At 60.5% G+C, this 57,513-nt stretch carries 49 protein-coding genes, 1 rRNA gene and 1 pseudogene (1 of these 51 only partly in view); 35 read left to right on the top strand and 16 right to left on the bottom strand.

Annotation, left to right across the window (positions count from 1 at the left end):
* Positions 1–288: the beginning of a 3-keto-5-aminohexanoate cleavage protein gene (locus AC1DPR_RS15060; protein ID WP_477816607.1), read on the bottom strand. It extends 435 nt beyond the left edge of the window; 288 of the gene's 723 nt are visible here — the first part of the coding sequence; it begins with the start codon at positions 286–288; its stop codon lies off the left edge, out of view.
* Positions 289–591: 303 nt separating this feature from the next.
* Between AC1DPR_RS15060 and AC1DPR_RS15055 the strand changes: the two genes are divergently transcribed.
* From AC1DPR_RS15055 to AC1DPR_RS15040, 4 genes are read left to right on the top strand one after another with little or no spacing between them, the layout of a single operon-like run.
* On the top strand, positions 592–1,212 hold the full coding sequence (locus AC1DPR_RS15055) for a TetR/AcrR family transcriptional regulator (protein ID WP_113471267.1): 621 nt from the start codon (positions 592–594) through the stop codon (positions 1,210–1,212).
* On the top strand, positions 1,209–2,174 hold the full coding sequence (locus AC1DPR_RS15050) for an HlyD family secretion protein (RefSeq protein WP_018857287.1): 966 nt from the start codon (positions 1,209–1,211) through the stop codon (positions 2,172–2,174). Before AC1DPR_RS15055 ends, AC1DPR_RS15050 begins: the two co-directional genes overlap by 4 nt.
* Complete coding sequence (locus AC1DPR_RS15045; RefSeq protein ID WP_018857286.1) at positions 2,171–3,121, top strand: ABC transporter ATP-binding protein; 951 nt, start codon at positions 2,171–2,173, stop codon at positions 3,119–3,121. The genes AC1DPR_RS15050 and AC1DPR_RS15045 overlap by 4 nt, the downstream gene beginning before the upstream one ends.
* Positions 3,118–4,266, top strand: a complete 1,149-nt coding sequence (locus AC1DPR_RS15040) for an ABC transporter permease (RefSeq protein WP_018117179.1) — start codon at positions 3,118–3,120, stop codon at positions 4,264–4,266. The genes AC1DPR_RS15045 and AC1DPR_RS15040 overlap by 4 nt, the downstream gene beginning before the upstream one ends.
* Positions 4,267–4,325: 59 nt before the next feature.
* On the opposite strand, the gene AC1DPR_RS15035 is transcribed toward AC1DPR_RS15040, so the two are convergent.
* Positions 4,326–4,958 (bottom strand): Vgb family protein, encoded by a 633-nt coding sequence (locus AC1DPR_RS15035; protein ID WP_018857285.1) that lies wholly within the window; start codon positions 4,956–4,958, stop codon positions 4,326–4,328.
* A 9-nt stretch (positions 4,959–4,967) separates the two neighbouring features.
* On the bottom strand, positions 4,968–6,188 hold the full coding sequence (locus AC1DPR_RS15030; RefSeq protein WP_477816606.1) for a helix-turn-helix domain-containing protein: 1,221 nt from the start codon (positions 6,186–6,188) through the stop codon (positions 4,968–4,970).
* 121 nt (positions 6,189–6,309) lie between these two features.
* Between AC1DPR_RS15030 and AC1DPR_RS15025 the strand changes: the two genes are divergently transcribed.
* From AC1DPR_RS15025 to AC1DPR_RS15005, 5 genes are all read left to right on the top strand, one after another.
* A complete protein-coding gene (locus AC1DPR_RS15025; protein WP_018117176.1) occupies positions 6,310–7,107 on the top strand; it encodes a DUF899 domain-containing protein in 798 nt (265 codons plus the stop codon).
* Between the two features lie 5 nt (positions 7,108–7,112).
* Positions 7,113–7,394: a hypothetical protein gene (locus tag AC1DPR_RS15020; RefSeq protein ID WP_018857282.1), complete on the top strand. Its 282-nt coding sequence runs from the start codon at positions 7,113–7,115 to the stop codon at positions 7,392–7,394.
* 72 nt (positions 7,395–7,466) lie between these two features.
* Positions 7,467–8,345: an aldo/keto reductase gene (locus AC1DPR_RS15015; protein ID WP_477816605.1), complete on the top strand. Its 879-nt coding sequence runs from the start codon at positions 7,467–7,469 to the stop codon at positions 8,343–8,345.
* A gap of 234 nt (positions 8,346–8,579) precedes the next feature.
* Complete coding sequence (locus AC1DPR_RS15010) at positions 8,580–10,037, top strand: CYTH and CHAD domain-containing protein (RefSeq protein ID WP_192241552.1); 1,458 nt, start codon at positions 8,580–8,582, stop codon at positions 10,035–10,037.
* A gap of 203 nt (positions 10,038–10,240) precedes the next feature.
* Positions 10,241–11,029, top strand: a complete 789-nt coding sequence (locus tag AC1DPR_RS15005; RefSeq protein ID WP_018857279.1) for a DUF481 domain-containing protein — start codon at positions 10,241–10,243, stop codon at positions 11,027–11,029.
* 60 nt (positions 11,030–11,089) lie between these two features.
* Here the strand turns inward: AC1DPR_RS15005 and AC1DPR_RS15000 are convergent, their stop codons facing one another.
* Positions 11,090–11,794 carry an SDR family oxidoreductase gene (locus AC1DPR_RS15000; protein WP_018857278.1) on the bottom strand — a complete coding sequence of 235 codons (705 nt, stop codon included), beginning with the start codon at positions 11,792–11,794 and terminating at the stop codon, positions 11,090–11,092.
* Positions 11,795–11,923: 129 nt separating this feature from the next.
* On the opposite strand from AC1DPR_RS15000, the gene AC1DPR_RS14995 reads away from it, so the two are divergent.
* From AC1DPR_RS14995 to AC1DPR_RS14985, 3 genes and pseudogenes are all read left to right on the top strand, one after another.
* Positions 11,924–12,817: a LysR substrate-binding domain-containing protein gene (locus tag AC1DPR_RS14995; RefSeq protein WP_025660063.1), complete on the top strand. Its 894-nt coding sequence runs from the start codon at positions 11,924–11,926 to the stop codon at positions 12,815–12,817.
* Positions 12,818–13,077: 260 nt separating this feature from the next.
* Positions 13,078–13,437: an RT0821/Lpp0805 family surface protein gene (locus AC1DPR_RS14990; protein ID WP_018857276.1), complete on the top strand. Its 360-nt coding sequence runs from the start codon at positions 13,078–13,080 to the stop codon at positions 13,435–13,437.
* 753 nt (positions 13,438–14,190) lie between these two features.
* Positions 14,191–14,307, top strand: a pseudogene (locus AC1DPR_RS14985) (DUF3175 domain-containing protein); the annotation flags it as partial.
* 116 nt (positions 14,308–14,423) lie between these two features.
* Here the strand turns inward: AC1DPR_RS14985 and katG are convergent.
* Positions 14,424–16,604 carry a catalase/peroxidase HPI gene (gene katG, locus AC1DPR_RS14980; protein WP_477816604.1) on the bottom strand — a complete coding sequence of 727 codons (2,181 nt, stop codon included), beginning with the start codon at positions 16,602–16,604 and terminating at the stop codon, positions 14,424–14,426.
* Positions 16,605–17,074: 470 nt separating this feature from the next.
* On the opposite strand from katG, the gene AC1DPR_RS14975 reads away from it, so the two are divergent.
* The 8 genes from AC1DPR_RS14975 to AC1DPR_RS14940 are packed head-to-tail and all read left to right on the top strand — an operon-like array spanning position 17,075 to position 25,139.
* The gene (locus AC1DPR_RS14975; protein WP_026371801.1) at positions 17,075–17,806 is read left to right on the top strand and encodes a FadR/GntR family transcriptional regulator; all 732 of its coding nucleotides are present in this window, start codon (positions 17,075–17,077) and stop codon (positions 17,804–17,806) included.
* A complete protein-coding gene (locus tag AC1DPR_RS14970; RefSeq protein WP_477816603.1) occupies positions 17,803–19,386 on the top strand; it encodes an ABC transporter substrate-binding protein in 1,584 nt (527 codons plus the stop codon). Before AC1DPR_RS14975 ends, AC1DPR_RS14970 begins: the two co-directional genes overlap by 4 nt.
* A gap of 57 nt (positions 19,387–19,443) precedes the next feature.
* On the top strand, positions 19,444–20,403 hold the full coding sequence (locus tag AC1DPR_RS14965) for an ABC transporter permease (RefSeq protein WP_026371800.1): 960 nt from the start codon (positions 19,444–19,446) through the stop codon (positions 20,401–20,403).
* A gap of 2 nt (positions 20,404–20,405) precedes the next feature.
* Positions 20,406–21,281 carry an ABC transporter permease gene (locus AC1DPR_RS14960; protein WP_018857269.1) on the top strand — a complete coding sequence of 292 codons (876 nt, stop codon included), beginning with the start codon at positions 20,406–20,408 and terminating at the stop codon, positions 21,279–21,281.
* 20 nt (positions 21,282–21,301) lie between these two features.
* The gene (locus AC1DPR_RS14955) at positions 21,302–22,222 is read left to right on the top strand and encodes a dihydrodipicolinate synthase family protein (protein WP_018857268.1); all 921 of its coding nucleotides are present in this window, start codon (positions 21,302–21,304) and stop codon (positions 22,220–22,222) included.
* Positions 22,223–22,227: 5 nt separating this feature from the next.
* Positions 22,228–23,241, top strand: coding sequence for an ABC transporter ATP-binding protein (locus AC1DPR_RS14950; protein ID WP_477816602.1), 1,014 nt, complete (start codon positions 22,228–22,230; stop codon positions 23,239–23,241).
* Positions 23,242–24,210 carry an ABC transporter ATP-binding protein gene (locus AC1DPR_RS14945; RefSeq protein ID WP_477816601.1) on the top strand — a complete coding sequence of 323 codons (969 nt, stop codon included), beginning with the start codon at positions 23,242–23,244 and terminating at the stop codon, positions 24,208–24,210.
* Positions 24,207–25,139 carry a dihydrodipicolinate synthase family protein gene (locus AC1DPR_RS14940; RefSeq protein WP_477816600.1) on the top strand — a complete coding sequence of 311 codons (933 nt, stop codon included), beginning with the start codon at positions 24,207–24,209 and terminating at the stop codon, positions 25,137–25,139. Before AC1DPR_RS14945 ends, AC1DPR_RS14940 begins: the two co-directional genes overlap by 4 nt.
* A gap of 121 nt (positions 25,140–25,260) precedes the next feature.
* Here AC1DPR_RS14940 and AC1DPR_RS14935 read toward each other — a convergent pair whose 3' ends face one another.
* Positions 25,261–25,743 (bottom strand): BON domain-containing protein, encoded by a 483-nt coding sequence (locus tag AC1DPR_RS14935; RefSeq protein ID WP_477816599.1) that lies wholly within the window; start codon positions 25,741–25,743, stop codon positions 25,261–25,263.
* Positions 25,744–25,960: 217 nt separating this feature from the next.
* On the opposite strand from AC1DPR_RS14935, the gene AC1DPR_RS14930 reads away from it, so the two are divergent.
* From AC1DPR_RS14930 to AC1DPR_RS14890, 9 genes are all read left to right on the top strand, one after another.
* The gene (locus AC1DPR_RS14930) at positions 25,961–26,731 is read left to right on the top strand and encodes an SDR family NAD(P)-dependent oxidoreductase (RefSeq protein ID WP_018117156.1); all 771 of its coding nucleotides are present in this window, start codon (positions 25,961–25,963) and stop codon (positions 26,729–26,731) included.
* A 359-nt stretch (positions 26,732–27,090) separates the two neighbouring features.
* On the top strand, positions 27,091–28,425 hold the full coding sequence (hisD, locus tag AC1DPR_RS14925) for a histidinol dehydrogenase (RefSeq protein WP_018857264.1): 1,335 nt from the start codon (positions 27,091–27,093) through the stop codon (positions 28,423–28,425).
* A 68-nt stretch (positions 28,426–28,493) separates the two neighbouring features.
* Positions 28,494–29,510: an ABC transporter substrate-binding protein gene (locus tag AC1DPR_RS14920; protein ID WP_112645586.1), complete on the top strand. Its 1,017-nt coding sequence runs from the start codon at positions 28,494–28,496 to the stop codon at positions 29,508–29,510.
* A 25-nt stretch (positions 29,511–29,535) separates the two neighbouring features.
* On the top strand, positions 29,536–30,396 hold the full coding sequence (locus AC1DPR_RS14915; protein ID WP_477816598.1) for an ABC transporter permease: 861 nt from the start codon (positions 29,536–29,538) through the stop codon (positions 30,394–30,396).
* Position 30,397: 1 nt separating this feature from the next.
* The gene (locus AC1DPR_RS14910) at positions 30,398–31,180 is read left to right on the top strand and encodes an ABC transporter ATP-binding protein (RefSeq protein ID WP_018857262.1); all 783 of its coding nucleotides are present in this window, start codon (positions 30,398–30,400) and stop codon (positions 31,178–31,180) included.
* 402 nt (positions 31,181–31,582) lie between these two features.
* A complete protein-coding gene (locus tag AC1DPR_RS14905; RefSeq protein WP_018857261.1) occupies positions 31,583–32,929 on the top strand; it encodes an LLM class flavin-dependent oxidoreductase in 1,347 nt (448 codons plus the stop codon).
* Between the two features lie 26 nt (positions 32,930–32,955).
* Complete coding sequence (locus AC1DPR_RS14900; protein WP_018857260.1) at positions 32,956–33,801, top strand: ABC transporter permease; 846 nt, start codon at positions 32,956–32,958, stop codon at positions 33,799–33,801.
* Between the two features lie 80 nt (positions 33,802–33,881).
* Positions 33,882–34,856 carry an ABC transporter substrate-binding protein gene (locus tag AC1DPR_RS14895; RefSeq protein WP_409564071.1) on the top strand — a complete coding sequence of 325 codons (975 nt, stop codon included), beginning with the start codon at positions 33,882–33,884 and terminating at the stop codon, positions 34,854–34,856.
* Between the two features lie 12 nt (positions 34,857–34,868).
* Positions 34,869–35,639, top strand: a complete 771-nt coding sequence (locus tag AC1DPR_RS14890) for an ABC transporter ATP-binding protein (RefSeq protein WP_018857258.1) — start codon at positions 34,869–34,871, stop codon at positions 35,637–35,639.
* A 367-nt stretch (positions 35,640–36,006) separates the two neighbouring features.
* Here AC1DPR_RS14890 and AC1DPR_RS14885 read toward each other — a convergent pair whose 3' ends face one another.
* Positions 36,007–37,323 carry an epoxide hydrolase family protein gene (locus AC1DPR_RS14885; RefSeq protein ID WP_018857256.1) on the bottom strand — a complete coding sequence of 439 codons (1,317 nt, stop codon included), beginning with the start codon at positions 37,321–37,323 and terminating at the stop codon, positions 36,007–36,009.
* A gap of 24 nt (positions 37,324–37,347) precedes the next feature.
* Positions 37,348–37,743: a cupin domain-containing protein gene (locus AC1DPR_RS14880; protein WP_018857255.1), complete on the bottom strand. Its 396-nt coding sequence runs from the start codon at positions 37,741–37,743 to the stop codon at positions 37,348–37,350.
* Positions 37,744–38,135: 392 nt separating this feature from the next.
* Between AC1DPR_RS14880 and AC1DPR_RS14875 the strand changes: the two genes are divergently transcribed.
* Entirely contained in the window at positions 38,136–39,077 is a 942-nt protein-coding gene (locus AC1DPR_RS14875) for an alpha/beta fold hydrolase (protein WP_018857254.1), read from the top strand.
* A gap of 139 nt (positions 39,078–39,216) precedes the next feature.
* On the opposite strand, the gene AC1DPR_RS14870 is transcribed toward AC1DPR_RS14875, so the two are convergent.
* Together AC1DPR_RS14870 and AC1DPR_RS14865 are read right to left on the bottom strand one after the other, a co-directional pair.
* Complete coding sequence (locus AC1DPR_RS14870; protein ID WP_245267952.1) at positions 39,217–39,675, bottom strand: MarR family winged helix-turn-helix transcriptional regulator; 459 nt, start codon at positions 39,673–39,675, stop codon at positions 39,217–39,219.
* Between the two features lie 109 nt (positions 39,676–39,784).
* Positions 39,785–41,533 carry an adenylate/guanylate cyclase domain-containing protein gene (locus AC1DPR_RS14865; RefSeq protein ID WP_018857252.1) on the bottom strand — a complete coding sequence of 583 codons (1,749 nt, stop codon included), beginning with the start codon at positions 41,531–41,533 and terminating at the stop codon, positions 39,785–39,787.
* 245 nt (positions 41,534–41,778) lie between these two features.
* Between AC1DPR_RS14865 and AC1DPR_RS14860 the strand changes: the two genes are divergently transcribed.
* From AC1DPR_RS14860 to AC1DPR_RS14850, 3 genes are all read left to right on the top strand, one after another.
* Entirely contained in the window at positions 41,779–42,117 is a 339-nt protein-coding gene (locus AC1DPR_RS14860) for a putative quinol monooxygenase (protein WP_018857251.1), read from the top strand.
* 142 nt (positions 42,118–42,259) lie between these two features.
* On the top strand, positions 42,260–43,255 hold the full coding sequence (locus tag AC1DPR_RS14855; RefSeq protein ID WP_477816597.1) for an adenylate/guanylate cyclase domain-containing protein: 996 nt from the start codon (positions 42,260–42,262) through the stop codon (positions 43,253–43,255).
* Positions 43,242–44,015, top strand: a complete 774-nt coding sequence (locus tag AC1DPR_RS14850) for a tetratricopeptide repeat protein (RefSeq protein ID WP_477816596.1) — start codon at positions 43,242–43,244, stop codon at positions 44,013–44,015. The genes AC1DPR_RS14855 and AC1DPR_RS14850 overlap by 14 nt, the downstream gene beginning before the upstream one ends.
* Before the next feature lie 144 nt (positions 44,016–44,159).
* Here AC1DPR_RS14850 and AC1DPR_RS14845 read toward each other — a convergent pair whose 3' ends face one another.
* The 4 genes from AC1DPR_RS14845 to AC1DPR_RS14830 all read right to left on the bottom strand — a co-directional run bounded on the left by AC1DPR_RS14845 (position 44,160) and on the right by AC1DPR_RS14830 (position 50,802).
* Positions 44,160–46,439, bottom strand: a complete 2,280-nt coding sequence (locus AC1DPR_RS14845) for a CDC48 family AAA ATPase (protein ID WP_018857249.1) — start codon at positions 46,437–46,439, stop codon at positions 44,160–44,162.
* A 484-nt stretch (positions 46,440–46,923) separates the two neighbouring features.
* A complete protein-coding gene (locus tag AC1DPR_RS14840; protein WP_477816595.1) occupies positions 46,924–47,892 on the bottom strand; it encodes a substrate-binding domain-containing protein in 969 nt (322 codons plus the stop codon).
* Positions 47,879–49,204: an ABC transporter permease gene (locus AC1DPR_RS14835; protein ID WP_018857248.1), complete on the bottom strand. Its 1,326-nt coding sequence runs from the start codon at positions 49,202–49,204 to the stop codon at positions 47,879–47,881. Before AC1DPR_RS14835 ends, AC1DPR_RS14840 begins: the two co-directional genes overlap by 14 nt.
* Positions 49,201–50,802: a sugar ABC transporter ATP-binding protein gene (locus AC1DPR_RS14830; protein ID WP_477816594.1), complete on the bottom strand. Its 1,602-nt coding sequence runs from the start codon at positions 50,800–50,802 to the stop codon at positions 49,201–49,203. Before AC1DPR_RS14830 ends, AC1DPR_RS14835 begins: the two co-directional genes overlap by 4 nt.
* Before the next feature lie 215 nt (positions 50,803–51,017).
* Between AC1DPR_RS14830 and AC1DPR_RS14825 the strand changes: the two genes are divergently transcribed.
* Positions 51,018–52,028, top strand: coding sequence for a substrate-binding domain-containing protein (locus AC1DPR_RS14825; protein WP_112645608.1), 1,011 nt, complete (start codon positions 51,018–51,020; stop codon positions 52,026–52,028).
* 87 nt (positions 52,029–52,115) lie between these two features.
* Here AC1DPR_RS14825 and AC1DPR_RS14820 read toward each other — a convergent pair whose 3' ends face one another.
* Positions 52,116–53,342, bottom strand: a complete 1,227-nt coding sequence (locus AC1DPR_RS14820) for an alpha-D-ribose 1-methylphosphonate 5-triphosphate diphosphatase (protein ID WP_477816593.1) — start codon at positions 53,340–53,342, stop codon at positions 52,116–52,118.
* Between the two features lie 314 nt (positions 53,343–53,656).
* Here AC1DPR_RS14820 and AC1DPR_RS14815 point away from each other — a divergent pair, with 314 nt between their 5' ends.
* The gene (locus tag AC1DPR_RS14815; RefSeq protein WP_025660092.1) at positions 53,657–54,109 is read left to right on the top strand and encodes a universal stress protein; all 453 of its coding nucleotides are present in this window, start codon (positions 53,657–53,659) and stop codon (positions 54,107–54,109) included.
* Positions 54,110–54,690: 581 nt separating this feature from the next.
* Here the strand turns inward: AC1DPR_RS14815 and AC1DPR_RS14810 are convergent.
* Positions 54,691–57,491 (bottom strand): 23S ribosomal RNA (locus AC1DPR_RS14810).
* Between the last annotated feature and the right edge of the window lie 22 nt (positions 57,492–57,513).

Raw genomic sequence — 57,513 nt, 5'->3', positions numbered from 1 at the left:
ACTCCAGCAACGAATGGCCTCAAGGGTGCAGTGCGCGTCGCCTTCAATCCAGGCACCGGTGGATATGCCGAGAAACGAACCCGGACAGGAGCCCCGAACCGCAGCAATGGTCTCATCAACAGCGCCGAGACTTTCCTTCCCGTCAACGGCACGCGGATGAATGTGGAGTTCCGCGGCACCGGCAGCGACCACGGCGGCGGCATCCCGTGCGATTGCTTCAACCGTGACAGGCAATTGCGGATGATAGTCGATTGGCCGCGCGCCGTTGATACAGGCCTGAACGATCATGGAAATTGAACCTCTTTCGTGTCTGCCTGGCGCAGTTGATACCTGCTGACGAGAAATGGCAACAAACGCGATCCGTCGTCGACGATCCGCATCTCCGTCGTGAGGAGACGATGGCCACGTTCCGAAGACGCTACCGGTTGACGGTCTGGAGTGAGGACGCCCCATCATGAGGCCCTCGCCCCCTTAGCGCGGAATGTCCGTTCGTCGTCATCATCGTAGGGCCGCTTCACATCGGACTCGGCTTGCGAAAAAGCGCACGTTGCGTTAATGACTGTCCAGTCAGTCATAATTGGATGCAAGAGAATGGCAGAGAGAAAGCGGGAGAAACGAGACCCCGAGCAGCGCCGCGCCGAGATCCTCGCCGCCGCCTTCGCCTGCTTTGCGGAGCACGGTTTCGCGGCGACCCGCATGGAGGACGTCGCGGCGCGGGCGGGCATCGCCAAGGGCACGGTGTACTTGCATTTTCCCGACAAGGAGCGGCTGTTCATCGATCTCGTCTCCGGCATCGCCTCGCCGATCCTCGGCGAGGTCGGCGGCATGGTTGAGAAGGATGCGATCCCGGCGCGGGCCGCCGTTGCGATGTTCTATTCCATCTTCAAACGCGAGGTTTTGGAGACAGAGCGCCGGCACCTTCTGCGGTTGATCCTCGCGGAAGGACCGATGTTCCCTGTCGTGACCGAATTCTATTACCGCGAGATCATCACCAAGGGTCTAGCGATCCTGCGGATCGTGCTTGCCCGCGCCGCCGCACGCGGTGAACTGCGCAATCCCGCCGTCGCAGACGTTCCGCAACTGGTTATGGCGCCTGCTTTGATGTCGATCGTCTGGGCGACGCTCTTCGAAGGCTACGAGCACCTCCACGCGCAGAAGCTATTCGACACATTCCTCGACACGCTCTTCGTGCCCCAAGGAGGCGCGATATGAGACGAATCCTTACCGTCGCTCTCGTGGCCGCCGCGGCACTTGCCGCTCTGCCCCTCCTGTTTTCTGACAGGTCTCAACGTGCCTACCAGGGGTGGGTCGAGGCCGACACACTTTTCATCGGCGCCGACACCGGCGGGCGGCTGGTCAAGCTCGACGTCGTCGAAGGCCAGGCGACTGCGCCCGGTTCGCCGCTCTTCAGCCTGGATTCGCGGAGCGAGGAGGCAGCCGTCGGCTCCGCACGCGCTTCGCTGGCGCGCCTGCAGGCAGAACTGGAACTCGCCGAGGCCGCGCAAAAGCGACCGGAAGAGATCGATGTACTGCGCGCGAGCGAACGTGAGGCGATCGCCCGGCTGGAGCTTGCCGCACAGGAGCTCGACCGCACCCGGGTGCTGGTCCAGCGCGGCACCGCGACAAAGGCGGACCTCGATACGGCGACGGCCACCGAAGCCGCCAACCGTGCCGTCCTCGATAATGTCCGCGGCCAGATCACGCTCGCCAACCTGCCTGCCCGCATCGAAACGCTGCGCCAGTCGAGGGAAGCAGTCGCGGTCGCAAAGGCCGATCTCGCCGCTGCGGAAGCCGCGCTCTCCCGTCGCTTCGTCTCGGCGCCGGCAACAGGCAGTATCGAGACCATCTACTATCGCGCGGGTGAGGTCGTCCCTGCCGGCCGGCCGATCGTGGCGCTCCTGCCGCCGGAGAACATCCGTGTCCGCTTCTTCGTACCCGAAACCGAGCTTGCGCTTTTCTCGCTGGGCCAGCCGATCCGCGTTGCCTGCAGCGCGTGCCAGCCGACCGACGCGACGATCAGCTTCATCTCAAAGAACGCCGAATACACGCCGCCGGTAATCTACAGCCTCGATGAGCGTGCCAAACTCGTCTACCGCGTCGAGGCGATCCCGACCGATCCCACGGCGCTGCGTCCTGGCCAGCCGGTGGATGTCACCGCGGGAGCGCGACCATGAGCGACACAGCCATCGCCGTCGATGCTCCGGAGACCGTCATCGACGTCCATCACCTCACCAAGAGTTTCGGCAGCCGAAAGGTGGTCGATGACGTGTCGATGACGGTCAAGAAGGGCCGCATCCACGGCTTTCTTGGCCCCAACGGTTCCGGCAAGACCACGACAATCCGTATGCTCTGTGGTCTGCTGACGCCAGACAGCGGCAATGGCACATGTCTTGGCTTCGACATCCTGACCGAGAGCGATCGTATTCGCCGCCGTGTCGGCTACATGACTCAGAAGTTTTCGCTTTATCAGGATCTGTCGATCCGGGAAAACCTCGAGTTCGTCGCCCGCGTCTACGGTCTGGCCGATGCCCGCGGCAAGGCAAGCGCCGCCATAGACCGCCTTGGCCTGAAGGGCCGCGAACAGCAGCTTGCGGGGGAGCTCTCTGGCGGCTGGAAACAGCGTCTCGCGCTCGGCGCCTGTATCCTGCCCGAACCGGCGCTACTCCTCCTCGATGAGCCGACCGCCGGTGTCGACCCCAAAGCCCGCCGCGACTTCTGGAACGAGATCCACGCCCTCGCCGCTGACGGCCTCTCTGTCCTGGTCTCCACCCACTACATGGACGAGGCCGAGCGCTGCCACGAGATCGCCTATATCGCCTACGGCAAACTGCTGGCGCAGGGAACGGTGGACGAGGTGATTGCCGGCACCGGCCTCGTGACATGGACCGTCTCCGGGCCCGAGGTGCATCGTCTCCAGTCCGAACTTGAGAATGTGCCGGGCATCGACATGATGGCACCGTTTGGGACCAGCCTGCATGTTGCCGGCCGCGATCCGAAGGCGCTCGAAAAGGCAATCGCGCCTTATCGCGAACGGCCCGACCTCAAGTGGCAAAAGGGTGAAGCGACGTTGGAAGATGCCTTCATCGACCTGATGCGTCGCGCGGAGGATAATTTCCAATGACGACGCGACCGGCAAACCGCAACGGCATCTCATTCGGGCGCTTCTGGGCGATGACCATCAAGGAATTCATCCAGATGACCCGCGACCGCATAACGTTGGCGACGATGGTCGCCTTGCCGATCATGCAGTTGTTCTTGTTCGGCTTTGCGATCAACACGACGCCGCACAATCTGCCGACCGCTGTGTTGATGCGCGAGAACACGGATGTCGGCCGATCTATTTTGGCCGCCCTCGAGAACACCGATTTCTTCCAGATCCGCTCTGTCGTTACCCGAGCCGAAGACATGGATTCGCTTCTGGAATCCGGCAGGGCTTTGTTCGTCGTGGAAATTCCGGAAGGGTTCGAACGCTCGCTTCGGCGCGGCGACACGCCCTCGCTACTGGTCGCGGCCGATGCCACCGATCCGGTCGCATCGAGCTCGGCGCTGGGTGCGCTATCAGGCATCGTGACGTCGGCGCTCGCCAATGACCGCCAGGTCGAGTTCTCCGAGCCGACCAGGCCCGCATTCTCGATCGTCCAGCACCGGCGCTACAATCCGGCCGGTTCGTCGACTTTGAATATCGTGCCCGGCTTGCTCGGCACGATCCTGACGATGACGCTGCTGATCTTCACGGCTCTTTCGGTCACCCGGGAATTGGAACGCGGCACCATGGAAAACCTGCTTTCCATGCCGATCAAGCCGCTGGAAATCATGCTGGGCAAGATCGCGCCCTATGTGCTGATCGGCCTCATCCAGTCGCTGCTCATTATCACGGCCGGCCTGTTTGTGTTCGGCGTTCCAATCCTCGGCAGCCCGGCTTCGCTCGCGGCCGCAACCGCGCTCTTCGTCATCACCAATCTGTCGATCGGCTACACCTTCTCGACGATTGCGGCCAATCAGCTGCAGGCGATGCAGATGGCGATGATGTTCTTCCTGCCGAATATCCTGCTGTCTGGGTTCATGTTTCCGTTCGCCGGCATGCCGCAATGGGCGCAATGGATCGGTGAGGCACTACCGCTGACCCACTATATCCGGATCGTCAGGGCAATCATGCTGAAGGGCGCCAGCATCCAGACCCTTGCCTACGACACCACTGCCCTGGCCTGCCTGATGGCGGTCGCCATGTTCATCGCCGTGCGCCGCTTCCGCAGGACATTGGACTAGTCACAGGCCGAACTCGCGGTTTCCCGCGCCGACCGCGCACATGCGCGAGCACGGTCTGACTATTTCGGCCGGCGGACGGCCCGGATCTTGCCGCTGTTTCCACCGCCGCAAAACAGCCGGTCCGCGCCATCGGACTCAAGTCCCGATACACCGATACCAGCCGGCATCTCGACCCGTTCCAGGACCTGCCCGGTCTCTGGTTCAATGTGCCTGATATCGCTTTCGTCGCCCTCCCAGGTGGCATGCCAGAGCTCATCGCCGATCCAGGTCACCCCGGTAACAAAACGGTTGGACTCGATACTGCGAAGGACAGCGCCGGTTTCGGGATCAATCTGATGGATCTTCCGGCCGCGATACTCTCCGACCCAAAGCGTTCCCTCCGCCCAGGCGAGCCCGGAATCACCGCCATTGCCGGGGGCCGGAATCGTCGAGACTATCTCGCCGGTCTTCGGGTCGATCTTCTGGATCCTGTCCTCGGCAATCTGGAAAAGATAGCGCCCATCGAAAGCCGTTCCGGCGTGTGCCGCAACGGCGATCGTATTCACGACCTCACCGACATCGGGATCGAGGGCATTCAGCCTGTCGCCGGACGCGAACCAGACATTCCGACCGTCAAAGGTCACGCCGCCCACCTGCTTCACATCTGGAAAGGGGCCATATTCACGAAGGATTTCAGCTTGGGAGTGTTTCATGGGCTTATCCTAGTCGTTGAGCAGTGGACCTGGGAGTAACAAAGTTGACGGGAATCCCGGTAGTGACGGGATAGTCCAGCGGCGTGCTGGTCCTCGTCCGAAAAACTGCACCTTGCCCGTTTCAGCGAGGGCATCAAGCGCGCGTTGCACGGTGCGCGCGCTCGCACCAATCGCGATTGCCAGCGCCGAACTCGACCAGGCCTCCCCATCGGCCAAAAAAGCAAGGATCTCACCATGCTGCTCCTCGACCGGTGGAGCCAGGATGACCACCTGGTCGGCACGCCGCGGCGCGAGCACAAAGCCGTCCTTGGTTGCCTTGATATCTGCTATGCGGTGAAGCTCGCCGCGCAGCCGCCCGATTTCGACGCGCAACCTGGCGCGATGCGATTCATCGGCATCCTTCGCCCTGAATGCACGGGCAACGAGCGCGTTCCTCGATACATCCGCCGGCCAACTCTCCGCCAGTGCACGGGCGAGCGCGAACAAGACCGGGCGCGTTGTCAGCGACACGAACGCGTCGCCCTCCCGCACGACGTAGCGGCACGCGTCGACGACAAGCGTGCCGGACGACAGGACTGTCTCGACTTCTTGCAGCAGCAGCAACCGCTCCTCGCCGCGGCTGGTCAGTCGCGCCGCCGGCGCCTTCAGAACCTCGGAGACCCCTTCGACCTCCGCACGAAGCGCGGGGATTCCCGCCTCCCTCGCCGCATTTTCCGCCCGGAGCAGTGCCGCGCGCGCAACGCCCGTCTGGAGCCGGCGGATGGCGATCCCTGCGACGACAAGCTCGTTCGCCGTTCGCAAGGGCGGCGGGAGCGGTGTTGGATCGACCCCGGCGAGCAGCCGTTCGGCTTCGTCGAGATGGCCGATGAGCAGCGACCGCCTGGCTTCGAGATGTCGCGCATGTGCGGCGTTCAAGCGGTCATCATGCGCTTCGAGCACTTCCCGCGCGGAGCTGAGTGTCTTGGCAGGCCAGGTTAGATCGCGCGAGACCAGAGCGATTTCCGCCTCGGCGACGAGACAGCGCGCCCGTGCGACCGGCTCCCTTGGCCCAAACGCACGGGCAGCCGTCTTCAGCAGGACCTTTGCCCTCGCGAGATCCCCGAGCTGGGCCATTGCGATGCCGCGAAGGGCGAGCGCGGGCGCGTCATTCCGCAGCGCCACCCTCTTCAGCGCACCGAGAAGATCGCCTGTCGCAAGCAGCCTCGCCGCGGCGATGATCATCGAGTCCATCGAAATCCCGTCAAACTTGTAACTCCCACCCTCGCCCACTGCGGTCCTAGTCTGCTCACGATCACCAAGCAGCCGCAAGGAGCGGCATGCTACGTCAACAGGCACCAAGAGGAGAAGTATGATGACGATGCACATGACAGGCACACGCGAAGAATGGCTTGCGGCGCGGCTCGACCTGCTCGCAGAAGAGAAGGAACTGACCCGTCGCAGCGACATGCTGGCACAACGCCGTCAGGAACTGCCGTGGGTACGGATCGACAAGGACTACAGGTTCGAGACCGACAGCGGCAGCGCTTCGCTGGCCGACCTTTTCAAGGGCCGCTCGCAACTGCTCATCTACCACTTCATGTTCGGTCCTGACTATACAGCCGGATGCCCCTCTTGCTCCTCGATCGCGGACGGCTTCAACGGCGTTGTCGTTCACCTCGAGAACCATGACGTCGCCTTCACCGCCGTTTCCCGCGCGCTGCTTCCCAAACTACAGGCCTTCAAAGAGCGGATGGGATGGACCTTCGACTGGGCCTCTTCCTTCGGTAGCGATTTCAACCTCGACTTCAGCGTTTTGTTTAGCCAGCAGCAGCAGCGCGAAGGCGGGATAGAATATAACTACCGGCGTGAACCGCCGGCACCGGGGCCGCAGGAGAGCGAAACCGTACAGGAATGGAAGTTGCGCGGCAGCGAGACCCCGGTCGGCCAGATCGCCGCGATGACTGGAACCGACATCGCCACCTATACGCGCGACAGGCCGGGCCTCAGCGCCTTCGTGCTCGAGGACGGCGTGGTCTACCACACCTACTCCAGCTATGCCCGCGGCCTGGACGGTATTTGGGGCGTGTATCAATGGCTCGACCGCGCGCCCTTCGGCCGCAATGAGCAAGGTATCTGGTGGCGGCATCATGACGAATACGGCCGGAGGTAGAGCCGATGCTTTCCTCCGACCAGACAAGGCGCAGCGCATCGGTCGAGAAGCCGGCCGACAATGCAGCAAACATCGCCGACTGGCTGTGTATTGCGGCAGCGCCCACCTTCGCCATCATGGCGGTTGTCACCATGGCAAGCGGCGGAGCAGAGACAATCTGCTCCGCAATGCAGGATGTCTTTCCCATGGATGGCATGGCCATGATGTACCTGCTGATGTGCGCTTTCCACCTGCCGCCGTGGCTGCGTCTGATCTCCGGGCGCACGGTCAAGTCTGAACAGTCCTGACTTGCATTGCTCCCTGCCCGCTCCACTTAAGGCCCGAGCAAATCCACCTAACAGGCAATCGGGAGAAGATCAGTGCCAGGCAATTCCACGATCTCAGCGGCTGCATCGGGCCAATTTTCGATCGGTAGCATCGCGATCAACCGTCTCGGCTTCGGCGCCATGCGCATTACCGGACCCGGCATATGGGGACCGCCTGCGGACAAGGCCGGAGCACTGGCAACCCTGCGTCGCCTGCCCGAGATCTCGGTCAACTTCATAGACACGGCAGATTCCTACGGTCCCGACGTTTCGGAAGAACTCATCAGCGAAGCGCTGCATCCTTACAAGGGGCTGCTGATCGCGACCAAGGCAGGGCTGACCCGCGAAGGACCGGATCTCTGGACGCCAAACGGGCGGCCGGACTATCTTCTCGAGCGCGCGAAAGGCAGCCTCAAGAAACTCCGTGTCGACCGGATCGATTTGTGGCAATTGCATCGCATAGACCCGAAGGTTCCTCGCGACGAGCAATTCGGCGCGGTCAAGATGCTCCTGGATCAGGACATCATTGCCCATGCCGGCCTAAGCGAAGTTTCGGTTGAAGACATAAAGGCCGCCCGAAAGGTCTTTCCCGTCGCGACGGTCCAGAACCGCTACAACCTCGTCGATCGCGCCAGCGAGGACGTGCTTGACTACTGCGAGCGCGAGGGCATTGGCTTCATACCGTGGTACCCGCTGGCCGCAGGCGAGCTTGCCCGTCCAGGGTCCATCCTCGACAGATTGGCCAAGAGGTACGACGCGACGCCAAGCCAGATTGCTCTGGCGTGGATGCTCAAACGCAGCCCTGTGATGTTGCCGATACCGGGAACCTCCAAGGTAAAGCATCTTGAGGAAAACGTAGAGGCGGCAAGCATCGCTCTCGATGAAGCGGATTTTATAGCGCTGGACACAGCGGCTCGCCAATCCGGCTCCTAGCGCCGACCTGGCCTCTAGTAGCATGTCCAACCGACGCACGAGGTGGTTCCTCACCTGCCTCTTATAGTCGGACGGGGTACCGCAACGAGCAGCGATCGCTTTTCTTGTGAAAGATCGCTGCGGTTGCATTCCCGCTCAGGTTTTTGTCATCAGGACGTTTTATCCCGATGCCACCGCTCTATATCGTGAAAGAGTTGCCTCCACCTAGGACTGTGCAACCGAGCGGAGAGGTAATTGGCAACAGAAACAGAACTGAAACTTGAACTGAGCGCCGACGCGGTGGACACATTGCTGGGATCCGGCTTGCTGGGAAGCCCGATCTCTGTCGATTCCATGACCTCCATTTATTTCGACACGCCCGACCGCCAGGCATGGGAGGGCGGCTATTCTCTGCGAATCCGTACGGTTGGCGAAGCGCACGTCCAAACGGTCAAGGCTGCGGGACCGAACAGAGCCATCTTTGCGCGCTCCGAGTGGGAAACGCCGCTCACGGACAACACACCTGTGATCGATTACACGACCCCGCTGAGGTCCGAACTTGATATCGAGGACGGCACTCTCGTCCGGCAGTTTTCCACCCTGGTAAAGCGACATCGTTGGAACGTCGATCAGGACGGGAGCCAGATTGAAGTTGCCCTTGACATGGGCTCGATCGTTGCCGGCGATCGCGAGATGCAGATCCGGGAATTGGAGCTGGAACTGAAGGACGGCAAGCCATATACGCTGTTCACCCTTGCCCGCAGAATCGAGGCGCTTGTCCCGATCCGTTTCGGTGTCGCTTCGAAAGCGGAGAGAGGATACCGCCTGCTCCGCGAGCAACAAACGGCATACAAGGCGGAACCCGTGCATCTCGACCGCGACCTGCGGGTCTCGGCCTCGTTCCAGGTCATTGCTGAAGCATGTTTCCGGCAGTTCCGGCTGAACGAATCGATCGTCATAAATCGCCCGAACCCATCGGCACTTCATCAGGCCCGCGTGGCACTCAGGCGGCTGCGATCTGCCTTCTCGCTCTACAAGGTGATCCTGGTCGACGCCGAATCTCAGCGGTTGAAGGAAGAGTTGAAGTGGCTGGCGGGCGTTCTCGGAGAGGCACGCAACATCGATGTACTGATTGCCAGGGTTGGAAACAGCGACGTAAAAAGTCGTTTGCTCGAAGCACGCGACAGCGCCTATGAGCAGGTGCTGAACGCGCTTTTCAGCTCGCGTGCCGAAGCCTTTATGCTGGACCTTAACGAGTGGCTGCATTGCGGAGAGTATCTCGCGCTGGTGGAAACGGCAGAGATTCGGAACGGACCGGTGGTCGATTTCGCAATCGACATCCTTGACCGTCAACGCAAGAAACTGAAAAAACGCGGCAAATCTCTGGTCGAAGCCGACGATGAGCATCGGCACGAAACCCGCAAGGCGGCAAAGAAGTTTAGATATGCGAGCGAATTCCTAAGGTCCCTGTTCTCCAGCAAGCAGGCCGAGCGACGGTACGAAAAGTTCATCCAAGCGATGGAGAAATTGCAGGACGAACTCGGTCTCCTGAACGACATGGTAACCGCGCCGACTGTCATTCACAATTTGGAGCTGGAATCACATCCCGGCGTCGAATCCCTGATGGTCGCTGGCAACAGCGAAAAACTGATCACCGCCGCTCAATCGTCGTTGGACGAACTGATGGAGCGAAAAAGGTTCTGGCGGGGATGAAGCAGCCGCTCCGCGCTGCCGGGATGCTCTCCCACGCCGCGTGCCGAGATCGCCTGGCGCCGAGCGTACTCTTCTCATGTGAGATATCAGGAACAGAATATAAGCACTTTGCGGACGGCGAGAGTTAGTGCAATCTGCGATATCAGTTCAGGTCGATGAATCGGGGCTATTGTGACCTGAACGCGAGAGGGGACAGGTTCATCATGAATAGCAGGATTTCACTGATCGCATGCGCCGCTGCCGCAATGGCGTTCGTCACACCCACGCATGCAGCAGATCTCCTGCCCGCCACGGCGCCACAACCTCAGGCCGTGCAACCGAATGGCTGGACGTTTTCCTTCGCACCCTACTTCTGGGTTGCGGGCCTCGACGGCAAGACTCAGGTGTTCGGCCTCCCGACCGTCGACATCAATCAGAATTTCAGCGACATCTTGAAGGATCTGGACTTTGCCTTCATGGCAGCCGGTGACGCCCGCTATGACCGGTTCAGCGTCTTCACTGACATAATCTATGCTCGCATAACGACGGATGCGGCAACACCGCGGGGCGTCGTCGCTGACGAGGTCGATGTCAAGTCAGTCACATTCAGCGCACTGTTGGGCGTCGGATACACCGTCTACGAAGATCCGAAGACTCGCTTGGATGTGGTTGCCGGTGCCAGATACTGGCATGCCGAAACAACGATAGGGCTAAGCGGTGGCCTCATCGGCAACGTGTCGCGGACCGATAGCGCCAATTGGGTGGACGGGGTCGCGGGCATCAAAGGCAACTACTCGCTGACCGACACGGTCTATCTCACCGGCTGGGGCATGATCGGCGGCGGAGGTGCCGACCTGGACTGGGACGTGCTGGCGGGCATTGGCTATAAGTTCAACGACACCGTCTCGGCGGTTGCCGGTTACCGCGCCCTCGGCGTCAACTACAGCAACGATGGCTTCACCTACGACGTGATCGAGCACGGCCCGATTTTCGGAGCGATCATCCGCTTCTAATCGCCGTTTCCTGATATACCGCCCCGGAGGCCTTTCACCCCGGGGCAGTGCCCGCCGGCATCAAACCGAACGGGTTAGTCCGCCGTCAACGCGAATATTCTGCCCCGTCATGTAGGCTGCACCGGTCGATGCAAGGAACGCAACCGTCGCGGCGATTTCCTCGCTCGTGCCATAACGCTTCATCGGAACGCTGTCGCGGCGCTCCTCCGTCGCCGGCAGGCTGTCAATCCAGCCCGGAAGAACGTTGTTCATGCGGATATTGTCGGCGGCATAGGTGTCGGCGAATATCTTGGTGAAGGACGCCAGCCCGGCGCGGAACACGGCCGACGTCGGGAACATCGGGCTCGGCTCAAACGCCCATGCGGTCGAAATATTGATGATCGCGCCGGCCTTCTGCTTCTGCATGTGCGGCGTCACCAGCCGTGTCGGACGGATGACGTTCAGAAGGTAGACCTCCATGCCCCGGTGCCAGTCCTCGTCCGATATGTCGAGGATGGGCGCGCGCGGACCGTGGCCGGCGCTGTTCACGAGCACGTCGATGCGTCCCCAAGTGGAGATCGCGAGATCAACGAGCTTGCGGAGATCGTCATTTGATTGGTTGGAGCCGGTGACGCCGACGCCCCCCAGCGCCTTTGCAAGCTCTTCGCCCTTCCCCGACGATGATAGGATCGCCACCTTGAACCCATCGGCTGCAAGACGCTTCGCCGCGGCGGCGCCCATTCCGCTGCCGCCGGCCGTGATCACCGCTACCTTTTCTACTGACATCATACTCTCCTGCCTTAAAGAGGACCCGCATGCAATTGCGGTCTACAGTTGCCTGCAAAGCGTGATATCACTCGTGTGGCATCGGTGCGAGCCAGTTTCGTTCTCAGAAAGCAGTAGAAAATCTATTGAATGGCAGAAGGTATTAGACGTCTTCCCTCGCTTAATGGCCTTCGCATGTTCGAGGTCGTCACACGGCACCTGAACTTTCGCCTGGCAGCCGAGGAAATCGGGGTCACCCAGGGTGCTGTCGCCCAACAGATACGGGGCTTGGAAGCAGAGTTGGGCCTGAAGCTGTTCGACAGGCTTCCGCGAACGCTGGCGTTGACGGAGGCTGGCCAGAGCTATGTGACCAACATCCGCCGTGCTTTCGAGCTGATCTCGGAGGCAACCGAGACATTGAAACCAGAACCGCTTCACCTGACAATCAGCGTGACGCCGACATTCGCCTCGAAATGGCTGATCCCTCGCCTGCCGGATTTTACCGCGGCTCACCCCAACATTGATCTGCGCATCTTGGCGAGTGATCGCATTGCCAATTTCCAAACCGATGCGGTGGATCTCGCCGTCCGTCATGGCCGGCCACCCTTCGGACCGAACTTGAATGCGGAGCTGCTGTTCGATCACGTGATTATTGCCGTCGGCAGCCCGCTACTGGTGGAGAAGCTCGGCTTCCCCGACCAAGAGGACAATTTCTCGCGCTACCCGCGCCTTCACGATGGCCACGATCTCTGGCCGCAGTTTCTGGAATTGGCGTTTCCGAACGGAGCGCCGGCGACCGCCAAGAATATTCGGTTTAATCAGACCTCCCTGGCGATTGAGGCCGCGATTGCTGGCCAGGGCCTTGCTCTGACGAGCACGTTTTTTGTGGACGAGGACATTGCGTCGGGCCGCCTTCTCCGTGTGTTGCCAACCGAACTTACCGCTGGGTCGGATTTCTACGTCATCTCGCCACGAAAGCCCCGTCATGCGGCATCCGTGGCTGCCGTAAAAAGCTGGCTCGCGGACGCTGCGCGCCAGAACTGATAGGCCAGACGACGATCAACCGGCACCCGCGGGGCCGTGAATCCGCAATCAACGGACTAGAAGGTCACCCGGCGGGTCGGGATGGCCGGGCAGCATCGTTGAACGCCGACTTGGGGCAGGCGCGCAGTCGGTGGAACTCACAAGCAATGCGTCGGAATGAACGGAACTGGCTGGCACTGCGCCCATTTCTATAGTAGTTCCTCAGGTAGCTGTCAGAATTGCACGCTACGATGCGGGAGAACTATCATCGGAAAGTCTAGATGACGCGAAAGAACATAGGCGTGATGCAATTGGCCCTCGCGGCCTTGCTGTTGGCGGGATGCACCAAGGTAGAACCCTTGGAAACCACCGCGATCCCGCAGTCGAGTCCGACGCCTGCGAAGACGGATCAGGCGGTCATCGCAGATACGGTCAGTCGCGGCGCGGTCGGAGTGAACCCCCTTGCCTGGGCGAATCCGTCGACGGGAAGTGTGGGGGTGATCGAAGAAATTGGCGTTGATCCTGAAAGTTCATGCCGCGCCTTTGTAACGACCCAGCGGACGCTGGAGGGAGAAACCCGATTCAAGGGTCTCGCCTGTCCGTCTGGCGACTCGGATTGGAAGCTCGGACCCGCGCGATAGCCGGAATGCCACGCGTCCTCGCGTGGCCAAATCAAGCGCCGCCCGCTAGCCGAACAGACCCAACCTTGTTCTTGTGAGCCATTGCCGGCGGTCGACGACACGCCGGGATCTCTGCCTCGAACACCTAGCGGATGCAGTCCCTACGGACTGATGACCGGCTTACGCGTGGATTTGATCTGAGATCTCACCGCGAGGCTTGATCGTGCTTTGCGTGGTTGCACGGTCAACTGCCTTGCCTGCGGGCGCTCGACCAAATCCGCCTGGATTGGTGATCTCCTCTTGTGCCTGGGTGGAGCTCGACTGTCCGAGCGACGGACCGGCCTGGTCGGGAAGCGATTGTGCGCCGCAAGGCGCAAACAGCCAGACCAACAGCAATGCGGATAAGGCAAGAGAAATACGCATCTCCATCATTGGATTGTTGGAGAGCCGTTCGAAACGCTTGATGTTCCGCGCGTGCACCCGTCCAATTCGGCAAGCGCCACAAATTGCATGGGCCCGCCAGAATGCCTGACGGGCCCGAGACGCAATACAAGCGGCCGCATCTGGCCGGCCCCATAAAACCACAACCGCGCATTGACTGCACGTACCTCATTGGCGGTAAAGCGGCCTACCTTTCGGTGATTTTCTGGTGCGAGCGCTTCAGCACCGTCACGTCGTCATAGACGTTCTACGCTTCGCACTTGGCGTGCTAACGGGCGTGACTCATTGGCGGCGGTGCCGTCCTGCATCGAGGAACCGGCGTCACAACGGCTGATGCTGAATTTCTATATCAACCGTGCAGGTCAGCAACTCTCCAAGGCACAGCGAACAAAGCTGGAGAAGGCGAAGGACGAGCTTCGCAAGGATTTCGGGCGGAAGCCCAAGGGATGAGAAAGCAGAAAGCTGCTCAACCGGCGACCGAGACCTTCACCACAGCCGAGCGCGGTGACAATGAGGACGGATGCATGGACGCGGCTTACCGCCGCGCCCACCAATATTTTTATCGATCAGGCCAGATCGAAACGATCGGCGTTCATCACCTTGTTCCAGGCTGCGACGAAGTCCTTGACGAACTTCTTCTTCGCATCGGACTGGCCGTAGACTTCTGCAAAGGCGCGGAGCTGCGAGTGCGAGCCGAAGATCAGGTCGACGCGGGTGCCGGTCCACTTAAGTTCGTTCGTCTTGCGGTCGCGTCCCTCGTAAACGCCTTCCTTACCCGCAACCGGGGACCACTGGGTGCCCATGTCGAGGAGATTGACGAAGAAGTCGTTCGTCAGCGCCTCGGGACGAGACGTGAAGACACCATGCTCGGGCTGACCAGCCTTCAGCACGCGCAGTCCGCCAACGAGAACGGTCATTTCCGGCGCGGTCAGCCTCAGCAGTTGGGCGCGATCGACAAGGGCCTCTTCCGGCTTCATGAACTGCCGGCCGCCGACATAGTTGCGGAAACCGTCAGCACGCGGCTTCAGCGCGGCGAAGGACGCCACGTCGGTCTGTTCCTGCGAGGCATCCATGCGACCAGGCGTGAACGGCACGGTGACGTCATGACCGCCAGCCTTTGCCGCCTTCTCGACACCGGCAGCGCCGGCGAGAACGATCAGGTCGGCGAGCGAGATCTTCTTGCCACCGGTCTGGGCGGCATTGAAGTCCTTCTGGATAGCTTCGAGGACACCGAGCACCTTGGCGAGCTGCGCCGGCTGGTTCGCTTCCCAGTCCTTCTGAGGCGCAAGCCGGATGCGCGCACCGTTGGCGCCGCCGCGCTTGTCGGAGCCGCGGAAGCTCGAGGCAGAAGCCCAGGCGGTCGAGACGAGCTCCTGCACGGACAAGCCGGTCAAAAGAACCTTCTCCTTCAGCGCGGCGATGTCAGCATCGTCGACAAGCTTGTGGTCGACGGCCGGAATGACATCCTGCCAGATGAGGTCTTCCGCCGGGACTTCCGGACCGAGGTAACGGACCTTCGGACCCATGTCGCGGTGGGTCAACTTGAACCAGGCGCGCGCGAAGGCATCCGCGAACTGATCAGGATTTTCGAGGAAGCGSCGCGAGATCTTCTCGTAKAYRGGRTCGAAGCGCAGCGACAGGTCCGTGGTCAGCATGGTGGGAAGCTGCTTTTTCGACGCATCAAAAGCATCAGGAATGGAAGCTTCGGCATTCTTGGCCTTCCACTGCTTCGCACCGGCCGGACTCTGCGTCAGCTCCCACTCGAAGCCGAACAGATTCTCGAAGAAGTAATTGCTCCACTGAGTCGGCGTCTGCGTCCAGGTCACTTCAGGACCGCCGGTGATGGCGTCCTTGCCGACGCCGGTACCGAAGGTGCTCTTCCAGCCGAGGCCCTGCTCCTCGATCGCACCGCCTTCCGGCTCCGCGCCGATCAACGAAGGATCGCCGGCACCATGCGTCTTGCCGAAGGTGTGACCGCCGGCGATCAGCGCCACCGTCTCTTCGTCGTTCATGGCCATACGGGCGAAGGTTTCGCGGATGTCGTGGGCAGCCGCGACCGGATCGGGGTTGCCGTTCGGGCCTTCGGGATTGACGTAGATGAGGCCCATCTGCACGGCGCCAAGCGGTTCAGAGAGTTCACGCTCGCCGCTGTAGCGCTCATCGCCCAGCCAGGTTCCCTCAGGACCCCAGAAGAGTTCCTCGGGTTCCCATACGTCCGCGCGGCCGCCGGCGAAACCGAAAGTCTTGAAGCCCATGGATTCCAGTGCAACGTTGCCCGTCAGGATCAACAGGTCGGCCCAGGAGATCTTGTTGCCGTATTTCTGCTTGATCGGCCACAGCAGGCGGCGGGCCTTATCGAGGTTGGCATTGTCAGGCCAGCTGTTCAGTGGCGCGAAACGCTGCTGACCGGCACCGGCGCCGCCGCGGCCATCAGTGATGCGGTACGTGCCTGCGCTATGCCATGCCATGCGGATGAACAGGCCGCCGTAATGACCGAAGTCGGCCGGCCACCAGTCCTGCGAATCGGTCATCAGCGCATGAAGGTCCTTCTTCACCTCATCGAGGTCGAGCGTCTTGAATTCCTCGGCATAGTTGAACGCCGTCCCCATCGGATCGGACAGGTCGGAATGCTGGTGAAGGATCTGAACGTCCAGCCGGTCCGGCCACCAGTCGCGGTTGGATCGACCACGGGGCGTATTGCCATGCGCAACAGGACATTTGCCCGCGCTGTCGGTTTTCTGGTCCATAACGTTCTCCTTGATTACCTTGAATTTTCTGCCGTCTAAAGGGGGATCTGCCAAACCAGTCAACGGCGCTGCGCCGTTTCCAAATGAGGTTCAGCACTCAAGCCAAGGGTACACCGATCGACATACATCCTCCCTTTCCTCCTTCATATCGGAAAATGGCGATAATTCTAAGTTGGATTTACTGATCGTTACGATAACCAAAACCTATGAGTTGGATGGATTACGCTCCCCGCAGGATTTGCTGAACTTGTGTGGCAGAGATGGGGAAACAAGGAGATCCTGGCTCCAATCCCTCGGCCAGCCCCCCCGAGCGGGCGGCAAGGCCACGGGCGGAAGACCAAGTACCAAGCCTCTTTGCCGAACCCTACGACAAACCTCCCTACGGCGCCTTCGTTGACATGTTCATTTGACAGATATCCTACAAGTGGATATGTATCTCGGCATCTGGAATTTCTGCAGCGAGACCCGGCATGCCCCTAAAGACCATGAAGCCTTTGACAAGAGCCCCCCTGCTGCATGTGTCCGTGCAGGAGAGCCTGCGTGCTTACATCAATGACAATGGCCTGAAGCCCGGAACCCTTTTGCCGGCAGAGAGCGAACTTGCGACCCAACTCGGCGTCAGCCGCAACTCCCTGCGAGAGGGCATCAAGGCGCTGGAATCCCTGGGCGTCCTGGAATCGCGCCGCGGCGTCGGAATCTTCGTGAAGGCCTTCTCGTTCGAGCCGCTGCTCGACAACCTTGCCTATGGCCTTGGCGGGGCGCTTCGCCAGATTGAGGAAGTGATCGAGATCCGCCGGACGCTCGAAGTCGGCCTGATCGGCAAGACCTTGGAGACGATCAGCAAGGACGACATTGCCGAGCTCCGCGCCACCGTCAACCGCATGAAAGCGCACGCCGAGCGCGGTGAATCCTTCGCCGAGGACGACCAGCTATTTCATCGTCTGCTCTTCCGCTGCCAGGAGAACGAAACGCTGAGCCGGCTAATCGACGTGTTCTGGCTCGCTTTCTACAAGGCCTCGGATTTCGTCAATCTCGATAACGTCGACCCGATGGCCACCTGGCGGGATCACGCCGCCATCGTCGATGCCGTCGAAGCCCGGGACCTGGAGGAGGCTCGCCGCCGCCTCGACCGCCACTACGAAGGCATCGCGCAGGTAATCACAAACAACAAGACAAGTTCAAATGTGGGAGGAACGCAATGAACACTCTGTCCCGACTTTCGGCGATCGCAATCGCCGCGATGATGGCAACAACAGTCGCGTCAGGCCTCACCCGCCCGGCGCAAGCCGCAACCCTGTCGGGCGGCTTCGACGTCGGGCCTGGCGGATTCCAAGGCAATTTCAATCCGCTTGCAGCCACCGCCGGCTTCACATGGCTCAGCATCTATTTCGAGCCGCTCGTGACTTACGATGCGAAGCTGCAGAAGCCGGTCGGCGTTCTTGCATCGTCCTATGAAGTGAGCCCCGACCAGCTGACCTACATGTTCAAGCTCGTCGACGCGAAGTGGCACGACGGAAAGCCGTTTACCGCCAAGGACGCCAAGTTCACGATGGAGCTTGCCAAGAACGCCAAGACCGGCTCCGTTCTCGCGGCCCGCCTGACGCCGGTTTCATCCGTCGAAGCTCCCGATGAGCACACGCTTGTTCTCAAACTCAGCGCCCCATCTGCAAGCCTCATGGATACGCTCACCAAGGTCATGATGCTGCCCGAGCATGCGCTCGCCGCAATACCGGCCGACCAGCTCGCCAAGAACCCATGGTGGTCGACGTCACCGATCGGCACCGGCGCATTCAAGTTCACCAAGTATGTCAACGACCAGTATGTCGAACTCGCCGCCAACACGGACTACCGCGGCGGGAAGCCGGCCCTGGAGAAGATCATCAATCGCTACTTCGCCGATCCGGCGGCGGCGATCGCCGCTCTTCGCGCCGGCGAAATCCAGTTCACCTATGTCGATTCCAATGAGGTCCCAACATTCAAGGAAGACAAGTCTTTCCGCGTGATCGAAGGCAATTCCTTCGTCGTCAACTATCTGGGATTCAATCATGAATCACCGATCTGGAAGGATTTGCGTGTTCGTCAGGCGGTGATGCGCGCCATCAACCGTGAAGCAATCATCCAGAGTCTCTACGGCGGTGCTGCGAAGCCGGCCAATTGCGCCTATGTCGCTGACCAGCTCGTTCCGAAGGACATCGATCCCTATGCTTATGATCCGGAAAAGGCAAAAGCGCTCCTGAAGGAAGCTGGCTGGGACCAGATCAACGGCGGCAAGCCGATCACGCTCCTGACCTACTACACGACGCCCTTGGCGACCAATGTGCTGGCCGCCGTTCAGGCGATGCTGGCGCAGGTCGGCATTAACGTCGTGCCACGTGCCGTCGATGCGCCGACCTATAACAGCATCGTCCTGAAGCCGGACGCGGATATTTCGCAGTTTCAGCTGGTTTATGCCGGCCTGCAAAACGGACCGGACGCCGGCAGCATCAATGTCGGGCTAAACGAAAAGCAGATCCCGCCGGCCGGCCCGAACGTCGTTCGCGCCCGGATGCCCGATCTGACGGCCGCGCTCGATGCCGCCCTCGGCGAGCCAGACGCGGCAAAGCGCGACGGGCGCTATCAGCAGGTCTGCAAGGTCATGAACAGCCAGCTCCCGTGGGGCACGCTCTGGGTGGCAAACCGCTATGGCGTCGTCTCCACCAAGGTCAAGGATTTCGTCTGGACTCCCGCTCCCGGAGGCGGTCCCTACCAGGCCGATCCGCAGCGCTGGTCGATCGCCGAGTAAAGACCGCCCATTGGTACGAGGGGGTGGCATCTGCCACCCTTTCAGGACGGAGTTGCAATGCTGAGATACAGTCTCCGGCGCCTGGCGATTGGGATAGGCATGCTGCTTGCCTTGAGCATGCTGATTTTCCTTCTGCTGCGCCTCACCCCTGGCGATCCGATCGACGCCTATATCGATCCGAATATTCCCATGTCGCCAGCTGATTTGGCCGAGCTGCGCAGCAGGCTCGGTCTCGACCAGCCGCTGCCCGTACAATATCTGGCCTGGTTGCAGCAGGCCTTGGCCGGCAATCTCGGCTACTCGATCAAGCGGATGGATCAGTCGGTGCTCGGCCTCGTCTTGTCGCGGATCGGCCCCACCGTCCTATTGATGGGAACGGCTCTCGTCATCTCGATCATCGTCGGCATCGCCACCGGCATCGTCAGCGCCGTACGGCGCAACTCCTTCGCCGACCTCTCGTTTTCGGTACTTGCCCTCACAGGCATTTCCAGCCCGGCTTTCCTTAGCGCGTTGATCGGACTTTACGTCTTCGCGGTGCGGCTCAAATGGATGCCATCCGGCGGCATGCTGACGCCTGGCGAGGCCTTCTCGATCCTCGATCTGGTGCATCACCTGATCCTGCCTGCATCTCTTCTTGCGGTCGCTCAAGCGGCTCTGATCATGCGCTATATGCGCGCCTCCCTGCTTGAAGTGCTCAATCAGGATTATGTTCGTACGGCGCGGGCGAAGGGTGTCGTCGAGTTCTGGGTGATCGTCAAGCATGCCTTGCGCAATGCGCTGCTGCCTGTCGTTACGCTCATCGGCTCGACCATCGGCCTTGCCATCGGCGGCGCAATCTTCATCGAGAGCGTCTTCAACTGGCCGGGTATGGGCCTGCTGCTGGTCGATTCCGTCGAGACCCGCGACTACCCGGTCATCATGGGCGCGACGCTCATTATCGGAGCCTGCGTGATCGTCGTGAACCTTCTAACGGATATTACCTACGCGGTGATCGATCCGCGCATCAAGGTGGCGTAACTATGCTGGCCAGAACCCCTAGCCGCAGTCCCGGCCCCCTCGCCCGTGCACTCGACCGCTTCCTGATCAACCGCGCCGCCGTTTTCGGTGTCTGCCTGGCTGTTCCTGTCCTGGCAATGATCCTCACCTATCCCCTTTGGTGGAGCTTCAAGCCGAACGACATCGACCTGTTGGCGATGAACTCGGGCCCAAGCCTGAAACATTGGTTCGGTACCGATGGCGTCGGGCGCGATGTGTTTGCCCGCGTCATGGAAGGCGGCCGCATCTCGCTCCTCGTCGCTATTGCGTCGACGCTGCTGTCGGCCGTCATCGGCTTTCTCTTCGGTGCTGTCTCAGCCCTTGGCGGCCGCTGGGCCGACGCCGTGGGCATGCGGTTCGTCGACCTCGTTATGACGTTGCCGCCGGTGATTTTTCTCCTCGTGCTCGCCTCCATCGCCGGCACGGGCATCTGGCCGACGGTACTCGTCATCTCGTTGCTGTCCTGGCCACTTCTGGCGCGAATGGTGCGTGCACGGCTTCTGGAACTCCGTGAGCGTGACTTTGTCATCGCCGCTCGGGGAATGGGCGCCGGCCTGCCGCATCTCCTCTTCCGGCATGGCTTGCCGAATTCGATCGATATCCTTGTTGTCTACGCGACTTTGCAGATTGCCAACGCCATCCTGCTTGAAGCCGGACTTTCCTTCCTTGGCCTCGGCATCGCCCCGCCGGCCGCAAGCTGGGGCAACATGCTGAATGCTGCCCGGTCGACGGCGGTCCTCGAACAATATCCCTGGCAATGGCTGTTCCCGGGTGGGGCGCTCATCCTTGCCGTGCTTGCCATCAACTTCATCGGCGACGGTCTTCGGGACGCTTTTGACCCTCGTGCTGAACTAAACTGATCATCCGAAAGAAAGAGACAATGACGAAATTCAAAGGTGTAATTCCTCCGGTCGTGACGCCACTCAATGCGGATTTCACGGTCGACTATCCGTCCTACACGCGGGTCCTGGAGCACCTCATCGAGGGCGGCTGTCACGGTGTTTTCGTGCTCGGCTCGACAAGCGAAGTAATTTTCCACGATGACAAGACCCGCCGCGAGATCATCGAGCATTCGGCAAAGGTGGTGAATGGCCGCGTGCCCCTGATCGTCGGCGTCATCGATCCGACAACAGATCGCGTCATTCATCACGCTGACGTTGCCAAGCGTGCCGGCGCCGACGCCGTCGTTGCCACCGCGCCTTTCTATACTGTCACCAGCCAAGCCGAGATCCTCGACCATTTCCGCTTTATCCGCGACGCCGTCGACGTACCGCTCGTCGCCTACGACATTCCGGTCTGCGTTCACGTCAAGCTGCAGCGCCAGACGACGGTGACTTTGGCAAGAGAAGGCACGATCATCGGCCTCAAGGATTCGAGCGGCGATGACGGCAACTTCCGCTATGCCCTGCTCGATCTTGCCGATCAGCCGGACGTGTTCCTGATGACCGGCTCGGAGATTGTCGTCGACAACGCCCTGCTGATGGGCGCCCACGGCGTAGTCCCTGGCATCGCCAACGTCGATCCGCATGGTTACGTGCGCCTGTGGGATGCCGCCCAGCGTGGCGACTGGGTCGCCGCACGCAAGGAGCAGGAACGGCTTTGCCGGCTCTTCGAAATCGTCTGGGTTGCCCAGGGCCGCGTCAGCGGCGGCGCCTCCGGCATCGGTGGCTTCAAGACCGCGATGAAGAGCCTCGGCATCATCGACAACGCCGTCATGCCGCGCCCGCGAGCAGCGCTCGACGAAGCTGAAACAGCGAGGATCAACGAGATCCTGCGTGCAACCGGTCTGCTTCGCGGGTGATCTCCATGCAGTCAACCGAACCGATCCTCGCCATTCAGGGCCTCAAGACCATCTTCCGCATTCGCGGAGGCGATGTCACGGCTGTCAACGACGTCGACCTGACCGTCGGCGCGGGAGAGACCGTGGCCTTGGTGGGAGAATCGGGTTCGGGCAAATCGGTAACCAGCCTTTCCGTCATGCGACTTCTGACCCGCAACATCGGGTCGATAGCGGCAGGCAGCATCCGGCTGCGCCGAAAGGACGGATCCGGGTGTAATCTGGTTTCGCTGACGGAAGACGAGATGCGCGACATTCGCGGCGACGACATCGGCATGGTCTTCCAGGAGCCGATGTCCAGTCTCAATCCCGTCTATACGATTGGCGACCAGATCTCCGAGCCCATTCGCATTCATCGCGGAGCAAGCCGGAGAGTCGCGATGGCCAACGCGATTTCGCTGCTGGAGAGCGTCGGGATTCCAGACGCCAAACGTCGGGCTGGCCAGTATCCGCACGAGCTGTCCGGCGGCATGCGTCAACGTGCGACGATCGCCATGGCGCTTGCCTGCGATCCAACCTTGCTGATTGCGGATGAGCCGACCACCGCACTTGACGTGACGATCCAGGCGCAGATCCTGGACCTGTTGCTGAAGCTCCAGCGCGAGCGCGGCATGGCCATACTGTTCGTCACGCACAATCTCGGCGTCGTCGCCCAGATCGCCCATCGCGTCGCCGTCATGTATACCGGCCGCATCGTCGAGGAAGGCCCGGTCGGCGAGGTCTTCAGCAATCCAAAGCACCCGTACACGAAGGGCCTCCTCGCCTCGATGCCCCGGCTTGGCGATGCGACCCGGATGAAACAGTCGGGCGAAAAGCTCGCGGCCATCCCCGGTGTCGTTCCGAGCCTCATGAACATGCCTTCCGGCTGCGCCTTCGCACCGCGCTGCCAATTTGCAATCGAGGCCTGCGGGAAAGCGGTTCCGGCACTCGAAGCCGTCGGACCGCTCCATAAGAGCCGATGCATTCGCTGGCGGGAGATTTAGATGACCGAGCCTTTGCTTTCCGTTCGCGACCTGTCGAAAAGCTACGCATCCCACGGTACGCAGCTGACAATCCTGAAGGACATTTCCTTCGACATCGGTAAGGGTGAAGTCGTAGGGCTCGTCGGCGAATCCGGCAGTGGAAAAACGACAATCGGCCGCTCTGTCCTTCGCCTGGTCGAGCCGTCATCTGGCAACGTCCGCTTCGATGGCATCGAACTGACCGGCCTTTCATCCACGGCGATGCGACGCATGCGTCCGCGCATGCAGTATATCTTCCAGGATCCCTTCGCCAGTCTCTCGCCGCGCATGACCATCGGTGAAATCCTGACCGAGGGCCTGAAAATCCAGCGCATCGGAACCCGCAAGGAACGGCTCGAACGCGCCCGTGTGGCTCTCGAACAGGTCGACTTGCCGGCAGAAGCGATCAATCGCTACGCGCACGAGTTCTCGGGCGGCCAGCGCCAGCGCATCGGCATTGCGCGAGCGCTGACCCTGGCCCCGGAACTGATTGTCGCCGACGAGCCGGTGTCGGCGCTCGACGTTTCCATTCAGGCGCAGGTCATAAACCTGCTGCGCGATCTGCAGCAGCGGCTCGGGCTGACCATGCTGTTCATCTCGCACGACCTGGCCGTCGTGGAGTACATCTGTGACCGGGTGATCGTCCTCTATCTCGGTCGCATCATGGAAATCGCGATGAGCAGCGATCTCTATGCCCGGCCGCAGCATCCCTATACACGCGCGCTTCTCTCCGCCATTCCCTCCACGGATGTCGGCGCCAAACGCGACCGGCAGGTGCTGAGGGGTGAAATTCCAAGCCCCGCCAATCCTCCGAGCGGCTGTGTTTTCCGCACCCGCTGTCAGCACGCAATCGAAGCCTGCAGCCAGGCCGTTCCGGAGTTGCGGGAAGTCGCGCCGGGGCATCTCAAGGCGTGCATTCGCGACGACATACCTTTGGGAGCCATGCCTTGACGACGCAGAGACGACATTCGATCGCCGGCAATTGGGCGAGCCTTCTCCTGCCGCTCATGGGGAACGACGCGATCGATTTCGCGGCACTCGGCGAAGAGATCGACATCCTGATCGAAGCGGGGGTCGATGGCATCTATTCGAACGGTACGGCTGGCGAGTTCCACAATCAGACCGACGCCGAGTTCGAGAGGATCCAGATCACCCTCGCGGAGCGTTGCACGAGTGCCGGCATGCCCTTCGTGATCGGCGCTTGCCAGCCCGATCCGCACATCGCTCTGTCGCGTGTTGCACGCGCATCCGCTCTGAAGCCGCTGGCGATCCAGGTCATTCTGCCGGACTGGTGGCCGGTCACGGATGTTGAGGCAATCGATTTCCTGAAACGCGCGGCGAATGAGGCAGAGGCAATCCCCCTGATCCTCTACAATCCCCCACATGCCAAGCGGGCACTGTCGCCGCGCGATCTGGCTGCCATCTGCCGCCCGTCGCCTGCCGTCGTCGGCATCAAGCTCGCCGATGGCGATGCCGCTTGGTATGCCGCTGCCCGCGAATACCTTGACGAGTTCGCACTTTTCATTCCCGGCCATCACCTCGCGACCGGCATGAAACACGGCGTTGCCGCCGGCGCCTTTTCCAACGTGGCCTGTCTCAGCCCGCGCGGCGCCCAGTGGTGGACCGATTTGATGGCAGAAGACATCGACGCGGCGCTGGCCATCGAGAAGCGGATTTGCGCGTTCATGGACAGCCACATCGTTCCATTCCGCCAAACTTACGGCTATTCGAATGCCGCGCTCGACAAGCTGCTCTGCGCAATCGGCGGCTGGGGCCCCGTCGGAACGGAGCTGCGCTGGCCATACCGCTCCATCGAGAAAGCCGAGGCAGACCGGCTCCGAGCGATCGCCCGAGCGGAGTTGCCCGAACTCTTCCGTTGAGCATGCGAAGATCCAACTTCAAGGACCGGACGGATTTCGCGGACCCTACGCACTGTGGCGCCAATGTATCTGACGGAAGAGCGCAAGCGCTCGACCGTCTGGATCTCGCCGTGCCATTTCGTCAATCGTCAGTCGGAATATGCGAGTCAGCCGCTATTGTCTCGATGTTGTTCCGGACATGCCGCACGCCATCGACAGCGAGTACCGCGAGTTCAACCTTGCGTGCCATTCCTATCGTTTCGACTTGTCCCTCAAGGGTCACGGTATGGCCGTCCGCATGAACGTCAATACTGTCGATATCAAGGTCAGGGATGTTCTCGAGGTTCTCAGTCACCTTCGCTTCCAGTTCATCGCTGTCGTCGCGATCGATCATACCTGGGCGCAGCGAATCCTTGAGAGGATTCTCATTGCCATCCTCGTCCACACCGTCCACCCGGAAGCCACTATTGTCGTCTCGGCCGGAGTCATCTGAGCCATAGGCGCGATTTGCCGAAGCGGCTCCTTTTGGCCCCTTATCGGCATAAGGCCAGCCTTCATCGATATTGCGCTCTTCGAGATCGCGATAGTCTTCTTCACGCGACAGTTCCTTGTCCTTCCCGGGCATGATGATCTCCATCGGTTGYGCTGTCTTGAAGAAACTCATCGGTCCCGAGATTGTTCAGGACCCGGTCCGGCGCTCAATACCGGCGGGACACAATGGCACGCTGATCGCATCGCACTGGATATGGCGGCGAAAAGGTGATTGCATGGCGCCGTTTTCACAGGCTGCTTCGGCGCGTTGAGCCGGACGACGCAGAGCGCCGTTTGCGAAGGGAGCAGCAATGTCCGTATCATCTTTCAGCCTTGAGGGCCGTATCGCCGTCGTGACCGGTGCCAGCCGTGGGCTCGGCCAGGCGATCGCGCTGGCGCTTTCCGATGCAGGCGCGGATCTGTGTGTGACGGCGCGCGAGGAAGCTGCACTTGCTGAGACCAGAGCGCGCATCGAGGCGCGCGGCAGGCGCTGTTATATTGCGGCCCAGGACGTGACCGACCTCGCGTCGATCGAAACGACCCTGTCAGCCTTTGAGGATTCGGCCGGCCATATCGACATTCTGGTCAACAACGCCGGCGTCGAGCAGGTGTCCCCGTCGCTGGATGTCCATGGCGAGCTCTGGGACCGGATCATCGACACCAACCTCAAGGGCTCCTTCTTCTGGGCACAAGCGACGGCCCGGCAGATGGCGCGGCAAGTCTCGGGCGGCAGCATCGTGAATCTCTGCTCACTAACTTCCTTCGTCGGCATTCCGACCGCGGTGCCCTACGGGGCATCGAAATCCGGACTGCTCGGGATGACGCGGGCGCTGGCCACGGAATGGGCGGGAATGAACATCCGCGTCAACGCGATCGCGCCCGGTTATTTCCGTACCGCGATGACGGAGGACTTCTATCGTGACGAGGCCTGGCAGGCGCGCATGCTGGATCGGATCCCGCAACGCCGCTTCGGCGAAGCCGCCGACATCGGCGGCGCCGTGATCTTCCTCGCCAGCGACGCGTCCGCCTACATCACCGGCCACTGCCTTCCAGTCGACGGCGGTTTCCTTGCGTCAATCTGAGAGATCTTCCGCAGAACTCAGCCCTACGGCCGATCCTATCTGAACCGGTACGCGGCTTGCTCGGCTAATGAGTAGCGGGCGCCGCCGCCCAAGATCGGACTACCTTCCTGGCAATGCCGGCAGCAGCCTTTTGCATAAGTGTTTTCGCATGTTAGTGCCGTGGAGACCAAACCGGTGCGAAGGGCAAGGCGGCTGCGGCGACGATCATGGAACACCTCGCAGCTGTGCGAAAAAGGCGTTGAAGGCGCCGATGGCGAGAGGTACGTACATAACGGCTACGGTGAAGCGCAGAGACCGCATGAGCGAAAACCGTGCGAGGACTATCCGCGCCGTTTCCGGCGCAAACGAGGGCACCTGCAATGAGCGACGTTTCCTTTTACGACTATGCCAAGCTGAGTGCGGAGGCGAAAGCCAATCTCCTGCGCCGATCTGAGACCGATATTTCTGGTTTCATCGAAAAGGTGCGGCCGATCCTTGAGGCGGTGCGCGCTGAAGGCGACCGCGCGGTGGCGCGCTTCGGGCGGGAGCTCGACAAGGCCGACATCTCCGAGGATCGCATCAAGGTCAGCGAAGCCGAGTTCGACGCCGCCTTCAAGCTCGTCGATGACGCTGTCATCGACTCTATCAAGTTCAGCATCCAGAACATCCGCTCCTTCCACGAGGAGCAGAAGCCGCCGGCCATGTCGCTGAAGGAAATCCGGAACGGGGCCTTTGCCGGTGACCGGTTTACGCCGATCCGGTCCGTGGCACTCTACGTGCCGCGCGGCAAGGGCTCGTTTCCGTCGGTGACGATGATGACTTCGGTGCCGGCCGTGGTCGCAGGTGTTCCCGAGCTTGCCATCGTCACGCCACCGGCACCTGATGGCACGGTGGACGCGGCAACGCTGGTGGCCGCCCGCCTTGCCGGCGTCGAAACGGTCTACAAGGTCGGCGGCGCACAGGCGGTTGCCGCCGTCGCTTACGGCACGGAGACGATCAAGCCGGCGCTCAAGATCGTCGGTCCCGGCAGCCCTTGGGTGGTCGCGGCCAAGCGCAGCCTTGCCGGCGTCATCGACACCGGCCTGCCCGCCGGCCCCTCGGAAGCCATGATCTTCGCCGACGATACCGTGCATGGCGGCCTTGCGGCACTCGATCTCTTGATCGAGGCCGAGCATGGGCCGGACTCCTCCGCCTATCTCGTCACCCACAGTCGCCGCGTCGCGGAAGAGGCGCTCGCGGCCCTGCCGCAGCATTGGGCGCGGATGACCGAACAGCGCGTCGCCTTTTCCCGGACGGTCCTCTCGGGCACCTGCGGCGGCATCGTGCTGACTTCGTCGCTCGAAGAGAGCTACGAAGTCGTGAACGCCTTCGCGCCCGAGCACCTGGAAATCCTGTCGCGCGACGCCTTCGCCCATCTCGGCCATATCACCGAGGCCGCCGAAATACTGCTCGGCCTCCACACGCCTGTCAGCATTGCCAACTTCTGCCTGGGGCCGAACGCCGTGTTGCCCACGAGCCGCTGGGCGCGCACCTTCGGGCCGCTCTCGGTCACCGATTTCGTCAAGCGCAGTTCGATCGGCTACGTCACGGCGCCGGCATATCCTGAGTTTGCCCAACATGCCCACCGGCTCGCCGTCTACGAGGGCTTCTCCTCGCATGCCCACGCGGTCTCGCCGGTCCGCGACGCCTATCTGCGAAGGGATGGCGAACGCTGAAGATAGATAGCAGTGGCGTTGCCGATTATGCCTAAATCAACAACTCAAAGGACAAAGAGAGGGTAACCATGACAGACCAATCCATCAGACACCAATTCTCTCGCCTCGCCTTCGCCGTCGGCCTCGTCGGGCTGCTGACGCAGGCGCTGCCTGCCGGTGCGGCCGACATTCCAGCCAAGCCGGAGGCGGGCAGCTTCAAGCTCGGCATCGAGCCCTGGCTCGGCTACGGCCAGTGGCACGTGGCAGCCGCCAAGGATCTCTTCAAGAAGCAGAACCTCGAAGACGTCCAGATCGTCAATTTCACCGAGGACAAGGACATCAACGCAGCGCTGGCGAGCGGCCAGCTTGATGCGGCCAACATCGCCACCCACACCGCCATGGCGATGGTTGCCGCAGGCCTGCCTGTCAAGATCGTCTCGCTCCTCGATTTCAGCCTCTCGGCCGACGCGATCCTCGCCGGCGGTGACATCAAGAGCGTGGAAGACCTGAAGGGCAAGAACATCGCCTTCGAAGAAGGAACGACGAGCGACATCCTCCTCAACTACGCGCTGGCCAGCCACGGCCTCACCATCGATGACATCACCCGCGTGCCGATGCCGGCCGCCGATGCGGGCTCGGCGCTGATTGCCGGCCGCGTCCCCGTTGCCGTCACCTACGAGCCCTATATCTCCGCCGCCCGCGCCCAGGACAAGAACATCAAGATGCTCTTCGAGGCCGGCAAGGATCCGGGCCTCGTCTCGGACGTCTTCGTGGTGCGCGAGGAAGTGCTGAAGTCGAAGCCCGGCCAAGTGCTGGCGATGCTGAAGGCCTGGGACGCCGCGCTCGCCGACTACAAGGCCAACACGGCGGAAGACCGGACGATCATCGCCAAGGCAGTCGGCGCCTCGCCGGAAGATCTCGCGACCGCCTTCGACGGCGTGCAGTATTACTCGACCGCTGAAGCAGCAAAGGCCTTTGCCGGCGACTTCACCAGCAGGACCTTCGGCGACGTGCTCAAGGCGGCCAAGCAGGCTGGCATTCTGACCGACGACGTATCGGCCGAGAAGATCATTGATCCCTCCTTCGTCGACGCTGCCAACAAGTAGCGGCGCTTCAAGAAACGGATAAGCCATGTCTGCTCCCGAAGCCTCCTCCACATCCAAGGGCGGCTCCCGAGCGCAACCGCGCGCGGGCGTCGGCCGACCGCCGAGCGCCTTCCGCATCGGCGATCCGCTCGGCGCGCACGCGTTCGTGGCGATTGCAGTCTGCGTCTTTGTGCTGCTCTTTGCGTTGTGGTGGGCGGCGACGGGGACGGGCTGGGTCAAGCCGATCTTCCTGCCGCACCCTGGCGCTGTTCTTTCCAAGATGGTGGAACTGGCGCTGGACGGTACGCTCTTAAGCGACGCCGGCGTCAGCCTTTACCGTATGGCGGTCGGCTTCGCGCTCGCCTCGGCGATGGCGATTCCGATCGGCATCATGATCGGCTGCTTCAAGACCTGGGAAGCGGCGATCGAACCCTTCGTCGATTTCGTGCGCTACATGCCGGTCGTAGCCTTCGTGCCGCTGACCATCCTGTGGGCCGGCACCGGCGATATCCAGAAATTCGTGATCATCTGGATCGGCACCTTCTTCCAGCAGGTGCTGATGGTGATGGACTGCGTCAAGCGCGTGCCGCCCGATTTCATCGGGCTCGGGCGCACGCTCGGCCTCTCGGAAACGCGCATTCTGACACGCATCGTGCTGCCCTCGTCGCTGCCCGGCATCTGGGATACGCTGCGCATCAGCCTCGGCTGGGCCTGGACCTGGCTGGTGCTCGCGGAACTGGTCGCCGCCACGTCGGGGCTGGGATACCGCATCGTCGTCTCGCAACGCTATTTCCAGACGCAGACGATCATCGGCTACATCCTTCTGCTTGGCGTGCTCGGCCTGATCACCGACCAGAGCATGAAGGCGCTGGAGCGCGTCCTCTTCCGTTATGCGTCGAGGCATTGAGATGAGCGAGCCGAAACTGAAGCTACAGTCCCTCAACAAGTGGTACGGTTCGAAGAAGAACCGCATGCACGCACTGAGCGACATCGACCTGGAACTGGCCGATAACGAATTCGTCTCACTGGTTGGCGCGTCCGGCTGCGGCAAGAGCACGCTCCTGTCGATCGTCGCGGGCCTGCAGGGCTTCGACGACGGCGTGCTCCTGACGGACGGGGTGCCGATCGTCGGACCGGGCCTCGACCGCGGGGTCGTCTTCCAATCCTATACGCTTCTGCCCTGGCTGACGGCGCAGCAGAACGTGGAATTCGCGCTGAGCGCCGCGGGGCTCACGGGTGCGGAGTGCCGCGACGTCGCGCGCCACCATATCGAGTTGGTGAAACTCGGTCGCTTCGCCGACAGCTTTCCCTCCGAACTCTCCGGCGGCATGAAGCAGCGCGTGGCGATCGCTAGGGCCTTGTCTTATCGGCCCAAGATGCTGCTGATGGACGAGCCGTTCGGCGCACTCGATGCCCTCACCCGCCACCAGATGCAGGAGCTTCTGACCCAGATCTGGGAAGAGCACCGCCTGACCGTGCTCTTCGTCACCCACGACGTCGAGGAGGCCGTCTACCTTTCGGACCGGATCGTCGCCATGAGCATCAATCCCGGCCGCATCAACGCGACCTTCCACGTCGGCCTCGCCCGGCCACGGCATCAGGACATGATCGCCACGCCGGACTTCATCGCCCTGCAGAAGGACGTGCTCGCCGCCATCCGCGCCGGATCACAACAGGACGACGGCCACTGATCTCGTTCGCGGTGCTTTGTCGAGCATCGGACGGGGGACGAACCAGCAGGGTCAGGGCCCGCCGTCCTTACCCGCGCGGCTCCAATCGCCGATGAACCCTCTTTGGCGCGGCGTATCGGTTCCAGACCTCTCGGCGTCTTCGCCTAATCGGCGACCGATCAATGTCGGCGACGTGTCAGCGCAATGCGAGACAACTGCCTCCTTCCAACTTCTCGTCTGACGGCAGGAGCGCGTGGTAGTGGAAAACCATTGCAGGGAGCCTTCCGAGGAAAAATCTTTCACCCTATGACCGCACACACGAAAAAATAAAATCTATGTAATCTATATACTATGTGCCAGTCTTTCCCGACTTGCCCGCCTGCCCGTCCGGCAGCAGCGTGAAGCAGAAACGGGAGATTGAAAATGACGCGACAGATCAAGCTTGGTGCATTCCTTCCCGGTGGCGGGCAGCACATTGCGTCCTGGCGTCATCCGGATCAGCCGCTCGACGGGGCGACGAGCCTGAAGTTTCACATCGAGCTTGCGCAGGCGGCCGAACGTGGTCTTTTCGATGCCTATTTCCTGGCGGACGGGCTGGCGGTGGCTTTCGGCGGCGGCATCGAAGGCGGCAATGCAAAGGTAGCCGGGTTCGAGCCCGTCACGCTGTTTTCAGCCCTGGCGCCCTTCACCGAAAATCTCGGTTTCATAGCGACGGCGTCAACCACTTACGAGGAACCCTATTCGGTCGCCCGCAAATTCGCTTCGCTCGACCTGATCTCCGGCGGGCGCGCCGGATGGAACGTGGTGACCACCGCAACCGAAGCCGCGGCACGGAATTTCAACCTCGACAAGCAAATCCCTCATGCCGCACGCTACCGCCGGGCCGAAGAGCATCTCGCGGTGGTGAAGAAGCTTTGGGAAAGTTTCGAGGATGACGCCTTTATCCGCGACCGCGAAAGCGGTGTCTATTTCGATGTTGACAAGGTGCATCGCACCAATCATCGCGGCGAGCACTTTTCCGTCGAGGGGCCGCTCAATGTTCCGCGTTCGCAACAGGGACATCCGGTGATCGTGCAGGCCGGACAATCCGATGACGGGCGCGGACTTGCGGCGGCGACCGCCGAAGTCATCTTCACGGCACATCAGAAGCTCGAAAGCGCGCGGGAATTCTACCGGGATGTCAAGAACCGTGCCCGCGCCTTCGGCCGCGATCCGTCCCATGTCCTGATCATGCCTGGTGTCTCGCCTTTCGTCGGCCGGACAGAGGCCGAGGCGCGTGAAAAATACGAGCGACTGACGAGCCTGATTGTGGAGGAGGACGGACTGGCGCTGATCAACGCGCTGACCGGTGGCGAACTCGACCTTGCCGGCTGCGATCTCGATGGTCCGCTGCCGCTGGCGCCGCCGACAGAGGGGATGAAGAGCCGGCAGGAGCTGATCCGCCGCATCGCGGACGACAACGATTTTTCTATTCGCCAGCTCTATCAATGGATCGCGTCCGCGCGCGGCCATTTCACGATCGTCGGCTCGGCCGAACAAGTCGCCGATACGCTGCAGGAATGGTTCGAGAACGAGGCTGCGGACGGCTTCAATATCCTGCCGCCCTGGCTGCCTACCGGCCTCAACGATTTCGTGGATCTCGTCATTCCCGAACTGCAGCGCCGCGGCCTGTTCCGGACTGCTTATGAAGGCAAGACGCTGCGCGAAAATCTCGGGCTGCCATTTCCCCACACGAGGTGGAGTGCCGCCTACACCGAAGCCGCCGAATAAGCGAAACCGCAAAAGGAGCACTGGCCATGGCCCTGGATACGGAACAGCAGATCGCCCTGCAGAGCTATAACATCACCTCTTTCTGGCGGCAGAAGCCGGTGCGGGAGGCCCTGGCATTCTTGCGCAATTTCCTGTCGCGCTATGGTCTGCTGATTGTCTTTGCGCTCTTTTGGGAGATCGCACCGTCGCTCGGCTGGACCAATCCGGCTGTGTTGCCGCCGCTGGGCGCGATTTTGCGGGCCCTCTGGAACGGCGTTACCGTCGGCACCTTCTCCGGCGACATTCTCATCAGCCTGCAGCGCGCGGGCACAGCCTTTGGCGCGGCAGTCGGCGTCGGCATTCCGCTCGGCCTGTTCATGGGGCATATCCGGATCATCGAGCGCAGCCTCGATCCCATCCTGCAACTGTTCCGCCAGACCTCGGCGCTCGCGCTTTATCCGGTCTTCATCCTGCTGCTCGGTCTCGGCGAAACCTCGAAGATCTTCGTGATCTTCTGGGCGACGCTCTTCCCGATCCTGCTCGCCACCATCGGCGGCGTGAAGCAGGTGGATCCGAAGTTGATCGAGATGGCACGCGTCTATGGCACCAAGCCGCTCACCGTCTTCCGCCGTGTGGTTTTGCCGGCGGCCCTGCCGCAAATCTTCGTGGGCCTTCGACTCAGCGCCACGACCGCACTTCTGCTGCTCATCGCCGCCGAAATGATCGGCGCCAATTCCGGCATCGGCTTTCAGGTGATGAACGCCCAATACAACTTCCAGATTCCATTGATGTTCGCCGCCATCCTTTTGCTCGCCCTCCTCGGTCTGTCGGCGAATTTCATTCTGGAGACCCTGCAGGCCCGGCTCTGCCGCTGGTCCAAGGTCAAGAACTGATCATCCGCATATCTCAGCCCTTCCACTCCAAACTTTCCACGGAGACTAACATGCAGATTTCCCGTCGCTCCTTCGGCCGCATGGCCGCCGCCGCTAGCCTTCTCCTCGCGGGCACGGCTGGCACCGTCTTCGCAGCCGAGCCCGAGCAGGTCACCATTCGCTATCTCGCAAGCCAAGGCGGCCTTTCCGGTCACGAGCTTGCCGAAGCACTCGGCTATTTCAAGGATACGGGCATCACCTTCAAGAATGTCGGCTATGCCCAGGGCGGGCCTGCCTCGCTCTTCGCGCTGGCTTCCGGCGACGTCGAACTCGGCAGCGCGGCGACGGCCGCCGTCCTGAACTCGATTGCTGGCGGCAATGATTTCGTCGCCGCCTATGCGTCGAACGGCATCAACAAGACCACCGAGAGCATTTTCTACACGCTTGAAGGCAACCCGATCAAATCCATCAAGGATCTCGCCGGCAAGACGATCGCTGTCAACACGCTTGGCGCCCACCTCGACTATACCGTACGCGAGGCGCTCCACTCCGTCGGCCTGCCGGAAAACGCCGCCAAGCTCGTGGTCGTGCCCGGCCCGCAGCTGGAACAGGTCCTGCGCTCAAAGCAGGTCGACATTTCGGCTTTCGGCTATTGGCAGAAGACTTTTGAAGGCGCCGCCCTGAAGAACGGCCCCCTTCAGAAGGTTTTCGGTGACACGGATGTTCTCGGCGAAATCGCCGGCGGCTTTGTCGTGCTGCGCCGCGACTGGATCAAGCAGCATCCGGCCGCCGCCAAGACCTTCGTCGAGAAGTCGCAGGCCGCGCTCGAATATGCCCGCCTCCATCCCGAGGAAACGAAAGCTGTCATCGCCAAGGTTCTTGCCTCGCGCAACGAGAACCCTGATATCGCGCAGTATTTCACCGGTTACGGCGTGCGCGAGGGCGGCAAGGCCGTTCCACGCGACTTGCAATTCTGGATCGACATCCTCGCCCGCGGCGGCGTCCTGCAGCCGGGACAGCTGAAGGCCGAGGATATTCTTTACGATCCGGCGAACTTCGCCGTCGCCGCGAATTGAGGAAGCAGACAGATGGCACTCGCTGAACTTGCCACGCGTGGAGAGGTGACGATCCGGAACCTTTCCAAATCCTTCTCGATCAACGGGCGCCATCTCAATGTGCTCCAAGCGGTCAATAACCAGATTCGCGCCGGTGAGAGTCTGGCTATTGTCGGAGCCTCTGGCTCCGGCAAGACGACCCTGCTCAGGGTTCTCGCCGGCCTCGAAGAGGCCGACCGAGGCGAGGTATTGATCGACGGTCAGCCGGTCCATGGTGTGGGCACCGATCGTGCCGTGATCTTTCAGGAGCCACGGCTTCTCCCTTGGCTGAGCGTGCTCGACAACGTCGCCTTTCCGCTGGAAAACCGCGGATTGCGAAAAGCAGAGGCTCGGGATCGCGCCCGACACTACGTGGAACTCGTCGGTCTCGGCGATTTCACCGAGGCGCTGCCGGCCCAGCTCTCGGGAGGCATGGCGCAGCGTGTCGGCATCGCAAGGGCGCTAGCGGTGAAACCGGAAATTCTGCTTCTCGACGAGCCCTTCGGCGCGCTTGATGCCATGACCAAGATCACGATGCAGGAAGAGCTGGCGCGCATCTGGCGGGAGGAAAAGGTCACCATGATCCTGGTAACCCACGATCTCGAGGAGGCCGTCTACCTTGCCGACCGGGTCCTCATTCTCGCCAAGGAGAAAGGCGGCCGCACACGCGAGATCGACATCGACCTGCCACGCCCACGTAACCGGAGCGAGGCGCGTTTCGTCAAGTTCCGCGAGCAACTCTTGAACGAGTTCGGGCTGCACTGACCGCGGGCCTGGAACACAAACAGAAGAACGTTATCCAGCAGATCAGCGACCGTGCGGCGAACGCCGTCCGCCCACGATCGAGGCCGAGGGTCGGGAGGCTGTTCGCGAGATCGTTGCGGCCGGCGGCTGTGTTGGTTTGTTTCCCGGGCCGAGTTTGGACGGGGCCGATGCTTTGTTCCTTTGGAAATCGTGGGGGCCGACGACATGCTTATGGACGAGGCCCTGTCTGTCTCAAGGAGCGAACCGGAGCCAAGCCAGTCAACGCCTTCTTCAAGATCGCGCGGTCGGAGGACCTCGTCAAACATTGATGAAGGCGGGTGCCGGCCGTTCTATTCCGCGACGGCGTCCCTCAACGATCGACAACACCTTATCGCAAACTCCGAAATGCCGCCCTGATCTCTTCGCTGAACAGTTTCGGTTCCTCCCAGGCGGCGAAGTGGCCTCCCTTCGAGGCGCGGTTATAGTAGACCAGCTTGGGATAGGCGCGGGAGAGCCATTCCTTCGGGGGCTTGTAGACCTCGCCGGGGAAAACAGTCACGCCGACGGGCACCTGAATCGCCGTAAGCTTCGCGCCTGAGACCGTGTTCTCCCAGTAGATGCGTCCGCTCGAAGGCCCGGTGTTCGTCAGCCAGTAGAGGGTGATGTTGTCGAGGATCATGTCCTTTGTCAGAGCCTTTTCAGGTTCACCGCGCGTGAAGACCCAGTCTGCGATCTTGTCATAGAGCCAGGCAGCTAGGCCGACTGGAGAGTCCGCAATACCGTAACCGACAGTTTCCGGACGCGTATTCATGATGGCGGCGTACCCGAAGCCATTATTCAGAAAATCCCTGGCATCGTCGAAGATCTTCTTCTCGTCGGGAGAAAGAGTCGCGGGGGCCGGGGCGCCGTTCTTGAGCGCCTGGGCAGCGTCCGGCGGAAAGGTGGTGCCCCGCTCGATCCGGTTGACGTGAATGCCGAGTAGGCCTTCCGGTGCCCGCCGGCCAAGGGCATCGGAAATGATCGCGCCCCAGTCACCGCCTTGGGAGACGTAGCTTTTGTAACCTAGACGCTTCATGAGCACGTCCCAAGCGCTCGCGATGCGCTGGGGGTTCCATCCGGTCGTGTTCGGCTTCTCCGAAAAACCGAAGCCCGGGATGGACGGCAGCACGAGGTGGAAGGCGTCTTCGGCCTTGCCTCCGTGCGTCGTTGGATCGGTTAGCGGGCCAATCACATTGAGGAGTTCGAACACTGAGCCCGGCCAACCATGCGTCATGATCAACGGCAGCGCGTTCTCGTGCGGGGAACGCACGTGAATGAAATGAATATCAAGCCCGTCGATGTTCGTCAGGAACTGCGGAAAGGCATTCAGCCTCCTCTCGGCGTTGCGCCAGTCGTAGCCGGTCTGCCAGTATTCGACGAGACCGCGCAGCTTTTCCGGCTGGACGCCTTGGGATCGATCTGTGACGGTCTCACCGTCAGGCCAGCGCGTGGCGGCGAGCCGCCGCCGCAGGTCAATCAATTCCGCTTCAGGAACCTCGGCCTTGAAAGGGCGAATTTCGCCGTTCCAGCCCGGTTTCGCCATTCTGGTTTCTGCCGCTTTCGCAAGCGACGGCAACACCGCGGTCGACAGGGCGATAGCCGTTCCCCCGAACAACAGCGTCCGACGAGAAAGGTCGATGGCTTCTACCTTGGCACTTGCTGTCATGACGTATCCTCCTCCTTTGTCGGACTATTTCACGGTCTCAAGGAGCTTCGCATTCTTGGTGACGATGTATGTCGCCAATTCCGAAGCCTTGCCTTCGCCGACGTTGCGCGCGGAATGGACAACGCCATCGGGGATGAACAGGGTCTCGCCAGCTTTGAGCGTCAGGGCTTCCCTGCCCTCTAGCTTGTATTCGAGTGTCCCTTCGAGAACGTAGGCAACTTCCTCGCCAGGATGTCTATGATTCACTGCGAAAGCGCCGGGATTGAAGTCGACGCGCACCTGGACGACTTCCTTGCCGGCGACGCTGATGTCCTCCTTCACCAGATCGGTCCGCTGAATTTCGGGCTGCTGGGCCTGCGCGGGCTGGTAGATGACGGCGGCAGCGACAAGAGCCGCGGAGACGATAAACCGTGCGTTCATGGATTGCTCCTTCGTTGGCACTAGCAGGCGCAACCAATGCCCCATGCTTCCGAGCCAAAATCGGACCGTTCGGTATCCCGGATATTTCTGATGCCGGTCGCAAATGTATCGGAACCAAGCCAACCGAGGGTCTGGATACAATGCAATACAAAATCGTCCGCCGCAGATTCTGCGTGGCTTGACGATATGTTGCATATGCATCATTATGCCTTACAGGGAATGAGCCCAACGGTCTCTCCTGTACAATATCATCATTCTAGAACAAACATTCTGTTGCGTACGCAACATACAGGCAAATTGGTACGGAACTGGTTGGCGACGGTCTCGCCAAGCTTCCGCAATCACTATCGTCGCCTCCAGAGGCGAGCAACAACACACGAAGGAGCCTTGAAATGTTGAAACACTCGATACCCCTCCTTTCCTCGCTCATGCTGAGCGCGGCATCGGCTGGTTCAGCCGGCGCTTCTCCCAGCAGCATCCATGCCGAGATCGGATACATAGAGGTAGCCCCCGACATCACGCTTCGACGCATGGTCGCCCACAGCGCCGCGCCTAAGGGGACTGTTCTCTTCCTCCACGGATTTCCGGAGACGCTACTCGTCTGGAAGGATATCGCGAACGCACTTGCGCGGGACTACGAAGTCCATGCTATCGATTGGCCAGGCTACGGAATGTCATCGCGACCCGCAGTCGCGACGTTCTCGTATTCGCCACGAGACTATGCCGACATTCTGAGAGCCTACATCAAGTCTGCGCATGTCGATCGCTCAAGGCTGACAATTTACGCGACCGATATCGGATCGCTTCCCGCATTGCTGGCAGCGATTGAGGAACCTGATATCGCCAAGAACATCGTCGTCGGAGACTTCGCTCCGTTCAACAGGCCCGAATACATGTACAAGAGCCTCCAGAACCTCAAGAGCGAGCCGGCGGCATCCAAAACCCGTATCCACATGAACGGGACGAGCGCGGAAATCCTCGCAAACGCCTATCGCCGCGGCCTGCCACCCGAGGAACAGTTCGACCTTCCGGCCGAGGTGCTGAAGGACATGACGGAGGGATGGGGGCACGGCGACATCACGTCCGCTGACGCGTTCTACCAATACTACTCGCACTTCACGCGCGACCAGGACTATCTCGAAGAGCACCTCGGTGAACTCAAGACTCCCGTCAAACTCGTCTGGGGCGAAAAGGACCTCTACATCAAGAAAGAGATGGGAGAGGAATTTGCGCGGCGAACCGGTGCGCCCATGACTGTTTTGCCGGGTATCGGCCACTACCCGCACCTCCAGAAACCTCAGAATACTGTCGCTGAAATACGGGCGGCGAAGTAGCGCCGACGAAGCGTGGTCTGTAAGACAACGGCCCTGCCCGATGAGCGCAAAGGCTATCGTGCAGGACTGGGATCAACGGCGTCGCCGAGGCTTTGCTTCACGTTGAGAAAGTTAAGGAACCGAGGCGCCGAGATCGTCTTCACTTCTGCTCGTCTACTCTCGGAAGACTCTCGGCAACGCCAATGATGGCTTTTGCACCAACATCGCCAACGAGCTGGCTGGCTTTCCGCTGCGCCTCGCGCCAGGCAGGCGCGGCGTCATTGAGGAGCTTTTTTCCAGAATCCGAAATGACGACCGGTCTACTGCGGCCGCCATCCGTCGGAAGCTCTTCGATCCAACCTTCTGCAAGAAGCGGTGCAAGACTGCGGGTCAAGGTCGTCCGATCCTGAAAGTTTGCGCGGCCGATCTCGGCGCGGCTAGCACCACCCAGTTTTGCAATCATGATCAACATCGAGAACTGCGATGCATTGAGGCCGTAGTCACGCAATTCCTGATCATAGATGTTTGTAATCACCCGGGAGATGCGCCTGCTCCTCGTCATCAAGCACCCGGATACGACCTCGCTGACGATATCAGAGTTGGAATCACGTCGATCCATGGCCATCTCGCCCCAGCATTCAATCGGATCTCGTTTTGTAGTGCATATGCAACATTTCGTCAATTGAACTGCTTTGTCGACATGTCCATTAGACTTTCAGATCGCCAACCTACTCCGGCAGACCCGCTAGTCGTAGGCCTTCGATGTATTTGGCCATGAGCGTCTTATCGAGATAGGGTGCACGCGAACTGTAACGCTCGATCGAGAAGTCAGGATTGACCTTCAGAAGTTCGCGCGCGGCCTGGCGCGCCTCTTCAAGCCGCCCCAGTTGGGCGTAGGTCGCTGCAAGCAGGCGATAGGCGGGCCCAAGCTCGGCCATTTTCTCCAGAAGGGACAGTGCCTCCAAATATTTTCCCGAAAGAAATTTGGCTGCGGCGATATCCCAGAGATACCAGTCGGGGCGGCTCGGATTGAGGCGAACGGCAAGCTCTCCCATCCTAACGGCATCGTCAAGGCGCCCAAGATAACCAAGGGCATCGCAATATTCGGCGAGGAGGTCACAGTTGCTGGGAGCCAGTTCTCGGGCACGCTCATAGCAGGCTACGGCTCGCTCGGCCTCTCCCCTCCAAAGGTGAACGACGCCAAGAGCCCAGTGGGTATCAGCGTCGATCGGGTTTAGCTTCAGGGCTTTGCTTAGCAGGGCCGATGCGGTCGCAAGCGCGGTATCGATTTCAACGATTTCGTTCCATTTCAGCTTCCGAAGCTCGATCCAGGCCAACCCGATGTAAGGCCGCGGAAACTCCGGATCATCGGCTATCGCGGCGAGATACATTTCCCGCGCAAGTCGCACATCCTCTTGGCTCGAGCCCTGATGAAGATGCCGGCCCCGCAAATACAGATCGTAGGCTTTCAGCGATGTAACAGGCTTGCTCAGGGCGCGTTGACGCTCCGCCTCTTCTATCTTGACGCTCAGCGCGGCCGGTATGGAGCGGGACAGCTCGTCCTGAATGTGAAAGATGTCGATAAGGTCGAAGTCGTATTTTTCCGCCCAGATTCGTTCACCCGAAACATTGATGAGGTTGGCACTCACCCTGACACGATTGCCAAGTCGCCTCACGCTCCCCTCGAGGACGTAGTGCGGGATTGACTCGGCGTGCTGTTGCTCTGAGGGCGGTTGTTGAGCGACAACGATCAGCCTGGAGAACCGCGCCAAACCTGCCGCGACATCTTCTGTTAATCCCGCCGCGAAATAATCCTGGTCTGGATCGCCGCTGAGATTTGAGAACTTCGAAACGTACAGCAATGTTCTGTTCGGCGAAAACTCCGGCCCAAGGCGCGTTCCGACCGACTGCACGGCAGGCTTGGGTGTCGCAATAAACTCAGGATTCGCCCCTTCTGCACCGTCGTCGACGATGATGTTGAAGATGCGAATTGGCCGCTCGATGTTCTTCAGTGCGTGCTCGCCCACATCTTCGAAGCGGATGCCCAGACGCTTGCCTAAGGTGTCGCGCACCGATGCGGATATCGCTATGCCTCCCGGTTTCGCGACATTCTCAATGCGAGCTGCAACGTTCACGCCATCGCCGTAAACATCGTCGTCCTCGAAGATAAGGTCGCCGATATTTATACCGATCCGAAATTCTATCCTGCGATCGCCGGGGACACGCGCATTGCGTTTCTGCATCTCCGATTGGATCTCGATCGCGCACAGGACCGCCTCTTCAGCAGTCTGAAACTCCGTCAGCATCCCATCGCCAACAAGCTTGATTGTATGGCCCTGATACAACGCGATTTTCACGTCCCAAAGTTCGTGTCGGTGCAATTTTAGAGCGGAAAGTGTGCCTTTCTCGTCGATCCCCATCAGTCGACTATAGCCGACCACGTCAGAGGCCATGATGACAGAAAGCCGTTGCTTCATTGTCGCCCACCCCCATCAAGTCAGCCAATGGCCACTCAGATTAGCATATACGCAATGTCGAGACACTTCCTGGCGCGCTCAAGAATTCGTCTTCGCTCGCCCCGTGGCGGACGGTGTCCACTTCGCGCCAGAAGCAGCCTGCGCTATAAGTTACAACCTGGACATGGACCTTGAGGTCTGCACCCACGTCGAATGTTAGTAGCCTCCGTGTCAGGGCGAGTGATACAGAAATTCGAGGTGCCCATATGAAACTCATAACGGGTTGGCTCACCTGCAAGCAGGGAATGCGAGAGGCGTTCCTTGCCGCTATGGAGCCGCATGTTGTGTCCACGCGCGCTGAGCCAGGCTGTGTGTTTTTTGAGTATCATCGGCACAAGGATGAAGACGACGTTGTGGTTCTGATCGAAGGCTTTCGCGATGCGGAGGCACACGAGTTCCATAGGCGAACCCCGCACATGATCGCGATGCAGGCCGATGTGCGGCGGCTCCTGGCAAGATTGAGTTTGATCGAGACGGTCTCGGATGAAGTCGCACGTTATGATCTCGATTTCATCGCAAATCCGCCGGGCCCCTATCGTCCTTAGTCCTGCAGGCAGCTTGCACGTCGATGTGCGTGCTCCCACAGCACCGTTCGCACCCGCCGCTGTCGTTGGCAATCGTAAAACACCCAAGCCTGTTGATGTGCTACATTGTCACCACGTGCTTTTGTGGCGGGAGGGATCGAGAATGCAGCGCAAGCTGGCCACGATCATGGTCGGAGATTTCGTCGGCTCCACCCCTGCGATGGAAACGGACGAGGAAGGAGCGATCACCCGGATTGACGCTGTCCTCGACACTGTTCGCATGGTCATCCAGCGCCATGATGGCCGCGTCTTCGGCACCGCGGGCGATGCCCTGCTCGCCGAGTTCGGCAGCCCAGTCAATGCGCTTAGGGCCGCCATCGAGGCGCGCGCCGAGATCGCTGCCCTTCCTGGCTCGAGTGGCGGCGACATGCGTTTCGGCCTGCATGTCGCGGATGTCGTCGTCGTGGGCTCGGACTTGCGCGGCGATGGCGTGAACATAGCCGCGCGAATTGAGGCGTCTGCGCCACCTGGCGCAATCGAGGTTTCGGGGGTGCTTTACGACCAGGTCCGTCGGGTCTCGCCTTGTGGATTTGAAGACATCGGCGAACGTCGACTGAAAGGAATTTTCGAGCCGATACGGATTTACCGGGTTACTGAACTGGTGGACCGCCACCTCTATCAGTTCGCTCCAACACGATCCTCTCCCAATGCTGCACAGCCTCCCCGGACAAACTCGATCGCCGTGGCGCGGTTCGACATTGCGCCCGGCGCCATTGCGGATCAATCCTTCCTGGCGGACGGCATCACCGACGACCTGACTCTTGAACTGAGCCGGCTGAAGGGGTTGTTTGTCAGTTCCCGTTCGGCCGCGACCGCACTGACGACCAAAGACCCGGTCGAGATCGGCCGCCTTCTCGGCGTCGGCTACGTCGTCAGCGGCTCGATCCGGCAAGCGGGCGACGACCTCAGGGTCAACATCTCGCTGACGGAAACCGGAGAGGGCCTCGTCATCTGGTCCGATCGCATAACGCGTCCGTTTCGCGAACTGCTTGATGTCATGGATGAAATCATCGCGCGTGTCGCAGCAACCGTGTCCGGACGGGTCGAGCAGTCGTGCGGCCGCGCGGCTAAAGCGCCCGGAGAACATGACGGCCTATGAGTATTACCTACGGGGACTGGACCATCATCGCTTGGTTGGCGTTTCGGACACCCACATACACGAAGCCATGACCTGGTTCGAGCGGTCAATGACCGCTGATCCCGGTTTCGGCCGCCCCTTCGCCATGCACGTCTGCTCGTGGAGCAACTTGCCAAGCTTTGACCTTCATGAGGCCGAGAAGCAGGTTGCGCATGCGCTTGCACTCGACCCGACCGACCCGGAAGCCCATCGCATCATGGGCGCGATCAAGATGAAATCGGGCGACTTCGCCTCGGCGCGTTACCATCACATACGCGCCAAGGAACTCGCTCCGAACGACGCCTATATTCTCGGCCGCAGCGCCGCGTTCTATGTCTATGTCGGAGAGGCTGAGCACGCCCTTGGAATGCTTGATCGTGCCGAGACACTCGATCCCTTTCTGCCGGTCTGGATCACTGAAGAGCGGGTGGCGGCCCTCTACGCGCTGGACCGCTTCGAAGACATGATGCGCGTCGCCCTGACACTACCGTTTCAGACCAGGCGGACGTTGCTTTATCAGATCGCGGCTAGCATGGCCTGCGGCAACAGCGGAAAGGCTGAACTCTTGGTTCGGCAAGCGCTTTCCCTCGATCCGGGCCTGTCTGCGATATACATCCGGATGCAGGAGACCTATGCCGACGAGTCCGTCACCGAAGCCCTGATCGAGCGGAACTGCGATGCCGGCCTGCCGCCAAAGCCGCGGAAGCCTACACCCCGCAAGAAATCAACTTTGCTGAGATGACGAACGGCCGATCAGCCACCCACGCGGCGCAGAACAGGTGGCGTCACGGAGCTTCACCTGGCTCAGCATGGAGCGCGGAAGCCCGGCCGCCCCGCACTGGACCGGCAGAGCCGCCACGGTCGATCACTACTTAATCTGGCGCCCCTACTCTCCAGCCTGCCTGAGGGGCGTGAAGCCGATCTGCATGCGCTGCGGATTTTCCTGGCGGAGCGTGCGCAGCATCTCCTCATACTCCCGTTCGGCTTCTGCCGTGACCGACGGTCGAACCTCCTGCAGGGCCATGGCGAAATTCTCCTTTGTCACCGTCGACGCAGTCAGAGACTGACGCAGTGCAATCAGCCCTGCTCGCCGTGTCAGGTCTTCGAGATCTGCCCCTGTAAACCGCTCCGTCTTGTCGGCGAGTTCATCGAGATCAACATCGTCGGCGAGCGGCATCTTCTTCGTATGGATGCCAAGGATCTTCCGCCGCGCTTTTGCATCCGGCACGGGAACATAGACCAGTTCGTCAAAGCGCCCCGGTCGCAGCAGTGCCGGATCGAGCAAATTCGGCCGATTGGTCGCTGCCATCACGACGACGCCCTGCATGTCTTCCAACCCATCCATTTCGGCCAGTAGCGTGTTGACGACCCGCTCGGTCACCGCCGGCTCACCCAGCCCGCCGCCGCGGACGGGGGCCAGCGAGTCGATTTCATCGATGAAGATGACGGTCGGGGCAACCTGTCGTGCGCGTTCGAAGAGCCGCGAAACCTGCTGCTCGGACTCGCCGTACCATTTCGAAAGCAGATCGGACGATTTGGTTGCCACGAAGTTCGCTTCGGCTTCGCGCGCCACGGCCTTTGCCAACAGTGTCTTCCCGGTCCCAGGAGGTCCAAACAAGAGAAATCCCTTTGCAGGGCGAATGCCCATCTGCCTAAAGGACTGCGGTGACCTGAGCGGCAGTTCCACCCCTTCCTTCAGTCTCATCTGCGCTTCGTCCAAACCTCCGACATCGTCCCAACGGACGTTCGGCGCCTGGATCATGATTTCGCGCAACGCGGAAGGTTGAATGCGCTTCATGGCGGACGTGAAATCGTCCTGAGAGACCGTGAGCTTTTCAAGGATCTCGGTTGGGATACCCTGCTTCAGATTGATATCGGGAAGAACACGGCGCAGCGCATCCATCGCCGCTTCGCGAACCAACGCACCGAGATCCGCTCCGACAAAGCCGTAGGTCGTCCTCGCGATCTCATCGAGATCGGTGTTCTCGGCGAGTGGCATGCCCCTGGTGTGGATCGCGAGCACCTCGCGCCGGCCGCGCTGGTCCGGTACGCCAATGACGATTTCGCGGTCGAAACGCCCGGGACGGCGGAGCGCCTCGTCAATCGCGTCTCGCCTGTTCGTCGCGCCGATGACAACAATATTCTGCCTCGGCTCCAGCCCATCCATAAGGGTTAGCAACTGGGCGACAATTCGCCGTTCGACTTCTCCGGTCACCTGCTCGCGCTTTGGCGCGATGGAGTCGATTTCGTCGATGAAGATGATTGATGGCGCATTCTGCGAGGCTTCCTGAAAGACCTGCCGCAAACGTTCCTCGGACTCCCCGTAGCGGCTGCCCATGATCTCGGGACCGGCGATGTGGTAGAAGTTGGCTTCCGTCTCATTGGCGACAGCACGGGCCAACAGCGTCTTGCCGGTGCCCGGGGGGCCATAGAGAAGCACGCCCTTTGGCGGTTCGATGCCGAGGCGCTGAAACAACTCGGGATGGCGCAGTGGCAGCTCCACCATCTCGCGGACTTGCTCGACAGAGGTGCCGAGTCCGCCGATATCGTCGTACGTTACGTCAGCTCGGCGTGCTTCCTTCGGTTCCTCAAACTGCGAACGCAATTCGACAACCGTCTGCTCGTTCATCTGGACGATGCCTCTCGGCTGTGTCGAGACAACGACGAGCCTGATTTCCTGCAGACCGTAGGCGGGAAGATCGAGTACGCTCCGTAGCAGCGGGTCCGCAGCGCGGGGATCTCTTACGCGTTGCTGGACTGAGGTCGATACAACGTCGCCGGCCACCATTGGGCGGTGAAGAAACGTGCGCTGCAAAGCTTCACCCGGTCCCTGCAACACCAGGTTCTTCTGCGCCGGCGCGAGGACAACCTTCGTCGCCGGCCTGACCTCCGCCTTGCGAACTTCGATATGGTCGCCGCTTGTTGCGCCTGCATTTACGCGCTGAAGGCCGTCGAGCCTGATCAGGTTCAGGCCCTCATCATCGGAATAGGGCCCCATCGCGATCGCGGCCGTATGCCGCTTGCCGATGAGCTCAATAAGCTCGCCTTCTCGTACGCCGAGCTTGGTCATCGCCTTCGTGGAGACGCGGGCGATGCTCGCTCCCGTATCCTGCGGTGGCATATTGGCAACCTGCAGCGTGAGGATCTGATCGTCGGGGACAGACATGATACCTCCAAAATCGCTTGTGATGAAACGCTGCGCTGACAGCTAGAGAGCTTACGGAAAAGACAAGCGGTTTTCATGCGAACACGTAAAAAGACTTGCGCTTCCTTGCCGCCGACACGACGGATCCGCCTACTGATATTCGAAACGCATGATGGAGCGAATTATACAGAGGTATAGGTGAGCGACCGTTTCAGGGTTGGACAAAGTGCTCCAGTGGTCCACCGGTTGAGCCTCGGTGGAAAGCCGCAAAACTCGGAAGCTTCACAATCCCCTCGAGTTTTACGCAGCCTTCGCCCCCAGGCAGCCATCCAAGCTCTCCCCAAGCCCGTTATTCCGCCAGGCTATCGACGAATGCGCGGATGCCGCCGACTACTACAGTGGTTTAGCGGACCGGACTGACCGTCGAACAGGTGCGGACCCGTATGGACACAAAAAGGGCCGGCTGGGATAGCCGACCCTTCTTTACTGTCAGGTTTACGCTGAGTTAGAGGCCGTTGTCCTTCATGATCTGGCCTGCATTTTCCTTTGTCACCTTGAGCGTCGGCAAGACGACATTCTTTTCGACTTTTTCTCCGCCGAGATACTTGATCGCCYGACGCAGGCCTTCCGCGCCCGGCGTTGCATAGAGGAAGGTCGCACTGAGTTCACCATTGTTCACCCAGGTCACGCCTTCTCCGGGAAGCGCATCGATGCCGATGAACTTGATGTCCTTCTCACGTCCGGCATCCTTGGCAGCGAGGTAGGCGCCATAGGCCATCGGATCGTTGTGGCCATAGACGAGGTCGATCTTCTCATTGTTGCGGAGCGCGGTGGCCATGATGTTGTAGGCCTGGTCCTGCTTCCAGTCGCCCGACTGCTGGTCGAGCAGGTTCTTGATGCCCGGCTCCTTGTCGGTAAATTCGTGGAAGCCGTCGTGCCGGTCGTGTGCCGGCTGGGTTCCCATGCCGCCCCAGATCTCGACGACATTGCCCTGCGCCTTACCGGGCCCGCCGAGAAGTTCAACGGCATATTCCCCCGCAGCCCGACCGATCAGCTTGTTGTCGCCGCCGACGAACTGGACGTACTTGTCGGTTTCGACGTTGCGATCCAAGACGAAGACCGGAATCTTGGCGTCGATCGCCTGCTGGACGACGCCGGTGAGGCCAGCGGATTCCTTCGGCGAGATCAGCAGCGCATTGACTTCCTGGCGGATCAGGTTTTCGACATCCGCAACCTGCTTTTCAGTCTTGTCCTCACCGTCGGTGATGATCAGCTCGACTTCGGGATGCTTTGCGGCTTCCGCGATGATGTCCTTGTTGAACTGCGCCCGCCAGGGCTCGATCGTGGTCGCCTGGGAGAACCCGATGCGCCACTTCTTGTCTTGCGCCAGCGCGCCATGCGTAGCGAAAAGGGATGTAGTGGTGAAAAGCGCGGTAGTGACGACCGCGAACTTCAACATGTCACGACGTTTCATTTCCGTTTCCTCCAGTGTTGAGAGACATGGTCTCCTTGCGCGGACGCTCCTCCCCGGACGCCTCCGATCTCGCGGGCCGCGGCAGTGTCAGCCGCAACCGCGCCAGAATATCGCGGGCATTGCGCTCCTGAACGAGCACGGTGCCGATGATGATCAGTCCCTTCAGCACCAGCTGAAGGTTGGAATTGATGTTGTGGAGCTGCAGGATATTCGACAGCAGCCCGAAGATCAGCACGCCGCAGAAGGTGCCGGCAAGGCTGCCGCGTCCCCCCATCAGGCTCGTGCCGCCGATGACCACCGCGGCGATGGCGTCGAGCTCCAGCCCAGCCCCGGCATCGGGCTTGCCCTGGCGATACTGCGCAACGTAGAGGATCGCGGCGATGCCCGCGAGCAGGCCGGAGACGGCATAGGTGACGATCTTGACCCGTCCGCTGTCGATGCCTGAAAGCCGCGCCGCCTCCTCGTTGCCGCCGATCGCATAAACGAAGCGGCCGAACGGAGTGAACTTCAGCACGACCGCATAAATCGCAATCGCCGCAATGAAAAAGATACCGGGCATGGGAATGATGCCGAAGACCAGCGAGCGGAGGATATCGAAATCGGCCGTGGCGTTCGACCCGGTATAAACCGGCAGGACCGCATTGTTCTGACCCGCCGTCAGCCGAGCGATGCCGAGCGCAGTCACCATCATCGCCAGGGTGACGATGAAGGGCTGCAGGCGGCCGACGACGATGATGATGCCGTTGATGGCGCCAAACAGAAGGCCGACGGCCGGTACGACGAGCAGCACGCCGAGCACACCGAACTTGGTTTCGCTCTGCGGCACGATATAGAAGAGCAGCACGGTGCAGAGGGCGATACCGACCAGCGCCGGGACATAGATGCCCCGCGTGCGGTCGAGCGTCAGGTCGCGGCTATGGCTGAAGCCAGTGCGGCTCTTTTCAAGATTGGAGAAGATGAACCGGGTCACGGCGGCCCCGATGACGAGGGCGGCAAGCAGCACCGACGGCACGCCGAGCAGGAAGGCGGGTGTGTCCCCCGGAACCGTCAACAACATGGCACAGACGACGCTGCAGATTGCCATCAACGAACCGACCGACAGGTCGATGCCGCCGGTGATGATGACGGCCGTCATGCCGGTCGCGATAAGCCCCGTCGTCGAGACCTGACGCAGCACGTCGAGCAGGTTGCCGCTGGAAAGAAATATGTTCCTGCCCGACGACGTCACCGGCGACCAGGCGACACCGATCAGGAAAATCGCGATCAGGCCCCAGTACAGTTTCGTGCGGGAAACAAGCTTTATCACATTCATGCGGATGCCTTCTCCTGCCTGTTGCCGGATCGCGGTGCCGCCAATTGCATGATCCGCTCCTCCGTCGCGATCGCGCGGTTCAGGATACCGGTCTGGTGTCCTTCGGACATGACGAGGATGCGGTCGGAAAGATGCAGGAGTTCCGGCATTTCCGAACTCACGACGACGATCGACATACCCGCTTCGGCCAGGCGGAAGATCAGGTCGTAGATGTCGCTCTTTGCCCCCACATCGATGCCGCGGGTCGGCTCGTCGAGCAGCAAGATGCGCGGCGTCGTGGCGAGGCACTTGCCGATCACGACCTTCTGCTGGTTTCCGCCGGAAAGCGTTGCCGCGACCTGTTCAATGCCCGAGGCCCGAATACCCAACGTCTTGATGGCGTCGGCGGCAACCGCCGCTTCCGCCGCAAAGTCGCGCAGGCCGAAGCGCGCCATTCGGCTGACGAGCGGTAGCGCGACATTCTCCGTGATCGTATCGTGCAGGTGAAGTCCCTGCATCTTGCGGTCCTCAGTGACGAAGGCAATGCCCAGTCGGCGCGCGTCCGTCGGCGAGCGGATCGTGACCGGCTGCCCGTCGATCAGAATCTCACCGCCGGCCTCCCCGTTGCTGGCGCCCGTTATCGCCTGCAGGATCTCGGTACGCCCGGCCCCGAGCAGGCCGCCGATGCCAAGGACTTCACCTGAGGCGACCTCGAAATTGACGCCGGTCACGACCTGCTTCCAGCCGTGCCGGTTGGCCACGGACAATGACAGATTTCTCACCGACAGGACTGCACCGCCAACGGCGGTCGCTTCGTGCCTGATGGTTTCGGCACGGCTTCGATTGCGGCCAACCATGCCGGCGATGACCATGTCTTCATCGATCTCCGACTTCGGCCTGGTCCAGACGTGCCGGCCGTCCCGGAACACCGTGACGCGATCGCTGAGTTGCATTACCTCGTCGATCCGGTGCGAGATGTAGATGATGCCCACCCCTTCCGATGCGAGCTGGCGCATGATCGTGAAAAGCCGCTTGCATTCATTCGGTGACAGCGCCGATGTCGGCTCGTCCATGATGAGCATCCGGGCGTCGAGCGACAGCGCCTTTGCGATCTCGACCAGCTGCTGTTCGCCGATCCTGAGCGACGACACCCGTGCTTCGGGATCAAGATCGATGCCGAGCCGCGTGAGCAGGGTCCGGGCGGCATTCATGCTTTTCCGGCGATCGACAAACAACCCGGCGATCAAGGGCTCCCTGCCGAGGAAGATATTGTCGGCAATCGACAGCTCAGGGACGAGATTGAGTTCCTGGTGGATGATGGCGACACCGGCAACCTCTGCGTCGCGCACCGTCGCGAAGTGAACCGGAGCCTGGTCGATGATGACGGCGCCATCATAGTCGGCGTAGACACCGGACAGGATTTTCATCAGGGTCGATTTGCCGGCGCCGTTCTCGCCCATCAGCGAGTGGATCTCACCGGCGAACAGATCAAATTTCACATGATTGAGCGCGGCAATTCCGCCAAACGACTTCGAGACGTCGACCGCTTCCAGCACAGGCGCGGTGGACGAAGGTGGCGCGTCGGCGCGCGAAGACAAATGGCCCACTTCTTCCTGCATGACAATGACGGCCTCCCTTCCATCTTTGTCCGCGGCTGTAAGCGACAGTAGAAGCTAATCTAAACGTTTCGAATCTGTCAAGAGATCAGTCGCCCTCCAACGCTTTGATCTTGCTAAGAACTTGCCATTTTCGTAACATGTTGGACAACGCATCGATCTAAACGTTTTGAATTATGGACCGGATTTCTTCCAAAAGACGAAAATCCCAGCCGACCATGCTAGACGTCGCTGCGACGGCAGGCGTCTCGGTTGCCACGGTCTCGGCGGTCGTCAACGGTACCGCGCCGGTCAGTTCCGAACTGCGTGGCAGAATCGAAAATGCGATTGCGGCCATCGGCTATAAACGCAACGCCATTGCCCGAAGCCTGAAGACGGGCGCCACCAAGACGATCGGGCTCGTCATCGCCGATATCACCAACCCGTTCTTCACGGATGTCGTCGCCGTCATCCAGGATGTGCTGCATCGCGCCGGTTACGCTGTGATGCTCTGCTGCACAGACGAAGATCCGGTGCAACAGGAGGAGCAGATTTCGCTTCTCCTGGACAGGATGGTGGACGGCCTGATCATTGCGCCGGCTGGCGACGACCATGCGCTTGAGCGCGTCCTCCAGCGCGCCGGTGTCCCGACCGTACTGATCGATCGCATCAGCCACGGCATCGCGGCGGATGCAGTCGTCCTCGACAACCAGCGCGCGGTACAAGACGCGATCGACTATCTTGTCGGCCTCGGCCATCGCCGGATCGGCTACATCTCGGGTTCGCTTGATACCTCCACCGGCCTCGGCCGGCTGGCCGGCTATCGCGGCGCGCTTGACAATGCCGGCATTCCCCAGGACGACGCATTGGTGCGCATCGGAAACTTTCGCGAGAAAGACGCCTATAATGCCGCCATGCAGTTGCTCGTGATGCCGGAACGGCCGAGCGCCATTTTCTCGGCAAACAACCTGATGGTCATCGGCGTGATGAAGGCGATCCGGGACATGGGGCTGCGTTGTCCCGATGACATCTCGGTGTCGAGCTTCGACGATTTTCCCTGGGCGGATGTTTTCCAGCCGAACCTGACGACCATCGCCCAGCCGGTACAGGCCATCGGTGAACACGCAGCCCAGCTCATTCTTGACCGCCTTGCCAATCGCTCCGACCGCCCTCCCCGGCAGATCGTACTTTCGGGCCGCTTGACGATCCGCTCGTCCTGCCGGCCTTTCTCTGCAGCTGACGGAGGTTAAAGATTTGCGCGAGATGGGCGGACGAGCGGAGCTCCCGACGGGCCTTGTTCTAGCTCTGCATCAGTTGCTCGCCCGCTTCTCTACTCGTCACCAGCCCATCGGCGCCGCGCAATAGGCTTCCCGGCCGGCGACCCAGGTGCGCCGAACCACGGGGGCGCCGCCCTCTGGCCAATCGACCAATATGAGGTCCGCCCGCTTTCCGACTTCGATCACGCCGCGATCGAAGAGCCCCGACGCACGCGCCGGATTGCCGGATACGAGCGGCCAGAGCGCGTGGACCGGTGCCACGCCATCGGCCTTGAGCCTGGCCAGGCCAAGCAGCATCGCAGGATAATAATAGTCCGAGGCGAGAATATCGCAGAGACCCTCGCGAATCATATCGGCGGCACCGATCGAAGCAATGTGGCTGCCGCCGCGCGTGGCGTTCGGCGCGCCAAAGACGATGAAGTCACCAGCCTCACGGGCGGCCCGCGCCACCCGCTTGTTCATCGGGAACTCACTGATCCGTGCGCCACGGACGCGGAAGAAGTCGCGCGTTTCAATCTGGCTATCGTCATGCGACAGCATCGGTGCGCCGGCGGCCTGGCCGAGGGTCGCCACCTCTTCAATCGCGGCTGGTACTTGCGGACGGCGATCCCACATGTTCCTGACGAGCGCGACCATGTCAGACACCGGGATCTTGGCCCGCTTGGCGCGTTCCGCCATCTTCTCCGCGAACGCAGGCGTTTCGGGATCGACTGCCGGGAAGGCCGGATCGAGGTCAAACGGCCGCTCCTGCAACGGTGTCGAGGGATGCAGCATTGCCATCGATGTGTGGTCGTTGAAGGCAATCGACGGCAGGCGCGGACCGGCGAGCGCCTCGCGAATAAGCTCGATCGCCTCGAAGCAGAAGGTTTCCCAACGGAGCTGGACACGATTGTCCACCGTCAGACGCGGGCCGAGTGCGTCGAGAGCGCGAACGACGGCGTAACCGTTTTCCATAGATCGAAGCCCCGGCTCCCAGCTCAGCGTCAGGGCGTGGTAGGCAGTCGCTATCCCATTGGCGGCAAGCTGACGGTCTGTGTCGAGCAGCGCAGGAGCGACAGGGAGCATCGTCCTCGGCCGCGGCATGATCTGCCGCTCGAAGGCATCGCCATGAATGTCTACGAAAGCCGGAGCGAGGAGATAGCCGCGTCCATCCACAATGTCCGCTCCGTCGCGTGCACCGTCGATCGCCGTGATCCGGCCGTCTTCGATGCGCACGGAAGCGGGCTCCAGACGGTCGCCAAAAATGACGGTCGAGCGCTCGATAATCACTGCCGAATTGTTCTGCATCGGTGTCATTCCACGAAAAGGAGAGTGCAGCAGCCCAGTTTCATGCGGGGCTGAGTGCCACGCCGCTTCTAACCAGCCGATATGACAGATTTGAGAATGTCGCTGTGCACAGGCATACGTTGACTGACACGGTAGCGCAGGTCCCCAGCGGTGTAATCCGTCCACAGTGGAGGTGCGTTGCATGTGGCGCGATGGCCAACCTCCGCCAGTCCGTTCTGGCGATTTCTTCGTCTACAACCGTATCGTTAGTTGCGAAACGATAGTACCTTGCGTGGTGGGAGCAAATGCCTTGGACCAGACGGGAGACGACAAGTATGTACAACCATATTCTCATTTCTACCGATGGATCGGAAGTAGCGCAGAAGGGTGTCGATCATGGGCTGTCCCTTGCAAGCAGCCTCAAGGCCCGCGTGACGATAATCATGGCAACAGAGCGGTTCCCTGTCTACGCGCATGCAGGGATTGCCGGCGCCTATATTCCCGGGCCGACAGAGATGGCCCAGTATGAAGCCGGTCAAAAGGAAACAGCCGAGAGAGTGCTGGCTGGGGTCAAGAGAGCAGCAGAAAAGCTCGGCGTGCAGGCGAACACTGTCCATATCCCGCAGGCTTATCCGGCCGAAGCGATTGTTGAGGAGGCCAAGGCTCTCGACTGCGATTTGATCGTCATGGCATCACACGGCCGTAGGGGTTTAAGAAAGCTGGTGCTCGGGAGCCAGACATCGGAAGTCCTCGCGAGCAGCCCGGTGCCTGTCTTGGTGGTCCGGTAAGTCGTCACTTCTGGGAGGCGGTGTCCCGCGGGGCCTGCGCCGAAACCGACCAGCGCGGCAGACTCCAAGTCTCGGTCATCGGCGAGCGAAATCGCCTTCAGGTTATGAGCCTGACGAGCTACCGGGCTGCTCCACCCCGCGCCAAGTGCAAAACCCTTTGGGTTTTGTCACGGTGCGTAAACTGCGAAGCAGTTTACGCTACTGCCCGAGCAAATTGCCGAAGGCGATTTGTCTCGTGTAAGGGACGCACTGCATRTTTCCGGRCCSATTATAGCACAAAGGCCGCTTTGTGGGCGGCCCTTTTGATCGGCTTRGGGCCGTTTTCGTGATGAGAAGATTTGTTTGTTTCACATGCAGCTTTCGAATGACTTCGACATTCGGCGCATGTGTTGTTGCGTTTAGCAGACCTGGCAGCGACCGACTCTCCCGCGTCTTAAACACGTCTAGGCTAGAACCGGACGAACACTTCGGGATAAGCGCGGTGCGCTTACCCTGGGTTCGCCGGCCTGTCGCAAAGGCTTGCGCCTTTGCTCTGTCGGGACAAGCGCTTACGCTTGCCCTATGAGCATTGATCAATGAGAACGATCAAGCCAATCGAGCTATTAGTACCGGTAAGCTTCACACATTGCTGCGCTTCCACACCCGGCCTATCAACGTGGTCGTCTTCCACGGCTCTGATAGGGAATACTCGTTTTCAGGTTGGTTTCCCGCTTAGATGCCTTCAGCGGTTATCCATTCCATATGTAGCTACCCTGCTATGCCCTTGGCAGGACAACAGGTCCACCAGAGATATGTCCATCCCGGTCCTCTCGTACTAGGGACAGATCCTGTCAATATTCCTACACCCACGGCAGATAGGGACCGAACTGTCTCACGACGTTCTGAACCCAACTCACGTACCGCTTTAAATGGCGAACAGCCATACCCTTGGGACCTGCTCCAGCCCCAGGATGCGATGAGTCGACATCGAGGTGCCAAACAACCCCGTCGATATGGACTCTTGGGGGTCATCAGCCTGTTATCCCCGGCGTACCTTTTATCCGTTGAGCGATGGCCCTTCCACACGGGACCACCGGATCACTATGACCGACTTTCGTCTCTGCTCGACTTGTCAGTCTCGCAGTCAGGCGGGCTTATGCCATTGCACTCGACGACCGATTTCCGACCGGTCTGAGCCCACCATCGCGCGCCTCCGTTACTCTTTCGGAGGCGACCGCCCCAGTCAAACTACCCACCATACACTGTCCCGGATCCGGATAACGGACCGCGGTTAGACATCCATGACGATAAGGGTGGTATTTCAAGGATGGCTCCACAGAAACTGGCGTCCCTGCTTCAAAGCCTACCACCTATCCTACACATGCCGACACGAATGCCAGTGTAAAGCTATAGTAAAGGTGCACGGGGTCTTTCCGTCTGACCGCAGGAACCCCGCATCTTCACGGGGAATTCAATTTCACTGAGTCTATGTTGGAGACAGCGGGGAAGTCGTTACGCCATTCGTGCAGGTCGGAACTTACCCGACAAGGAATTTCGCTACCTTAGGACCGTTATAGTTACGGCCGCCGTTTACTGGGGCTTCGATTCAAAGCTTGCACCTCTCCTCTTAACCTTCCAGCACCGGGCAGGCGTCAGACCCTATACGTCGTCTTGCGACTTCGCAGAGCCCTGTGTTTTTGATAAACAGTCGCTACCCCCTGGTCTGTGCCACCCCACTTCACTTGCGTAAAATGGGGTCACGCTTCTTCCGAAGTTACGCGTGCAATTTGCCGAGTTCCTTCAACATAGTTCTCTCAAGCGCCTTGGTATACTCTACCTGACCACCTGTGTCGGTTTCGGGTACGGTCTATACGGTGGAGCTATTTCCTGGAACCGCGTCCCTGCAAGATCAATCCAATAAGACCTCACAAGTTGAGCAATCCGTCACTACCACCAGGCCCACGAATATTAACGTGGTTCCCATCGACTACGCGTGTCCGCCTCGTCTTAGGGGCCGGCTAACCCTGCTCAGATTAACTTTAAGCAGGAACCCTTGGTCTTTCGGCGAGAGGGTCTCTCACCCTCTTTATCGTTACTCATGTCAACATTCGCACTTCCGATACCTCCAGGAGCCCTCACGGGTCTCCCTTCATCAGCTTACGGAACGCTCCGCTACCACGTGTATTGCTACACATCCTCAGCTTCGGTGCATGGCTTCAGCCCCGTTACATTTTCGGCGCAAAGACCCTTATTTAGACCAGTGAGCTGTTACGCTTTCTTTAAATGATGGCTGCTTCTAAGCCAACATCCTGGTTGTTTTGGGATCCTCACATCCTTTCCCACTTAGCCATGACTTGGGGACCTTAGCTGGAGGTTAGGGTTGTTGCCCTTTTCACGACGGACGTTAGCACCCGCCGTGTGTCTGCCGACTAGTACTCCTGGGTATTCGGAGTTTGGTTAGGATCAGTAAGACGGTGAGTCCCCATAGCCCATCCAGTGCTCTACCCCCCAGGGTATTCGGTCGACGCTCTACCTAAATAGATTTCGCGGAGAACCAGCTATTTCCGAGTTTGATTGGCCTTTCACCCCTAGCCACAAGTCATCCCAATCTATTGCAACAGATGCGGGTTCGGTCCTCCAGTTGGTGTTACCCAACCTTCAACCTGCTCATGGCTAGATCACTCGGTTTCGGGTCTAATGCAACAAACTAAATCGCCCTRTTCAGACTCGCTTTCGCTTCGCCTACACCTACCGGCTTAAGCTTGCTTGTTACACTAAGTCGTTGACCCATTATACAAAAGGTACGCCGTCACCCTTGCGGGCTCCGACTGTTTGTAGGCATCCGGTTTCAGGTTCTATTTCACTCCCCTTGTCGGGGTGCTTTTCACCTTTCCCTCACGGTACTTGTTCGCTATCGGTCATGCACGAGTACTTAGGCTTGGAGAGTGGTCTCCCCATGTTCAGACAGGATTTCTCGTGTCCCGCCCTACTCTAGGACAATCATGCTATCTACGCGTACGGGGCTGTCACCCGCTACGGCCAAACTTTCCAGAWTGTTCCGCTTTAAACACAATTGCCACTGGCCTGGTCCGCGTTCGCTCGCCACTACTTGCGGAGTCTCGGTTGATGTCCTTTCCTGCAGGTACTTAGATGTTTCAGTTCCCTGCGTTCGCTTCTTACACCCTATTTTATTCAGGTGCAGATACCTTATCACAATGCTTRGAAACCTAAGCCGTACCGAAGCACAACTTAGATTTTCYAAGCATTTAAGGTGGGTTGCCCCATTCGGAGATCCATGGATCAAAGCTTATTCGCAGCTCCCCACGGCTTTTCGCAGCGTATCACGTCCTTCATCGCCTGTGCATGCCAAGGCATCCACCAAATGCCCTTACGACACTTAATCGTTCTCATTGCCAATGCTCATC

This window comes from Rhizobium sp. 01T417 (assembly GCF_056398905.1).
Note: the sequence above shows the minus strand (reverse complement) of the source record. Positions and strands in the feature narration are given on the sequence as shown.

What these genes read in the sequence shown, in the direction of transcription:
- AC1DPR_RS15055 (WP_113471267.1), top strand. Translation starts at nt 592, where the DNA reads ATGGCAGAGAGAAAGCGGGAGAAACGAGACCCCGAGCAGCGCCGCGCC.
- AC1DPR_RS15050 (WP_018857287.1), top strand. Translation starts at nt 1,209, where the DNA reads ATGAGACGAATCCTTACCGTCGCTCTCGTGGCCGCCGCGGCACTTGCC.
- AC1DPR_RS15045 (WP_018857286.1), top strand. Translation starts at nt 2,171, where the DNA reads ATGAGCGACACAGCCATCGCCGTCGATGCTCCGGAGACCGTCATCGAC.
- AC1DPR_RS15040 (WP_018117179.1), top strand. Translation starts at nt 3,118, where the DNA reads ATGACGACGCGACCGGCAAACCGCAACGGCATCTCATTCGGGCGCTTC.
- AC1DPR_RS15035 (WP_018857285.1), bottom strand. Translation starts at nt 4,958, where the DNA reads ATGAAACACTCCCAAGCTGAAATCCTTCGTGAATATGGCCCCTTTCCA.
- AC1DPR_RS15030 (WP_477816606.1), bottom strand. Translation starts at nt 6,188, where the DNA reads ATGGACTCGATGATCATCGCCGCGGCGAGGCTGCTTGCGACAGGCGAT.
- AC1DPR_RS15025 (WP_018117176.1), top strand. Translation starts at nt 6,310, where the DNA reads ATGACGATGCACATGACAGGCACACGCGAAGAATGGCTTGCGGCGCGG.
- AC1DPR_RS15020 (WP_018857282.1), top strand. Translation starts at nt 7,113, where the DNA reads ATGCTTTCCTCCGACCAGACAAGGCGCAGCGCATCGGTCGAGAAGCCG.
- AC1DPR_RS15005 (WP_018857279.1), top strand. Translation starts at nt 10,241, where the DNA reads ATGAATAGCAGGATTTCACTGATCGCATGCGCCGCTGCCGCAATGGCG.
- AC1DPR_RS15000 (WP_018857278.1), bottom strand. Translation starts at nt 11,794, where the DNA reads ATGTCAGTAGAAAAGGTAGCGGTGATCACGGCCGGCGGCAGCGGAATG.
- AC1DPR_RS14995 (WP_025660063.1), top strand. Translation starts at nt 11,924, where the DNA reads ATGGCAGAAGGTATTAGACGTCTTCCCTCGCTTAATGGCCTTCGCATG.
- AC1DPR_RS14990 (WP_018857276.1), top strand. Translation starts at nt 13,078, where the DNA reads ATGACGCGAAAGAACATAGGCGTGATGCAATTGGCCCTCGCGGCCTTG.
- AC1DPR_RS14975 (WP_026371801.1), top strand. Translation starts at nt 17,075, where the DNA reads ATGCCCCTAAAGACCATGAAGCCTTTGACAAGAGCCCCCCTGCTGCAT.
- AC1DPR_RS14970 (WP_477816603.1), top strand. Translation starts at nt 17,803, where the DNA reads ATGAACACTCTGTCCCGACTTTCGGCGATCGCAATCGCCGCGATGATG.
- AC1DPR_RS14965 (WP_026371800.1), top strand. Translation starts at nt 19,444, where the DNA reads ATGCTGAGATACAGTCTCCGGCGCCTGGCGATTGGGATAGGCATGCTG.
- AC1DPR_RS14960 (WP_018857269.1), top strand. Translation starts at nt 20,406, where the DNA reads ATGCTGGCCAGAACCCCTAGCCGCAGTCCCGGCCCCCTCGCCCGTGCA.
- AC1DPR_RS14955 (WP_018857268.1), top strand. Translation starts at nt 21,302, where the DNA reads ATGACGAAATTCAAAGGTGTAATTCCTCCGGTCGTGACGCCACTCAAT.
- AC1DPR_RS14950 (WP_477816602.1), top strand. Translation starts at nt 22,228, where the DNA reads ATGCAGTCAACCGAACCGATCCTCGCCATTCAGGGCCTCAAGACCATC.
- AC1DPR_RS14945 (WP_477816601.1), top strand. Translation starts at nt 23,242, where the DNA reads ATGACCGAGCCTTTGCTTTCCGTTCGCGACCTGTCGAAAAGCTACGCA.
- AC1DPR_RS14935 (WP_477816599.1), bottom strand. Translation starts at nt 25,743, where the DNA reads ATGCCCGGGAAGGACAAGGAACTGTCGCGTGAAGAAGACTATCGCGAT.
- AC1DPR_RS14930 (WP_018117156.1), top strand. Translation starts at nt 25,961, where the DNA reads ATGTCCGTATCATCTTTCAGCCTTGAGGGCCGTATCGCCGTCGTGACC.
- hisD (WP_018857264.1), top strand. Translation starts at nt 27,091, where the DNA reads ATGAGCGACGTTTCCTTTTACGACTATGCCAAGCTGAGTGCGGAGGCG.
- AC1DPR_RS14920 (WP_112645586.1), top strand. Translation starts at nt 28,494, where the DNA reads ATGACAGACCAATCCATCAGACACCAATTCTCTCGCCTCGCCTTCGCC.
- AC1DPR_RS14915 (WP_477816598.1), top strand. Translation starts at nt 29,536, where the DNA reads ATGTCTGCTCCCGAAGCCTCCTCCACATCCAAGGGCGGCTCCCGAGCG.
- AC1DPR_RS14910 (WP_018857262.1), top strand. Translation starts at nt 30,398, where the DNA reads ATGAGCGAGCCGAAACTGAAGCTACAGTCCCTCAACAAGTGGTACGGT.
- AC1DPR_RS14905 (WP_018857261.1), top strand. Translation starts at nt 31,583, where the DNA reads ATGACGCGACAGATCAAGCTTGGTGCATTCCTTCCCGGTGGCGGGCAG.
- AC1DPR_RS14900 (WP_018857260.1), top strand. Translation starts at nt 32,956, where the DNA reads ATGGCCCTGGATACGGAACAGCAGATCGCCCTGCAGAGCTATAACATC.
- AC1DPR_RS14895 (WP_409564071.1), top strand. Translation starts at nt 33,882, where the DNA reads ATGGCCGCCGCCGCTAGCCTTCTCCTCGCGGGCACGGCTGGCACCGTC.
- AC1DPR_RS14890 (WP_018857258.1), top strand. Translation starts at nt 34,869, where the DNA reads ATGGCACTCGCTGAACTTGCCACGCGTGGAGAGGTGACGATCCGGAAC.
- AC1DPR_RS14885 (WP_018857256.1), bottom strand. Translation starts at nt 37,323, where the DNA reads ATGACAGCAAGTGCCAAGGTAGAAGCCATCGACCTTTCTCGTCGGACG.
- AC1DPR_RS14880 (WP_018857255.1), bottom strand. Translation starts at nt 37,743, where the DNA reads ATGAACGCACGGTTTATCGTCTCCGCGGCTCTTGTCGCTGCCGCCGTC.
- AC1DPR_RS14875 (WP_018857254.1), top strand. Translation starts at nt 38,136, where the DNA reads ATGTTGAAACACTCGATACCCCTCCTTTCCTCGCTCATGCTGAGCGCG.
- AC1DPR_RS14870 (WP_245267952.1), bottom strand. Translation starts at nt 39,675, where the DNA reads ATGGATCGACGTGATTCCAACTCTGATATCGTCAGCGAGGTCGTATCC.
- AC1DPR_RS14865 (WP_018857252.1), bottom strand. Translation starts at nt 41,533, where the DNA reads ATGAAGCAACGGCTTTCTGTCATCATGGCCTCTGACGTGGTCGGCTAT.
- AC1DPR_RS14860 (WP_018857251.1), top strand. Translation starts at nt 41,779, where the DNA reads ATGAAACTCATAACGGGTTGGCTCACCTGCAAGCAGGGAATGCGAGAG.
- AC1DPR_RS14855 (WP_477816597.1), top strand. Translation starts at nt 42,260, where the DNA reads ATGCAGCGCAAGCTGGCCACGATCATGGTCGGAGATTTCGTCGGCTCC.
- AC1DPR_RS14850 (WP_477816596.1), top strand. Translation starts at nt 43,242, where the DNA reads ATGACGGCCTATGAGTATTACCTACGGGGACTGGACCATCATCGCTTG.
- AC1DPR_RS14845 (WP_018857249.1), bottom strand. Translation starts at nt 46,439, where the DNA reads ATGTCTGTCCCCGACGATCAGATCCTCACGCTGCAGGTTGCCAATATG.
- AC1DPR_RS14835 (WP_018857248.1), bottom strand. Translation starts at nt 49,204, where the DNA reads ATGAATGTGATAAAGCTTGTTTCCCGCACGAAACTGTACTGGGGCCTG.
- AC1DPR_RS14830 (WP_477816594.1), bottom strand. Translation starts at nt 50,802, where the DNA reads ATGCAGGAAGAAGTGGGCCATTTGTCTTCGCGCGCCGACGCGCCACCT.
- AC1DPR_RS14825 (WP_112645608.1), top strand. Translation starts at nt 51,018, where the DNA reads ATGCTAGACGTCGCTGCGACGGCAGGCGTCTCGGTTGCCACGGTCTCG.
- AC1DPR_RS14820 (WP_477816593.1), bottom strand. Translation starts at nt 53,342, where the DNA reads ATGCAGAACAATTCGGCAGTGATTATCGAGCGCTCGACCGTCATTTTT.
- AC1DPR_RS14815 (WP_025660092.1), top strand. Translation starts at nt 53,657, where the DNA reads ATGTACAACCATATTCTCATTTCTACCGATGGATCGGAAGTAGCGCAG.